This is a genomic window from Micromonospora sp. HK10 (assembly GCF_000982955.1).
In the GTDB taxonomy this organism is placed as follows: Bacteria; Actinomycetota; Actinomycetes; order Mycobacteriales; family Micromonosporaceae; genus Micromonospora.
In genome coordinates this window covers 1-51,757 of sequence record NZ_KQ058663.1, presented here as the reverse complement: position 1 = coordinate 51,757, position 51,757 = coordinate 1, and the positions used below count along the sequence as shown (strand labels likewise).

The 51,757-nt window shown below is 75.2% G+C and carries 30 protein-coding genes; 15 read left to right on the top strand and 15 right to left on the bottom strand.

Annotated features, from left to right (window positions below):
- Positions 1–5,080: type I polyketide synthase (locus tag LQ51_RS02230; protein ID WP_046562937.1), on the bottom strand; the 5,080-nt coding region annotated here is incomplete at its 3' end.
- A 197-nt stretch (positions 5,081–5,277) separates the two neighbouring features.
- Here LQ51_RS02230 and LQ51_RS02225 point away from each other — a divergent pair.
- Entirely contained in the window at positions 5,278–6,459 is a 1,182-nt protein-coding gene (locus LQ51_RS02225; RefSeq protein ID WP_082159229.1) for a cytochrome P450 family protein, read from the top strand.
- Between the two features lie 59 nt (positions 6,460–6,518).
- Here the strand turns inward: LQ51_RS02225 and LQ51_RS02220 are convergent, their stop codons facing one another.
- The 9 genes from LQ51_RS02220 to LQ51_RS02180 form a co-directional block, all read right to left on the bottom strand.
- Positions 6,519–7,859: an NAD(P)/FAD-dependent oxidoreductase gene (locus LQ51_RS02220; RefSeq protein ID WP_046562926.1), complete on the bottom strand. Its 1,341-nt coding sequence runs from the start codon at positions 7,857–7,859 to the stop codon at positions 6,519–6,521.
- A gap of 11 nt (positions 7,860–7,870) precedes the next feature.
- A complete protein-coding gene (locus tag LQ51_RS33205; RefSeq protein ID WP_046562925.1) occupies positions 7,871–8,131 on the bottom strand; it encodes an acyl carrier protein in 261 nt (86 codons plus the stop codon).
- 65 nt (positions 8,132–8,196) lie between these two features.
- Positions 8,197–13,533 (bottom strand): type I polyketide synthase, encoded by a 5,337-nt coding sequence (locus LQ51_RS02210; protein WP_197087503.1) that lies wholly within the window; start codon positions 13,531–13,533, stop codon positions 8,197–8,199.
- A gap of 41 nt (positions 13,534–13,574) precedes the next feature.
- Entirely contained in the window at positions 13,575–14,615 is a 1,041-nt protein-coding gene (locus LQ51_RS02205) for a ketoacyl-ACP synthase III family protein (protein WP_046562924.1), read from the bottom strand.
- Positions 14,616–14,685: 70 nt separating this feature from the next.
- Positions 14,686–15,774: an alpha/beta fold hydrolase gene (locus LQ51_RS32600; RefSeq protein WP_046562923.1), complete on the bottom strand. Its 1,089-nt coding sequence runs from the start codon at positions 15,772–15,774 to the stop codon at positions 14,686–14,688.
- The gene (locus tag LQ51_RS32595) at positions 15,771–16,595 is read right to left on the bottom strand and encodes a 2-oxo acid dehydrogenase subunit E2 (RefSeq protein WP_046562922.1); all 825 of its coding nucleotides are present in this window, start codon (positions 16,593–16,595) and stop codon (positions 15,771–15,773) included. Before LQ51_RS32595 ends, LQ51_RS32600 begins: the two co-directional genes overlap by 4 nt.
- Positions 16,592–16,819: a phosphopantetheine-binding protein gene (locus LQ51_RS02190; RefSeq protein WP_046562921.1), complete on the bottom strand. Its 228-nt coding sequence runs from the start codon at positions 16,817–16,819 to the stop codon at positions 16,592–16,594. Before LQ51_RS02190 ends, LQ51_RS32595 begins: the two co-directional genes overlap by 4 nt.
- Positions 16,816–18,699 carry an HAD-IIIC family phosphatase gene (locus LQ51_RS02185; protein WP_052744726.1) on the bottom strand — a complete coding sequence of 628 codons (1,884 nt, stop codon included), beginning with the start codon at positions 18,697–18,699 and terminating at the stop codon, positions 16,816–16,818. The genes LQ51_RS02190 and LQ51_RS02185 overlap by 4 nt, the downstream gene beginning before the upstream one ends.
- Positions 18,700–19,728: a 3-oxoacyl-ACP synthase III family protein gene (locus LQ51_RS02180; RefSeq protein WP_156312952.1), complete on the bottom strand. Its 1,029-nt coding sequence runs from the start codon at positions 19,726–19,728 to the stop codon at positions 18,700–18,702.
- Between the two features lie 379 nt (positions 19,729–20,107).
- On the opposite strand from LQ51_RS02180, the gene LQ51_RS02175 reads away from it, so the two are divergent.
- Positions 20,108–20,938 (top strand): AfsR/SARP family transcriptional regulator, encoded by an 831-nt coding sequence (locus tag LQ51_RS02175; protein ID WP_197087502.1) that lies wholly within the window; start codon positions 20,108–20,110, stop codon positions 20,936–20,938.
- A gap of 37 nt (positions 20,939–20,975) precedes the next feature.
- Positions 20,976–22,166 (top strand): cytochrome P450, encoded by a 1,191-nt coding sequence (locus tag LQ51_RS02170; protein WP_046562920.1) that lies wholly within the window; start codon positions 20,976–20,978, stop codon positions 22,164–22,166.
- A gap of 20 nt (positions 22,167–22,186) precedes the next feature.
- Here the strand turns inward: LQ51_RS02170 and LQ51_RS33200 are convergent, their stop codons facing one another.
- Together LQ51_RS33200 and LQ51_RS33195 are read right to left on the bottom strand one after the other, a co-directional pair.
- On the bottom strand, positions 22,187–22,993 hold the full coding sequence (locus tag LQ51_RS33200) for a thioesterase II family protein (protein WP_197087501.1): 807 nt from the start codon (positions 22,991–22,993) through the stop codon (positions 22,187–22,189).
- Positions 22,990–23,547, bottom strand: a complete 558-nt coding sequence (locus tag LQ51_RS33195) for an allene oxide cyclase barrel-like domain-containing protein (protein ID WP_046562919.1) — start codon at positions 23,545–23,547, stop codon at positions 22,990–22,992. The genes LQ51_RS33200 and LQ51_RS33195 overlap by 4 nt, the downstream gene beginning before the upstream one ends.
- A 275-nt stretch (positions 23,548–23,822) precedes the next feature.
- Here LQ51_RS33195 and LQ51_RS02155 point away from each other — a divergent pair, with 275 nt between their 5' ends.
- The 12 genes from LQ51_RS02155 (at position 23,823) to LQ51_RS34325 (ending at position 36,924) form a co-directional block, all read left to right on the top strand.
- On the top strand, positions 23,823–25,031 hold the full coding sequence (locus LQ51_RS02155) for a nucleotide disphospho-sugar-binding domain-containing protein (protein ID WP_046562918.1): 1,209 nt from the start codon (positions 23,823–23,825) through the stop codon (positions 25,029–25,031).
- Positions 25,032–25,121: 90 nt separating this feature from the next.
- Complete coding sequence (locus LQ51_RS02150) at positions 25,122–25,358, top strand: helix-turn-helix domain-containing protein (protein WP_046562917.1); 237 nt, start codon at positions 25,122–25,124, stop codon at positions 25,356–25,358.
- 200 nt (positions 25,359–25,558) lie between these two features.
- A complete protein-coding gene (locus LQ51_RS02145) occupies positions 25,559–26,647 on the top strand; it encodes an AAA family ATPase (protein WP_046562916.1) in 1,089 nt (362 codons plus the stop codon).
- Positions 26,644–27,951, top strand: coding sequence for a vWA domain-containing protein (locus LQ51_RS02140; protein ID WP_046562915.1), 1,308 nt, complete (start codon positions 26,644–26,646; stop codon positions 27,949–27,951). Before LQ51_RS02145 ends, LQ51_RS02140 begins: the two co-directional genes overlap by 4 nt.
- On the top strand, positions 27,948–28,703 hold the full coding sequence (locus tag LQ51_RS02135) for a hypothetical protein (RefSeq protein WP_046562914.1): 756 nt from the start codon (positions 27,948–27,950) through the stop codon (positions 28,701–28,703). The genes LQ51_RS02140 and LQ51_RS02135 overlap by 4 nt, the downstream gene beginning before the upstream one ends.
- Positions 28,704–28,743: 40 nt before the next feature.
- A complete protein-coding gene (locus tag LQ51_RS02130; protein ID WP_046562913.1) occupies positions 28,744–30,231 on the top strand; it encodes a DHA2 family efflux MFS transporter permease subunit in 1,488 nt (495 codons plus the stop codon).
- A 136-nt stretch (positions 30,232–30,367) separates the two neighbouring features.
- Entirely contained in the window at positions 30,368–31,405 is a 1,038-nt protein-coding gene (locus LQ51_RS02125; protein WP_046562912.1) for a ketoacyl-ACP synthase III family protein, read from the top strand.
- Positions 31,402–32,787, top strand: coding sequence for a cation:proton antiporter (locus tag LQ51_RS02120; protein ID WP_231605212.1), 1,386 nt, complete (start codon positions 31,402–31,404; stop codon positions 32,785–32,787). The genes LQ51_RS02125 and LQ51_RS02120 overlap by 4 nt, the downstream gene beginning before the upstream one ends.
- 70 nt (positions 32,788–32,857) lie before the next feature.
- Entirely contained in the window at positions 32,858–33,778 is a 921-nt protein-coding gene (locus LQ51_RS02115) for an ABC transporter ATP-binding protein (RefSeq protein ID WP_046562911.1), read from the top strand.
- Positions 33,778–34,605, top strand: a complete 828-nt coding sequence (locus LQ51_RS02110) for an ABC transporter permease (protein WP_052744724.1) — start codon at positions 33,778–33,780, stop codon at positions 34,603–34,605. Before LQ51_RS02115 ends, LQ51_RS02110 begins: the two co-directional genes overlap by 1 nt.
- Positions 34,606–34,663: 58 nt before the next feature.
- Complete coding sequence (locus LQ51_RS02105; RefSeq protein WP_052744727.1) at positions 34,664–35,386, top strand: response regulator transcription factor; 723 nt, start codon at positions 34,664–34,666, stop codon at positions 35,384–35,386.
- A complete protein-coding gene (locus LQ51_RS34325) occupies positions 35,383–36,924 on the top strand; it encodes a sensor histidine kinase (protein WP_046562910.1) in 1,542 nt (513 codons plus the stop codon). Before LQ51_RS02105 ends, LQ51_RS34325 begins: the two co-directional genes overlap by 4 nt.
- 288 nt (positions 36,925–37,212) lie before the next feature.
- Here LQ51_RS34325 and LQ51_RS02095 read toward each other — a convergent pair whose 3' ends face one another.
- The 3 genes from LQ51_RS02095 to LQ51_RS33655 form a co-directional block, all read right to left on the bottom strand.
- On the bottom strand, positions 37,213–38,721 hold the full coding sequence (locus LQ51_RS02095) for an FAD-dependent monooxygenase (protein WP_046562909.1): 1,509 nt from the start codon (positions 38,719–38,721) through the stop codon (positions 37,213–37,215).
- Positions 38,718–42,065 (bottom strand): type I polyketide synthase, encoded by a 3,348-nt coding sequence (locus tag LQ51_RS02090; RefSeq protein ID WP_052744723.1) that lies wholly within the window; start codon positions 42,063–42,065, stop codon positions 38,718–38,720. The genes LQ51_RS02095 and LQ51_RS02090 overlap by 4 nt, the downstream gene beginning before the upstream one ends.
- Positions 42,066–42,095: 30 nt before the next feature.
- Positions 42,096–51,757, bottom strand: a 9,662-nt coding sequence (locus LQ51_RS33655) for a type I polyketide synthase (protein WP_046562908.1), incomplete at its 5' end; no start/stop codon positions are given.

The following is a 51,757-nucleotide window of genomic DNA, read 5'->3' as shown; positions in this document are numbered from 1 at the left end:
CGTCGGGGGTGATGCCGTGGTGCCGCCACACGGCGGCCAGGCCGGTCATCACGGCGAACAGGACCGGCTGGACCACGTCGACGCGGGTCAGCCAGTCGGGGTCGTCGTCGTGCAGGACGCTGTGCAGGTCCCAGTCCACGTAGGGCCGCAGGGCCGTCGCGCAGGCGTCGAGGTGGGCGGCGAAGACCGGGCTGTGTTGGGCGAGTTCGCGGCCCATGCCGAGCCACTGTCCGCCCTGGCCGGGGAAGACGAACACGGTCCGGCCGTGGTGGGTGGCGGTGTGTTGGAGCAGGGCGGGGTGTGGGCGGTCCTCGGCGAGCGCCCGCAGCGCGTCGACCGGCTCGTCGTCGGGCAGCACGGCGGCCCGGTGGTGGAAGGTGGCGCGGCTGCCGATCAGGGTCGCCGCGACCCGGTCCTGGTCCAGGTCGGGGCGCTCCTGCGCGTACCGGGCGAGGTTGGCGGCCTGCGCGCGCAGCGCGGCCGCGGTCTTCGCCGACAGCAGCCACGGCAGCGGCACCCCGGGCTGCGGTGCGGCGGCGGCCGCCTCGGCCGGGTCGGCCGGCTCGTCCGGGGTGGCGTCCTCACCGGCCTGCTCGGCCACCGGGTGCTGCTCGATGATCAGGTGCGCGTTGGTGCCGCTGATGCCGAACGAGGAGACCCCGGCGCGGCGCGGCCGGTCCCGCTCGGGCCACGGCGTCGGCTCGGTGAGCAGGGCCACCGCGCCGGCCGTCCAGTCCACGTGCGGGCTGGGCGCGTCGACGTGCAGGGTGCGCGGCAGCAGGCCGTGGCGCATCGCCTGGACCATCTTGATCACCCCGGCGACACCGGCGGCGGCCTGGGTGTGCCCGAGGTTCGACTTGACCGACCCCAGCCAGAGCGGCCGGTCCGCCGGCCGGTCCTGCCCGTACGTGGCGAGCAGCGCCTGCGCCTCGATCGGGTCGCCCAGCCGGGTGCCGGTGCCGTGCGCCTCGACCGCGTCCACGTCCGCCGGGCCGAGGCCGGACGCGGCGAGCGCCTGCCGGATGAGCCGCTCCTGGGACGGCCCGTTCGGGGCGGTGAGGCCGTTGCTGGCGCCGTCCTGGTTGACCGCCGAGCCGCGGATCACGGCGAGCACCTGGTGTCCGTTGCGCTGCGCGTCGGAGAGCCGCTCCAGCAGGATCAGGCCGACGCCCTCACCCCACGCCGTGCCGTCGGCGGCCTCGGCGAACGGCTTGCACCGGGCGTCCGGAGCCAGCCCGCGCTGGCGGCTGAACTCGATGAACATGCCGGGCGTGGCCATCACGGTGACGCCGCCGGCCAGCGCCATGCTGCACTCGCCCTGGCGCAGCGCCTGGGCGGCCAGGTGGATCGCCACCAGCGAGGAGGAGCAGGCGGTGTCCACGGTAACCGCCGGGCCCTCGAAGCCCATCGAGTACGCCAGCCGGCCCGAGGCCACGCTGGTGGTGCTGCCGGTGAGCAGGAAGCCCTCGTAGCCCTCCGGCGCCTGGTGCAGCCGGGGCCCGTAGTCGAGGAAGGTCGCGCCGACGAAGACGCCGGCGCGGGAGCCGCGCAGCCCGGTCGGGTCGATGCCGGCCCGCTCCAGGGTCTCCCAGGCGGTCTCCAGCAGCAGCCGCTGCTGCGGGTCCATCGCCGCGGCCTCGCGGGGGCTGATCCCGAAGAAGCCCGGGTCGAAGTCGCCGGCGCCGTAGAGGAAGCCGCCCTCGCGGACGTAGCTGCTGCCGGCGCGCTCGGCGCTCGGGTCGTAGAGCGCGTCGAGGTTCCAGCCCCGGTCCGTCGGGAAGCCGGAGATCGCGTCGACCTCCTCGGTGAGCAGCCGCCACAGCTCGGTCGGTGACTCGGCCCCGCCCGGGTAGCGGCACGCCATGGAGACGATGGCGATCGGCTCGTCGCTCACCGCGGCCGGCAGGTCGCCGGCGCCCGCCCGTGCCCCGCCGACCAGCCGGGTACGCAGGTGCGCCGCGAGCGCCTCCGGGGTGGGGTGGTCGTAGAGCAGCCCGACCGGCAGGCTCAGCCCGGTGGCGGCGGCCAGCCGGTCCCGCAGCTCCACCGAGAGCAGCGAGTCGAAACCCAACTCCTTGAAGGTGCGGCCGTCCGCGACGGTCTGCGCGGTGACGTGCCCGAGGACGATCGCCACGTGGGTGCGGACCAGGTCGAGCAGCACCCGCTGCTGGTCGGCCTCGGCGAGGCCGGCGAGCCGGTGGGCGAGCGGGTTGCCCGGCGCGCCCCCGGTGGGGGTGGCCGGCGCCGGTTCCGCCGGCACCGGGGCGGCCGGTTCGGCCGGCGGCGCGCTCCGGGTCGGGGTGGCCACCCCGTCCAGCCAGTACCGCCGCCGCTGGAAGGCGTAGGTGGGCAGCGGCACCCGGCGCGGCGCCGGGCCGCCCGGCCAGGCCAGCACGGCCGGCCAGTCGACCGGTACGCCCCGCACGTACGCGGCGGACAGGGCCAGCAGGACGGAACGGGTCTCCGGCAGCCGGGGCCGGAGCAGGGCCAGGAAGGTGGCGCCGCCCTCGGGCAGGCACTCCCGGCCCAGGCCGGAGAGCACCCCGTCGGGACCCACCTCGATGAAGGTGCGGACGCCCTGCTCGTGCAGGGTGCGTACGCCGTCGACGAAGCGGACCGCGTGCCGGACGTGCCGCACCCAGTAGCCGGGGTCGGTGAGGTCCGCCGGGTCGGCGACCGCGCCGGTCAGGTTGGACACGATCGGGATGGCCGGCGGGGCGAAGTGGAGCTGTTCCGCCACGGCCCGGAAGTCCTCGAGCATGGCGTCCATGTGCGGCGAGTGGAACGCGTGGCTGACCCGCAGCCGCTTGGTTCGCCGGCCGCGCTCCCGCCACTGCTCGGCGAGGGCGAGGACGGCGTCCTCGTCGCCGGCCACCACGGTCGAGGTCGGACCATTCAGGGCGGCCACGTCGACCCGCCCGCCGGCGGGCAGGCTGGCCCGTACCTCGTCCTCGGTGGCCTGCACCGCGACCATCGCGCCGCGCTCGGTGAGCGCCTGCATCAGGCGGCCGCGGGCGGCGACCAGCGCGGCGGCGTCCGGCAGCGACAGCACGCCGGCCACGTGCGCGGCGGCCAGCTCGCCGACGGAGTGGCCGAGCAGCAGATCCGGGGTGAGCCCGGCCTGCTCGACCAGCCGGTACAGCGCCACCTCGACGGCGAAGAGCGCGGGCTGGGTGAAGCCGGTCCGGTCCAGCAGCGCGGCGTCGGCGGAGCCCTCGGGCGCGGCGAGCAGCTCGCCGAGCGGCCGGGGCAGGTGCGGGTCGAGTGCGGCGAGGACCTCGTCCAGGGCCCGGGCGAACGCCGGTACGACGGCCCGCAGCTGCTGGCCCATCCGGACCCGCTGGCTGCCCTGCCCGGAGAAGAGGAACGCGACCCGGCCGGGGTCGGTGGCCGTGCCCCGCACCACGGTCGCCGCGGGCTCGCCGTCGGCGAGCGCGGCCAGCCCGGCGCGCAGCGTGTCCGGGTCACCGTCGTCGGCCACCAGCACCGCCCGGTGCGGGAACGCGGCCCGGGTGGTGACCAGGGAGTACGCGATGTCGCGCGGCGGGTCGGCGGGGCCGTCCGCCAGCCGGTCGAGCAGCCGGCGGGCCTGCCCGCCCAGCGCGGCGTCGTCGCGGGCGGAGAGCACCCAGGCGGTCGGTCCGGCTGCGGCGGGCGCCGGCACCTGAACCACGTCCTCGCCGGCCGCGCGAGCCGGTTCGGGGGTACGGCCGCGCCGCCCCCGGCGCTCGCCCGCGCCCCGCCGTGGCCGGTCCGGTCCGGCGGGCGCGGGCTCGGGCTCGGGGGCGGGCGGCTCGGTCAGCACCAGGTGGCAGTTGGTGCCGCCCATGCCGAAGGAGCTGACCCCGGCGACCAGTGGCGCGCCCGGGTGCGGCCAGTCGCCCAGCTCGGTCTGCACCCGCAGGCGCAGCTCGTCCAGCGGGATGTCCGGGTTCGGGGTGGTGAAGTTGAGGCTCGGCGGCAGTTGCCGGTGCCGGATGCTCAGCGCCGCCTTGATCAGGCCGACCACCCCGGCCGCGCCCTCCAGGTGGCCGACGTTGGTCTTGGCCGAGCCGACCGCCAGCGGCGCCCCGGTCCGCGCCGACCCGAGCGCCGCGCCCAGCGCGGCAGCCTCGATCGGGTCGCCGACCCGGGTGCCGGTGCCGTGCAGCTCGACGTACTGGACGGTGGCCGGGTCGACGCCGGCGTTGGCGTACGCCTCGGTCAGCATCCGCTGCTGGGCGGCGACGCTGGGCACGGTGAGCCCTTCGGTGGCGCCGTCGTTGTTGACCGCGCTGCCGCGGATCACGCAGTAGACCGGGTCGCCGTCGGCCAGCGCGTCGGCCAGCCGCTTCAACACCACCACCGCGCCGCCCTCGCCCCGCACGTAGCCGTTGGCGCGGGCGTCGAAGGTGAAGCACCGGCCGTCGGGGGAGAGGCCGCCGAAGCGGGCCGAGCGGATGGTGCTCTCCGGCACGATCATCAGGTTCGCGCCACCCGCCAGGGCCAGCGAGGACTCGCCGCTGCGCAGGCTGGCGCAGGCCATGTGCACGGCGACCAGGGAAGACGACTGGGCCGCGTCGATGGTGAGGCTCGGCCCGTGCAGCCCCAGCGTGTACGACACCCGGTTGGCGATGATGCTGCGGTGCGTGCCGGTGACGCTGTGCTGGCCGATCACCTCGGTGCCCTGCCGGGACAGCAGGGTGGCGTAGTCGTCCCAGATCGCGCCGACGAAGACGCCGGTGCGGCTGCCGCGCAGGGTGCCGGGCACCACCCCGGTGTCCTCCAGCGCCTCCCAGGCCAGCTCCAGCATGAGCCGTTGCTGCGGGTCCATGGCGCTGGCCTCGCGGGGCGAGATGCCGAAGAAGTCGGCGTCGAACTCGTCCACCCGGTCCAGGAAGCCGCCGTGCCGGATCGCGCCCGGGTCGTCCCAGCGGTCCGCCGGCGTCTCGCCGATGGCGCTGCGCCCGTCGCGCAGCAGCCGCCAGAAGGCCGACGGGTCGGGGGCCTGGGGCAGCCGGCAGGACATGCCGATCACGGCGATCGCCGCGCCGGCCGGGTCGGCGGGCTGCGGGACGACCGGGTCGTGGTCATGCTTCATGCGGATCACTGCCCCTCACTCGGCCTCGTACGGACGCCGTCGGCGCACCCGGGGGTGGCACCGGCGCCCGGCGCGCTGGACAGCGTGCCCACGGCCCCCAACGGCGGCCTTGTCGGTCGTTAAAGCCGTTCCTGACCGGCCCGGGCCGGGCCGGTCAGCTTTGCCTCCCCTTTAGTCGGCGCGCCGACGATGGCGGGATGACGCCGTCACCCGAGCTGAAGTCGAAACCCCCGAGCCTGACCGACGCCCCGGTCCTGGGGCGCACCGCGCCGGTGCGGCAGATCGCCCTCCCGCACGGCGCTCTCGCCTGGCTGATCACCAACGGCGACGAGGTCCGGCAGGCCCTCGCCCACCCGCACCTGATCAAGGACGGTCCGCTGGAGGGCGGCTATCCCGGCCTGCCGCCGGAGCTGGCCCTGGCGATGAGCAGCGACGTCCTGCACAGCAACCCGCCGGATCACGGCCGGCTGCGCAAGCTGGTCAGCGCCGCCTTCACCCGCCGCCGCACCGACGCGCTGGCACCGCGGATCCAGGAGCTGACCGACGGGCTGCTGGACGCGTTCGCCGACCGGGACGAGGTCGACCTGGTGCCCGCGTTGACCTTTCCGCTGCCGTTCCAGGTGATCGCCGAGCTGCTCGGCGTACCGGCGGCCGATTCGGAGATCTTCCAGGGCTGGGCCAACACCATCACCCAGGGCACCCTGGCCCGGCCCGAGGAGTTCATCGGCGCCGCCACCAGGCTGGTCGAGTACGCCCGCACGCTGATCGAGCGCAAGCGCCGGGAGCCGGCCGACGATCTGCTCTCCGGTCTGGTCGGGGTCAGCGACGGCGGGGACCGGCTCAGCGAGGACGAGCTGACCTCGATGGTGTTCCTGATGCTGATCGCCGGGCACGCCACCACCACCAACCTGATCGGCAACGGGGTGCACGACCTGCTCACCCATCCCGAGTCGCTGGCCGCGGTGCGGGCCGACCCGGAGCGGCTGCCCACCGCGATCGAGGAGTTCCTCCGCTACGAGGCGCCGCTGCGGATGGCCACCCCGCGCCGTGCCGCCGAGGACGTGTCGATCGGCGGGGCCACCATCCCGCGCGGGGAGATGGTGTTCATCTCGCTGGTCGCGGCCAACCACGACCCGGCGCTCTTCGCCGAGCCGGAGCGGTTCGACATCGGCCGGGAGAAGAACGGCCACCTGTCCTTCGGGCACGGGCTGCACCACTGCATGGGTGCCCCGCTGGCCCGGCTGGAGGCGCGGATCGCCATCGGCACGCTGCTGGCCCGGTTCCCGAAGCTGCGGCTGGCCGTGCCGGCCGAGCAGCTCACCCGGCAGACCAGCATCCTGATGAACGGCTGGGAGTCGCTGCCGGTCGCGTTGCGCTGACCGACCCCGCAACCGCCGAAGCCCGGCCCGGATCTCCCGGGCCGGGCTTCGACGTCGGATCAGGCGGTCGCGGCGGGGGCGCGCAGCGTCCCCAGGTACGGGTGCCAGAGGTGGTCGGGGTTGTTCTCCACCGCGGCCACCGCCTCCCGCATGGCCACCAGCGCCTTCGGCTCCTCGTCGTCGTAGACGTCGCCCTGGAGCATCTTCAGTACGTCGATGCGGTAGCGCGGGTCCTGGACGAAGGCGGTGAAGAGCACGTTGAGCCGGTAGTAGATGGAGATGAACTCGTACCAGTAGCGCACGCCCCGGCGCAGCTTCTCCTCGTACCCGGCGAACCGGGTCTTGGCGTAGTCGCCGGCCCGGTGGGCGGCGATGATGTCCTTGGCCGCGATCCGGGCGCTGTTCAGCGCCACGCTCACCCCGCTGGAGAAGATCGGGTCGACGAACCGGGCCGCGTCGCCGATCAGCACGAACCGGTCGCCGCAGATCTCCTTCATGGAGTAGCTGTAGTCGCCCTCGGCCTTGAACGGGCGGACCCGCTGTGCGTCCTGCAACGCCTTGTGCAGGTCCGGCCGGCTGGACAGGAAGTCCCAGAAGAACGCCTCCCGGTCGGTGTTGGCCTCGGCGAAGAGCTTCTTCTGGGTGACCACGCCGACGCTGGTGATGGTGTCGGTGATCGGGATCTGCCACACCCAGGTGTCCTTGATCGGCAGGAAGTGGACGAAGATGTAGTCCTCCTTCTCCGCCGACGGCGCGACCGCCGCCCGGTCCAGGCCCTCGAACCAGGTGTGCACGGCGTACTGGTTGAAGACCGGGTCGGAGACCTTGTACCTGAGCTGCCGGCCGAGCAGCGTGCTGCGGCCCGAGGCGTCCACCACCATGCCGGCCCGGAACGGCACCTCGCGGGGGCCGAACCGGACCGTCAGCGCCACCGCCTCCGGGTCGGCGAAGTCCACGTTGAGCACCCGCGCGCCGGAGAAGACCTTCGCGCCGCGGCTCTCCGCGTGCTTGAGCAGGATCAGGTCGAACTTGCCCCGGTCGACGTGGAAGGTGTAATCCCGGTCGACGCCCGGCTGGTCCCGCTCGACGAACATCACCTCGGCGGCGCGGAAGTCGTGGTCGAGGCCGGTGAAGCCGTTGTGCGGCACGTTGCGCGACTCGGCCGACGTCCAGGCCGCGCCGTACTTGCGCGGGAAGCCGGCCGCCTCGACGTCGTCCAGCACGCCGATCTCGGAGAGCACCGGGGTGGTGGCCGGCACCAGCGACTCGCCGACGTGTTCCCGGGGGAACAGCTCGCTCTCGAACACCACCACCGACAGGCCGGCTCCGGCCAGGTAGGAGGCGACGGTCGAGCCGGCCGGCCCGCCGCCGATCACCGCCACGTCGTAGTCCACGCTCATCTCCGGCCTCCTCAGTTCCGTGTGCTCGTCAGGCTGCCGACCAGCGCGGCGATGGTCCGGATGCTCCGGAAGTTGGCCGCGTCGATCAGCTGTGGCGGCACCGGGGTGCCGAGCCCGTCGCGGATGTAGTTGAGCAGCATCGCCGTCTTCAGCGAGTCGAGGATGCCCAGCTCCAGCAGCGGGGTGTCCTCGTCGATGTCGTACGGCGCGTCCTGCGCGAGGTTCTCCTTGATGAAGGTCGTCAACGCGGCGCTGACGTCGTCCTCGGACACGGTTCTCTCCTCTCCTGGGGGGTGCCGGTGGCGCCCCGGCGGGGCGGGCCGGGGGTCGGGGGCGGTCACGGCTCGGCGCCGGCGGAGGCGGCGCTGAGTGCGTCGACCAGGTGCTCGGCGATCGCCGAGACGGTGGGCTGGTTCCACAGCAGGGTGGCCGGCACCGGGCGGCCGAACCGCTTCTCCAGCCGCCGCCGGATCACCAGCGTCATCACCGAGTCGAGTCCCTGCTCCAGCAGCGACCGCCGCAGGTCCAGCTCGGACAGGGGCAGCCGCATCTCGGCGGCGATCTGGGTGCCCACCTCGGTCTGCACGGTGGCCCGCAGCTCCTCCGGCGGCAGGTCGGCGAGCTGGACCACGGACGCCCGGTCGGCCGTCCCGTCGCCGGCGTCCGCCCCGCTGGGCAGCCCGGCCAGCAGTGGCGGCCGGTCGGTGGTCGGACCGGCCGGCAGCACCCGCAGCACCGCCAGGTGCCCGCCGCCGTGCCGGTGGGCGTGCTGCCAGGCGGCGAACGCCTGCTCGGGTTCGATGGCGGCCACCGCGCGGGCCTTCAGCTCGTTGTCCACCACGGCGTTGACCGCCATGCCCTGCCCCTGCCAGGAGGTCCACCCGAAGCTGGTGGTGTCGTCGGCGCCGAGCGTGCGGCGGTGGCTGGCCAGCGCGTCGAGGAACGCGTTGGCCGCGCCGTAGCTGGCCTGCCCGGCCAGCCCGAGCAGCTGGCCACAGGAGGAGAAGAGGGTCAGGAAGTCGACGCTGCCGGGCGGGAAGAGCCGGTGCAGCGCCCAGGCCCCGTCGACCTTCGGGCGCAGCACCCGGCGCAGCGAGTCCTCGTCCAGGTTGGCGGCGAAGCGGTTGTCCAGCACGCCGGCGAGGTGCACCACGCCGCGCACCGGGGGCAGGCCCAGCGCGTCCGGGTCGAGCAGCGGGCGCAGCGCGTCGGCGTCGGCGACGTCGACGGCGAGCACGCGTACCGTGACGCCGCGCGCCTCCAGCGCGCGGACCCGGGCGATCCGGTCGCGGGTCGCCGGGTCCGGGCCGCCGTCGTCGGCCGGCCGGTCCCAGCGGGCCCGCGGCGGCAGCCCGGCCCGGCCGGCCAGCACCAGGCGGCGGGCGCCCTGGTCGGCCAGCCAGTCGGCGACGGCCAGGCCGAGGGTGCCCAACCCGCCGGTGACCAGGTACGTCCCGTCCGGCCGGCAGCGCAGCGGCGGCCGGACCGCGGGCCGGTCCAGCGGCGCCAGGCGGGCCACCGAGGTGCCGGTGCCGCGCGGGGCGAGCACGTCGTCTCCGGTGGTGGCGCCGAGCAGGCCGGGCAGTGCGTCCAGCCCGCCCTCGTCGGCCGGGTCCAGGTCGATCAGGCCGCCCCAGAGCTCGGGATGTTCGGTGGCCAGCACCCGGCCGAGCCCCCACAGTGGCGCGTCGGCCAGCGCCGCCGGGTCCGCGGCTTCCCGGACGCCCCGGGTCACCGCCCACAACCGGGGGAAGGCGCTCCCGTCGCCGCCGGCGAGGACCTGCGTGACCTCGGTGAGCAGCCAGGCCTGCCGGGCGGCCGCGGCCGGCACGTCGGCGTCGCCGCCGGGCAGCACCAGCACCACGCCGGACGGGTCCGGCGCCGGCGCGAGCCGGGCCAGCGCGGCGGCGTCGGCCACCGCGCGTAGCGGGACGCCCGCGCCGGTGATCCGGGCGGTGACCGCCCCGGCCAGCGGTCCGGCCCCGCCGACCAGCACCACCTCCCGGGGCGTCCGCTGCTCGGCCGGCGCCGGGTAGGGCGTCCAGGCGATCTCGTAGACCAGGTGCTCGGGCCGTACGGGCGCGGTGACCGGCCCGTCGAGGATCCCGAAGCGCACCCCGCGCAGCCGGGCCAGCACGGTGCCGGCGGGGTCGGCGACGGTGACGTCGGCCCGGTCGGGGGCGTCGCCGTCGACCCGCACGTCGATCCTCGCCTCCGCCGGCGGTGCGCCGCTGATCGTCACGGTGTCGACGCCGGCGACCACCCGCAGCACGGGCGGGCCGCCGAACGCGGCCGGCGCGGCGGAGAGCGCGGCGTCGAGCACCGGGGCCCAGGTCGCCGCCGGGGCGGGCTGGTCGACCCGGACCCGGGCGCGCAGCACGCCGTCGCCCTGGGCCAGCTCGCGCACCCGCCAGGAGAAGGCCATCGACGGTACGCCCACCGCGGCGAGATGGTCGGTGACCAGGCTCGGTTCGCCGGGCGTCAGCTCGCCCGGCCACCCGGCGGTGTCACCCAACCCGGCGGTGTCGCCCGGACCGGCGGTGTCGCCCGGACCGGCGGTGTCGCCCGGACCGGCGGTGTCACCCGGACCGGCGGCGTCGGCGGCACCGGTGGCAGCGGCGGCGGGGGCGGGCGCGGATGCCGGGCGGAGCGCCGCCGAGGCGTGCACCTGCCAGGCGGCGTCGTCCCCCGCGGCGGGCCGGGAGGCGAGCCGCACCGCGCCGTCCTCGGCGACGACCTGGATCTCCCGGGGGTCGGCGGTGGGCAGCGGGACGCGCAACGCCACGTCGCTGAGCACCGGCGGCCGGCCCTGGTCGGCGCCGGCCCGCAGGAACGTGTTCAGCAGCACGGCCGCCGGCACCACCTCGGTGCCGTGGATGGTGTGGTGACCCGGGTAGGGGCGGCTCTCGTCGTCCAGCCGGGTCCGCCACAGCCCCAGCGCGGCGCCGGCCACGCTCAGCGGCGTACCGACCAGGGTGTGGCTGTCCGGGTCGTGGCCCATGCCGCCGCCCGGCCCGCCGGACGGCGCGTCCCGCCAGTGCCGGCGGTGCTGCCAGGGGGTCAGCGGCAGGTCGACCAGGGTGCCGGCCGGCTGCAACCGGGCCCAGTCCACCGGGATGCCGTGGCAGTGCGCCGCGCCCAGGTTGGTCAGGAAGGTGGCCCGCTCGGGATAGTTGCGCCGCAGCGTCGAGCCGACGAAGGTCCGGTCGAGGTCGGCGAGGGTCTCGCCGATCGAGTGCGCCACCACCGGGTGCGCCGAGATCTCCACGAACGCCCGGTGGCCGTCCTCCGCGGCCGCCGCCACGGCGTCGCCGAGGCGTACCGGGTTGCGCAGGTTGCCCGCCCAGTAGGCGCCGTCCAGCGGCGCGGTGCCGCGCGGGTCGGCCAGTGAGGTGCGGTACATCGGCACCACCGGCACGGCCGGGGAGAGGTCGCCGAGCGCGGCGGCCAGGTCCGGGCAGAGCGGGTCCATCTGCGGGCTGTGGAACGCCACGTCCGAGTTGACCCGCCGGACCAGCAGGCCCTCGGCCTGCCACCGGTCCCGCACCTCGGCCACCGCGTCCGGGCCACCGGCGATCACGGTGGAGGCCGGCGAGGCGGCGATCGCGGCCACCACGTCGGTCCGGCCGGCCAGCCGCCGCTCCGCCTCGGCGAACGGGATCGCGGCCATCGCCATGGCGCCCGCGCCGGCGACCCGGCGCAGCAGGATCGACCGCCGGCAGCTCAGCCGCGCGCCGTCGGCGAGGCTGAGCCCGCCGCAGGCCACCGCCGCGGCGATCTCGCCGACCGAGTGGCCGATCACCGCGGCCGGACTCACCCCGTACGCCCGCCAGACCGCGGCCAGGCCGACCTGCGTCGCGAAGATCATCGTCTGGATCCGGTCCACCGCGCCGAGGTCACCGGAGCTGAGCACCTCGCGCGGGGTGAAACCGATCTCGGCCTGGAAGAACGGGGCCAGCTCGTCCATGACGGCGGCGAACGCCGGCTCCTCGGCGAGCAGCCCCTGCCCCATCCCGGACCAGTGCGAACCGTGGCCGGAGAAGACCCAGACCGGGCGGGGGCCCCGGTCGCCGGCGCCGGGCAGGGCCCGCCCGGTGGCGACGTGCTGCGCCTGTTCGCCGCGGGCCACGTGGCGCAGCCGGGCGACCAGCTCGGACCGGTCGGCGGCCACCACGGCGGCCCGGTGCTCCAGCTGGGCGCGGCGGCGGGACAGGGTGTGTCCGAGGTCGGCCGGCGACAGCTCGGTCCTGTTCTCCAGCAGCTCGACCAGGTCGCCGGCGTGCCGGCGCAGCGTCTCCGGCGACCCGGCGGAGAGCGGGAAGAGCAGCCCGGCCGGCCCGTCCGGTGCCGGTTGCGGGTCGGGCGCCTGCTCGAGCAGGACGTGCGCGATGGTGCCGCCGTACCCGAATCCGGACACGCCGGCCCGGCGCGGGCCGGGCCGGGCCGGCCACGGCTGGTGCTCGGTGACCACCCGCAGGCCGGCGTTCGTCCAGTCGATCGCCGGGTTGGGCGTCTCCAGGTTGAGGCTGCGCGGGATCTCGGCGTGCCGCAGCGCGAGGATCGCCTTGATCAGGCTGGCCACCCCGGCGGCGGCCTCCAGGTGGCCGATGCTGGCCTTGACCGACCCGATCAGGCACGGCTCGCCGGGCTGGCGGCCGGCGCCGTAGACCGCGCCGAGCGCGCCGGCCTCCAGCGGGTCGCCCAACCGGGTTCCGGTGCCGTGCGCCTCGACGTAGTCCACCGAGGTCGGTGCGACGCCGGCCTGCCGGCAGGCGCGGACCAGCAGCTGCTCCTGCGCCTCCCGGCTGGGCGCCATGATGCCGTTGGTCCGCCCGTCCTGCTGCACGGCGCTGCCGCGGATCACCGCCAGCACCCGGTCGCCGTCGCGTTGCGCGTCGGCCAGCCGCTTGAGCACCAGTACGCCGCAGCCCTCGCCGCGGCCGTAGCCGTCGGCGGCGGCGTCGAACGACTTGCACCGCCCGTCCGGCGAGGTCGCCCCGGCGGCGTCCAGGGTGAGGGTGAGGCCGGGGGCGAGGATCAGGTTGACCCCGGCGGCGATCGCCAGCGAGCTCTCCCCGGTACGCAGGCTCTGGCAGGCCAGGTGCACGGCGACCAGCGAGGCGGAGCAGGCGGTGTCCACGGCGAGGCTGGGCCCGCGCAGGTCCAGCGCGTAGGAGATGCGGTTGGCGACCGCGCACATGGCCGCGCCGATGCCGGTCCACGCCTCGATCCGGGGCAGGTCCTCGAGCAGCCGCCGCCCGTAGTCGTCGGAGCCGACCCCGACGAAGACGCCGGTGTCGCCCCCGGCCAGGCGGCGGGCCGGGATGCCGGCGTGCTCCAGGGCGTTCCAGGTGACCTCCAGCAGGATCCGCTGCTGCGGGTCCATCAGCTCCGCCTCGCGGGGCGTGACGCCGAAGAACTCGGCGTCGAAGCCCTCGACGTCGCGCAGGAACGCGCCGTGCCGGGTGGCCCGGCGCAGCGCCGCGGCGTACTCCGGCCCCAGCTCGCGGTAGTGGTCCCAGCGTTGCTCGGGCAGCTCGCCGATGCCGTCCCGGCCGTCGCGCAGCAACGTCCAGAAGCTGTCCGGGGAGTTGACGTCGCCGGCCAACCGGCAGCCCATCCCGACCACGGCGACGGCCGCCGCGGGCGGCGTGCCGCTGTTCGCATCGAACACCGGATTCCTCTCCTTCGGGGTGGACCGGTCGGCGGCGTCGGTCACTGCCAGGCCGGTGCGTGGATGATCTGGACGACGGCGCAGGAGACCGTGACGCCCGGCCCCACGCCGAGCATCAGCAGGTGGTCGCCGGGGCCGAGCTGTCCGGTGCCGATCAGGTGGTCCAGCGCGGCGACCTGGTCGCTGGCGCCGAGGTGCCCGAGCCCGCGCCCCCAGTCCCAGGTGGACGCCGACAGCGGCAGGCCGAGCGCGGCGGTGCAGCGCTGCTCGACGATCTCGCGGGAGTAGTTCATGTAGGCGACCCGGGTGACGTCGCTGATGTCGATGCCGGCCTCGGCGAGGGTGCGGTCGACGACCTGGAGGGTCTGCCGCTGGATGTCCATCAGCACGGCGGTGCCGGCGCCGCCCTGCAGGGCGGCCCGGCGGAACTCGGCGCTGCGGGCGGTGAAGTCCAGCGGCCGCGCGGCGGTGGGTCCGGGTGGGAAGAGCGGTTCGCCGGCCCGGTGCAGCTCCTCGGCGTCGGCGACGGTGACCGAACCGACGGCGAGCAGCCGGGCGAAGCTGGGCCGGGTGGTCAGCACCAGGGCGCTGCCGGCGTCGCCCATCAGGTAGCCGGGGCCGCCCAGCCAGCGGTCGATCATCGGGGTGCCGAAGTTGTCGGCGGCGACGAGGAGGGCGGTGTGGCGGTCGGGGTGGGCGTGCAGGTAGCTGGCGGCGAGTTCGAGGGCGGTGAACATGCCGTTGCAGCCGTGGTGGAGTTCGACGGCGAGGCAGGTGCCGCCGGTGAGGTGGTGTTGCAGGTAGTACTGGGGTTGCCAGCCGTCGGGGCCTTGGTGCCAGGAGTCGGCGTAGAGGAGCAGGTCGAGGTTGGTGGGTGGGTGGTGGGCGCGGGTGAGGGCCTGGGTGGCGGCGTGTAGGGCCATCTGGGGGGCGGGGGTGTCGCCGGCGACGGCGGCGCCGGTGAGGCCGTGCAGGTCGACCTGCTCGGCGGGGTAGTGGCCGTCGGCGACGGCCTGTTCGACGCTGACGATGTCGGGTAGCCAGACCCCGATCCCGCTGATGAACGTCTCCGGCGTACGCACCGTCCGGTCCCCTCCTGCGCCGTTCGTCGGTGGTGTCGGCGCCCGGTGCCCTCGGCCCGGGGCCGCGTGGTCAGTCGCGTCCCGGCCGCAACCGGTCGGCCAGCCGGGCGGCCCGGGCCAGCCCGCCGACCAGCACCCGGCGCGGCCCGCGTTCCCCGCGCAGCCGCAGCAGTGAGGCCAGCGTCCAGAGTTGCGAGCCGACCACGTGCCGGGGCGAGCCGTGGGTGTCGTCGTTCTCGACCAGGTGCAGCCGCCGTAGCCGCTCCGGCAGCCGGGCCGCCTCGGCCGGCGGGATGATCTCGTCACGCCGGCTGGCCAGGTACGCCACCGGGATCCCGACGGCCGCCAGCTGGGCGTCGGTGAGCGCCCAGGCGTCGAGCCCGGCGACCAGCTCCGCCCGCTTCGTGCCGGTCAGGTGGGCGAGGGTGTCCATGGTGATGTCCGGCACCCGGGCCTGCCAGGCCTGGTCGATGAAGAACTCCCGCACCGGCGCCCCGGCGGTCACGATGCCGGCCAGCCGCGGATCCTCGGCGGCGGTCCGCAGGGCCAGGTGCCCGGCGAAGCTGAAGGCGATGGCGTACGTGCGGGACACGTCGGCCCGGTCGGCGAGCCGGTCCAGCAGGTCGGGCAGCATCCGCCAGCTCTCCGCGCCGTAGCGCAGGGTGTTCTCCCCGGCCCCGGGCAGCTCGGTGCCGACCGCGGCGAACCCCAGCTTCGCGAAGAGCGGCAGGGTGGGCGCCCACTGCTCCTTGACGCTGACGATCCCGCCCAGCACCAGCAGCAGCGGACGCGGTGCGGCGGCGTCCAGGCCGGCGGCCCAGCAGCCGACCCGGCCGCCGTCCAGGTCCAGGTCGAGCCGCTCGATGCCCTGGCCGTCGGCGCGCCACCGGTCGAAGGCCGCCACACAGCGGCGCAGCGCCTCCGCCCGGGGCGGCCCGTCGACGTACGGGAAGCGGGCCATGGCGAAGTGCCGGGCGGCGTCGAGCAGCTTGCCGTCGCGCTCCAGCCGGTCGCCCCGGTCGCTCCACTCCCGGACCCAGGAGCCGGGCTCGTCGCCGGCGTCGGTGCGGATCCGGTCCAGCAGCGCGGGCAGGTCGGGGATCCGCTGGCCGCGGGCGTGCACGGTGATGTAGCGCTTCAGTTCGTCCAGGTCGTTCATGCCCGCTCCAGGTCCGGCTCGCGCGTCGGCTCGGCCCGGTGCGCCGGCGCGCCGTCCGGGTCGGCGGCCGGCGCGAAGCTCTCCAGGCCGCTCTTGATTTCGGTGAGGATGTCGGCCGCCTCGGCGCCGTCGATCACCCGGTGGTCGAAGGCGAGGCTGAGCCGCATGAGCGGGGCGATCGCCAGCCGGCCGTCGCGGGCCACCGGACGGTCGGCGACCTGGCCGACCCCGAGGGTGATGGTGGTGCCGCCCACCGAGTGGAAGCTGTCCACCGGGCGGTGGCCCAGCGAGGTGACCGCGAAGGTGCCGAACGCGTCGCCGCGCCGGCGCAGCGGCCGGGTGCCGAGCCGGAACACGGCCCGGCCGAGCAGCGTCGGCGCCCGGTGCAGCTTGCGCAGCAGGGCGAACTCCGGCATCTCGTCGGGGTCGCCGTCGCGGTAGTGGTCCACCTGGCGCTGGATGTCGTCCAGGCTCGCGGTGTGCAGGTCGGGCAGGACCGCCGCCAGTACCACCCGCTGCCCGTCGACGGTCTTGTCCAGGGTGAGCTTGCCGTTGACCCGGTCGTACCGGGCCACCCGGGCGCGGAGCCGGCCGCTGATGGCGGCGTTCGCGTCGGGGTGGGCGGCGAGCACCCGCCCGGTCACCCGCAGCAGGTAGCTGACCACCGAGTACCGGTGTCCGTCCGCGCGGGCCGCCGCCCGGTGCCGGCGTACCGCGGTCATGTCCACCTCGGCGTCGAGGAAGACCGGCGAGAAGTCCCGGAGCTGATCGAGGAAGAAGAACGTGTGCCGGCGCTGCCGGGCGACGGGGCTGATCCTCATGCCGTCACGGCCAGGTCGTAGATGTCGGCGAGGCTGCGGGCCGCCAGCACGTCGGGCAGCGCGAGGGTACGCCCGGTCCGCTGCTCCAGCACCGTGAGCAGGGTGAGCAGGTGCACCGAGTCCCAGCCGGCCACCTGGTCGAGGTCACCGCGGGCGTCCTCGGCGTTGACCGGGATGCCCACCTCGTCGGTGACGAGGTGCAGGAAGTCGTCGAGGCTGTTCATGCGGCGTCCACTCCAATGCGGTCGGTGAGGCGGATGTGCTCGGGCACCGCCGGGATGTCGTGCAGGTCGTGCCGGAAGCGGATGGCGTCGCCGTCCTCGCCGGCCGGCGCGAAGCCGTGCCGGGGCCACAGGTCCGCGACGACCCGGTTCTTGGCGGTCGGCCGGTAGCTGGCCAGCACGGCCGACGCGCCGCCGGCCCGGGCGTGCCGCAGCACCGCGGCCAGGCACGCCTGCTCGATGCCGCGGGAGAAGACCCGGCAGCTGAGCAGGAAGTTCTCGATCTGCACGAGGTCACCGTCGCGGCGCAGGAACAGGGCGCCGACCAGGCCGTTCTCGCCGAACCGGTCCCGGCTGCGCACGGTGAGCACCCGGGCGTACGGGTCGTCGAGCAGCTCGCTGACGTCCTGCGGCTGCAACCGGCGGGTGGTCGGGTTGAACTGGTTGGTGCGCAGCGACAGCTGGGACACCCGGGGCACCTGCTCGGGGCCGGCCTCGCCCAGCTCCACCTCGACGGCCAGCTCGGCCAGGTAGTCGGCGAGCGAGGTGAACGACTGGCGGAAGTCCTGCCGGGCCAGGTCGTCGCGGTAGCCGGCGGCCCGGTCCCGGTCCTCGGCGGTGAGCTGGCGGGTGGTGAACCAGCCGTCGCGCAGCAGCTTCACCAGGTGCAGCGCCGGCTCGGCGTCGACCTGCACGACGGCGGTGCCGGGCAGGGCGTGCCGGATCAGCCCGCACTCGAAGGGGCTGTCGTCGACGAAGACGAAGCTGTCCGGGTGCAGGTTGAGCGAGCCTGCCAGCTCGGTGAGGTTGTCGTGCTTGGGCGCCCAGTTGGCCACCACCCGGACGAAGTCGTCCTCGCGCAGCGTCATGTCGGGGTGCTCGCGCAACGCCTGTGCGACGGCGGCCGCCTCGTTCTTGCTCACCACGGTGAGCAGCACGCCCTGCGCGCCGAGCTGCTTGGCGACCCGCTGGAAGGCGCGGTGCGCCTCGCCGCGGTAGCTCTCCGCCACCTCGATGCCGTCGATGCCGTCGTCGCCGAGGATGCCGCCCCACACCGTGCCGTCCAGGTCCAGCGCCAGGCACTTCTTGGTCTGCCCGGCCAGGTTCCGGGCCAGGTGGCCGACCTCGCGGGCGTACCCGGCGAGCAGCGGCTCGGCCAGGTGCGCCTTGGCGTACACGGTCAGCCGCGGGTCGCAGGCGGGCGACCCCTCCGCGAGTAGGGGGTCGAGGTCGACGACCACCAGGGAGGGGTTGGCGGCGGACAGGCGCAGCAGCCGGGCGTTGGCCTCCCGCCAGAGCGCGCCCAGCTCGGCCCGGGAGGCCAGGTCGACCAGCTGGGCGGTGTGCCGCCGCAGCAGGGGCAGCGTGTTCAGCACCAGGGTGCCACGCGCGGTGGCGCGGAAGGTGGCGGCCAGGCGCTCGACCAGGTCGACCTTCTCGGCGAGCACCCGGGCCACGTCGGCGGGCCGCCACGGCACCGGCACCTCGTCGAAGACCACCATCGGGTCGAGCACGCAGAGCACCAGGTCCGGTTCGGCCCGGTACAGCTCGCTGTCGGGGTCGGCCAGGTCGAAGACGTACGAGTCGAAGGGGGCGAGCCGGGCGTGCAGCAGCAGGCCGTGCCGGGCCAGTTCGGCGGTGAGCGCCGGCAGCAGCGGGGCGAGGGTGCCGTGCCCGGTCACCGTGACGGCGACCGTGGGGACGTCCGGGTGCGCGGCGCGTACCTCGTCGACGTCGAGGCGGGCGAGCAGCCGGCCGGCCCGGACGAGTTCGGCGTCGTCCAGCCCGTCGAGCAGGGCGCGGACCTCCGGGTAGCGCGCCGCGAGCCGGCCCGACCGGTGCAGGTCGAGCAGCGTCTCGGCGGCGGGGGTCGCGGCGTCCACTCAGACCGCCTCCAGCGCGAACCCGGCCTCGATCCACTTGCTGGACTCGATGGCCACCCCGACCGCCCGGTCGCCCGCGGCCATTTTCGGCATGACCTGTTCGAGCTGGAAGAAGGGGAGCGCGTTGCCGGTGTTGCCGATGTCGGCCACGCAGCTCACCTCGTACGCCCCGGGCAGGCCGAGGGCGGCGGTGATCCGGGCGGTCATCCGGCCGGACAGCTGCGGCGGGAGCAGGTAGTCCACCTCGTCGTCCTGCCAGTCCAGCTCGTCCAGCACGCGGCGCAGGGTGCGCTGCGCCATCGGCGGCACCGACTCCTCGATCGCCTTGTAGTCCTCCACCACGGGTGCGGTGGGCGGGCCGTCGCCGGCGCCGAACCACTCGACGACCTGTCCCGGCGCCCGACCCCGGCCGACCAGGCGCAGCTCCACGTGGCGGACCTCGAGCGCGCCGGGCACCGGCTCGGTGCGCAGCACCGCGGCGCCGGCCCCGTCGCCGAAGAGCACGCCGTTGACCTGCTCGGCCGGGTCCGCGCCGCTGGTGTCCGCGTGCACGTCCAGGTGCTTGGCGCAGCTGTCCGCGCCGAGCACCAGCGCCGTGCGGCCCCGGCCGACCAGGAGCAGCTTGTGCGCCACGTCGAGGGCCTGCACCGCACCGGTGCAGCCGGACTGCATCTGGTACGTGGGGACGCCGTCGATGCCCAGCCGGTCGGCGACCATGTTGACGGTGGCCGGCATCAGCCGGTCCGGCGAGGAGGTGCCGAGCACCACCAGGTCGACGTCGTCCGGACCGACCCCGGCGGCGGCCAACGCCCGGGCGCCGGCGGTCTCGCACATGTCGGTGAGCGAGTAGCGGACCTCGCCGGTGTCCAGATCCCGCGCCAGGTGCCGGTTGCGGGTGCCGATGAAGGTGTCCACCCACTGCTCCCAGACGCCGGGCAGACCGAACCGGCGGGCCAGGTGGGCGTTCGACAGGGCCGGCCCGGGCAGCGCGGTGCCGACGGCGAGGAGATAGGCGGCACGGCCGTCCATGGGGATCCTTTCTGCAGGCGCGCATCCGGCGGCCATCATCGGCACGGCGGCTAAAGCGACGCTTTCCCCCGGCCGACATTTCCCGTGCTCGGGCGCATTGGCCGGGGCGGATCCGGACCCCGACCACAGGGGTATAGGGGTTGCCCCGCCCAGGGTTGTGGGGTTGGCCCCCTCAACCGCCGGTGGATATCTTTCTGCCGAGCCGATTCGGCGGGCGACGACAGGGACCGTCGCCAGCCCGACCAGCAATTTCCCGGATCACCGGAGCACGGCGTGCCGGAATTGGTCTGTCGAATTGGTGTTCGTCGGTGCCGTGTCCGGGGGAGGCCGTCGACCCACCCCTGCGTCGCGCCACCGGCCACGACGAAGAGGTGAACGCATGACGCTGTCCTCCACCCTGGCGACATCGACGTACCGACCGGTCGTCGACGTCAGCGCGATCCGCTACGGCCTGCTCGGGCCGCTGCGGGTGTTCGGCGGCGCGGGTGACACGACCATCGGTGCCCGCAAGATCCAGATCCTGCTCTGCGTGCTCCTGATCCGGTCCGGGCAGGTGGTCTCCATCGACCAGCTGACCGCGGAGCTGTGGGGCGACAACGCGCCGCGCCGCTCCACCGCCGCGCTCCAGGTCTACGTCTCCCAGCTGCGCAAGTTCCTGCACCGTCCGGAGGACGCGCAGAACCCGATCGTCACCCGGCTGCCCGGGTACGTGCTCAACACCGGCACCGACCAGGTCGACGTGCATGTCTTCCAGAACCTGGTCCGCCAGGGCCGGCAGGCGGCCCGCGACCAGGACCACGAGGCCGCCGTGGCGCTCTTCGAGGAAGGGCTGGCGCTGTGGCGCGGGCCCGCCCTGATGGGGTTGCGGGACAGCCCGGCGGTCAGCGTCTTCGCCACCTGGCTCGACGAGTTCTACCTGGAGTGCGTCGAGGCGATGGTCGAGTCGAACCTCGCCCTCGGTCGGCATCGCGACCTCATCGGCACCCTCCAGGCCCTCACCGCGGAACATCCGCTGCGGGAGGCGTTCTACCGCCAGCTCATGCTGGCCCTGTACCGCTCCGAACGGCAGGCCGACGCGCTGCGGGTCTACCAGAACGCACGCGCCGTGCTCAGTGACGAACTGGGCCTGGAGCCGTGTCGGGGCCTGCGCGATCTCCAGGCGGCGATCCTCTCCGCCGACGACCGGCTCGACTTCCGGCCGGCCGCCTGACTCGCGCGCTTCCGCTACCCCCTCGTAAGGAGGCTTCATGACCGACCTCAACAGCTCGGTGACCGGCCTGCCCGTCGCGCGGCGCTGCCCCTTCGACCCCCCGGAGGAGTTGGCATCGCTGCGGGCCCGGGGCCCGATCACCCGGATGCGCTACCCGGACGGCCACGACGGCTGGCTGGTCACCGGGCACGCGCTGGCCCGGACCGTGCTGGCCGATCCGCGGTTCAGCGCCCGGCACGAGTTGCGGCACTCGCCGGTGCCGACGCCGGCGAAGCCGATGGCCGCGATGCCGGGCGTGTTCATCGGCATGGACGCCCCCGATCACACCCGGTACCGCCAGCTGATCAACCGGCACTTCACCGTGCGCCGGGTCCGCGAGCTGGAACCGATGATCGAGCGGGTGGTGGCCCAGCGGCTGGACGCGATGGCCGCCGCCGGCCCGACCGCCGACCTGATGCGGGCCTTCGCCCTGCCGGTGCCGGCGCAGATCATCTGCGAGCTGCTCGGCGTGCCCGAGGAGAGCCACGAGGAGATCCAGCGGCACCGGATGGCCACCATCGACCCGGAGTCGGATCCGCAGGCGGCTCTGGCGGCCACCCGGGCCACCATGGAGTTCATGCTGGGGCTGGCCCGGCGCAAGCGGGCCGAACCCGGTGACGACCTGCTCAGCGGGTTGATCGCCGACGGCGGGCTGGACGACCAGGAGCTGGCCGGCATCGCTCTGCTGATGCTCATCGCCGGCCACGAGACCACCGCCAACATGCTGGGTCTCGGCGTCTACCTGCTGTTGCGGAGACCGGATCTGGCGGAGGGGATCCGTGACCGGGACGGCGTGCTGACCGAGACCGCCGTCGACGAACTGCTGCGCTACCTCGCGGTGGTGCAGTTCGCCTCGCGCGCGGCGCTCACCGACGTCGAGCTGGGCGGCATCACGATCGCGGCGGGGGAGACGGTCACCGTCTCGCTCTCCGCGGCGAACCGGGACGGGGCGCGGTTCGACGATCCGGCGCAGTTCCGGGCGGACCGTCCGAGCGGTGGGCAGCTCACCTTCGGCCACGGCGCCCACCAGTGCCTGGGCCAGCACCTCACCCGCGCCGAGCTGCGCATCGGGCTCTCCGCGCTGCTGCGGCGCTTCCCGGGCCTGCGGCTGGCCGTACCCCCGGCGGAGATCGGCTTCCGCGAGGCGGTGCCGACCGTCGGGGTGCCCCGCCTGCCGGTGCGCTGGTAACCCTTCGCCGGAACGGGCGGTCAGGCGCGGTGGACCGGTGCCACCGCGCCTGACCGCGCCCCGAACCCGGCCCGCCCGGACGGTACGGCGGCGCGCGGCGGCAGCCCGAGCACCGTGCGCAGGGTGGTGAAGAACTCGGTGCGCGCGTCCCGGACGAAGAAGTGCCCGCCCGGGACCCGGTGCAGCCGGAACCGCCCGTCGGTGTACCGCACCCAGCCGGCGGCCTCGGCCAGGGCCATCAGCGGGTCCCGGTCGCCGGCGAAGGCGTGCAGGTCGCAGGGGACCGGCACCGGTCCGGGCGTGTAGCTGTGGCAGACCAGCAGGTCGTCGCGGGTGAGCCCGGTGGCGGCGTCGCGCCACGCGGGGTAGCGCAGCACCAGGTCGGACATCCCGCCGATGCGCAGCAGCAGCTGGGTCAGCTCCTCCGGCGACATCCCCGGCACCTCGCGGATGAAGCGGTGCTGGTCCGGCGCCGGGTAGGCCCCGACCAGCACCTGCTCCGGCAGGGCGTGGCCCCGGGCGTGCAGGGCCTCGGTCAGGGCGTACGCCACCAGCGCGCCCATGCTGTGCCCGTAGAGCGCGTACGGCGGGCGCAGGTATCCGCCCAGCTCGGCGATCAGCTGCTCGACGAGGGTGTCCATCCGGCGCAGCCGGGGCTCCCCGATCCGCCCCTCCCGCCCGGGCAGCTGGATCGGCAGCAGGTCCACCTCGTCACCCAGCTCCCCGTCCCAGTCCGCGTACGCCGACGCCGCGCCGCCGGCGTGGTGCAGGCAGAACAGCCGCAGCCGGCGGTCGGGCGCCGGGGGACGGGTCAGGTAGCCGGTCAACACAGCACGATCGTCACGTCGTAGCGGGGCGACTCGTCGTCGCCCTCGGTGAGCACCAGGGTGCGGAAGCCGGTCCGGCCCGCGTACCGGCCGCTGAGTCCGGTGACCGGGATGGTGGCGGTGAGGCCCTGCACGATGGAGGTGGCGTCGACCACCCCGACCGCCTCCAGGCTGCCGTCGGGGAACTCGGTGACGTTGCGGTGCAGCTGCCACATGTGCGGCAGCATGTCGAGCACCACGGCCCGGCCGGTGATCGTGCCGACCCGCTGCCCCTCGGCGTCGAGGAGCGCGTCGGTGTACTCGGCGATGGTGCCGGGGCCGGGTCCGTCCGGACCGGCGTGGATGACCATCTTCTCCACGACCTCGGTCAGCCCGTCCAGGACGATGCACTCGGCGAGCACGTCCGCGCCGGCCACCTCGTGCGGTTCGATCCGGCCGGCGGCCACCGCCGCGGCCGTGGCCAGCGCGCGGGTGCTGATCGGGTTGGCGTCGGATTCCTTCTCCTGCTCCTTGGCCAGTTCGGCGCGGATGTCGGTCAGTTCGGTCTCGGGCATCGCGCGGTTCCTTCCCGCCGGAGCCGGCCGTGGTCGACCGGCCGCGCCGCCAGCCGGCGCGGGCCCATCGTCGGCGGGCGGGCCAAAGCCGTCCCAAACTCCGGCCGAGCCGGAGGTGCTCGGGGTGGAGCAGCTCACCGTGGACGCACGCCGTCCGATCTGGGGTGCTCGTGCCATGTGCCCGACGCGTGACGTTGGTGCCGCCTTGTCGGCGGTTCAGCCGGAGCTGCTGCGCTGGGCCTCCTCGCAGCCGCGCCGACCGAGAGGAGCCTCCCGTGCGCGTCCTGTTCCTGCCGATGGCCTGGCCCAGCCACTACTACCCGATGGTGCCGCTGGCCTGGGCATTCCGCGGCGCCGGTCACGACGTCCGGGTCGCCGCCCAGTCCACCGCGGTGGAGGCGGTCACCGCCTCCGGCCTGCCCGCCGTCCCGGTCGGCGGGTCGTACGACCTGATGGCCGGGCTGGCCCAGGTCAACGAGGCGGTACGCCGGCAGGGCGGCCAGCTGCCGTCGAGCTTCCAGGCGCTGCGCGAACTGCCGCCGGCCGAGCTGCGCCGCTTCATCGAGCTGCGCACCGCCCCGCACGTGCACGCGGCCGAGGCGATGGCCGACGACCTGGCCGCGCTGCTCCGGGTGTGGCGCCCCGACCTGGTGGTCGCCGACCCGATGGTGCTGGTGGCGCCGCTCGTCGCCGAGCTGGCCGGCGCGCGGCTGGTGCGGCACCTCTGGGGTCCGCAGGTGCCCTCGCTGCTCGGGTCGCCGGGTGCCGGGGCGCCGGTCGACCAGTGGCCGGAGGACCTGCGCAAGCTCTTCGACCGGTTCGGCGCCGAGGTGCGCGAGGAGTACAGCTCCGGCACCGTCGACCCGACGCCGGACAGCCTGCAGAGCCAGACGGTGCCGCTGCGGCAGGCCAGCCGGTACGTGCCGTACAACGGTCCCGGCGAGGTGCCCGACTGGTTGTTGCACCCGGCGGAGCGGCCCCGCGTCGGGATGTCCTGGACCACCGCCAACCGGGTCCAGTTGGGCGCCGACAGCTCGCCGGTACGCGACACCGTGCGCGCGCTCTCCGCGCTGGACGCGGAGATCGTGCTGACCGTGCGGGCGGCGGACCGGCCGGGGCTCGGCGAGCTGCCGGAGCGGGTGCGGGTGGTGGCGGAGGTGCCGTTGCAGCTGCTGATGCCGAGCTGTGTGGTGGCGGTGCACCACGGCGGGGCCGGTTCGATGCTCACCGCGGCCTGCTTCGGGGTGCCCCAGGTGATCGTCCCGCAGGCGCCCGACCAGATGCTGAACGCCGAGCGCCTCGCGGCGGCGGGCGCCGGGGTGACCCTGCCGGCCGAGGCGGCCGCCCCGGAGGCGGTGCTGGCCGCCGTGGACGGGATGCTGACCGAGGACCGCTGGGCCGCCGGCGCGGCCCGGCTGGCCGACGAGATCGCCGGCCAGCCGGCACCCGCCCAGGTCGTGGCGGAGCTCTCCGCCGAGCGCTGAGTCGGCACGTCTGCCCTGCTCAGGGCCGCCCGGCGCGCGGATTTGTCATCTAAGGTTGACGCCGCGCGCCGGCGCTCCTAAGCTGGGGCCATGGAAGTCACTCGGCTGGTGAGTCTCGTCAACGCCACCGACGACGACGACCCCCGGGTCGCCCTCGCCGCCACCGCGGAGGCGGCGAAGGAGTTCGAGCGCATCCAGACGGTCCTGGTCCGTCGGGCGCGCGCGCAGGGCGTGACCTGGGCGGAGATCGCCGCCGCGCTCGGCGTCAGCAAGCAGGCGGTGCACAAGAAATACGGCGGTCGGGGGCTGTTCCGCAAGGAGGACTGAATTCCCGGTCCCGCCCGGGCAATTCCTCGACGCTTCACCTGAAATTCACCGGTACGACGTTGTTCCGTGCGGCGAATCGCCGTCGTAACAAGCTGTCAATAAATTGACCATTCCCTGGTGCCGTGAAATGGCAGGGGCGGTCATTCCTGTCCGGATACGGGTCGCTCAGGCGGATCGGGACTATGACGAGGAGCAATGCGATGGGAAAGCTGTCAGTGGTCCGGGAGGCGGTCGCCGTGGCGGTCTCGGCGAACCTGCCGGTGATCCTGTGGGGTTCTCCCGGCACCGGCAAGACCTCGTCCGTGCTGGCCCTCGGCGAATCGCTCGGCCTGCCCGTCGAGGTGGTGGTCGGCTCCATCCGGGAACCCAGCGACTTCGCCGGGCTGCCGGTGCTGCGCGACGGGCACACCTGGTTCGCCCCGCCGCGCTGGGCCGAGCGGCTCGCCGCCACCGGCTCCGGGCTGCTCTTCCTCGACGAGTTGACCACCGCGCCGCCCGCCGTGCAGGCGGCCATGCTGCGCGTGGTGCTGGAGCGTACGGTGGGCGACCTGGTGCTTCCCGCCGACGTGCGGATCGTCGCCGCGGCCAACCCGCCGGGCGAGGCCGCGGACGGCTGGGACCTCTCCGCCCCGCTGGCCAACCGCCTGATCCACCTGCACTGGGAGGTCGACGCGACCGCGATCGCGGAGGGCTTCACGCACGGCTTCAGCGTGCCGGAACTGGCCCACAAGGAGCCGCCGGGCGCCGACGAGATCGCCCGGTCGCGGGCCCTGATCGGCGCCTTCCTGCGGATCCGCCCGGAACTGCTGCTGGTGGTGCCGGCCAGTCCCGACCAGGCCGGCCGGAGCTGGCCCAGCCCGCGTACCTGGGAACTGGCCGCGGTGGCGCTCGCCGCCTGCGCGGCCGCCGGGGTGGACGACGCGGTCCAGGCCCAACTGGTCGTCGGCGCGGTCGGTGAGGCGGCCGGCTTCGAGCTGCTCACCTGGATCCGCAACCTGGACCTGCCGGACCCGGCCACCCTGCTGGCCGATCCGTCCGTGCCGCTGCCGTCCCGGATGGATCAGCTGCACGCGCTGCTCGGCGCCGTCGTGGCGTACGTCCGGGCGGACGGCACCGCGCAGACCTGGCAGCAGGCCTGGACGGTGGTGGCCCGGGTGGCCGGCACGGCGCCGGACGTGGCGGCCAGCGCGGCCAAGGGGCTGGCCCGGTGCCGGCCCGCCGGGACCAGCCTGCCGACCACCATGCTCGACCTGGTGCCGATCCTGAGAGCCGCGGGGTTGCTGCGATGAGCCGGCCGGTCGCCCCGTACAGCGAGGAGCTGGCCACCCGCCTCGCCGCCGCCCGGGTCTGGGCCGCGCACCGGGCTCCGTACCTGGCGAACGCGGTCTTCTCGCTGGTCATGGAGCCGCTGACGCCGAGCGCGGCGGAGCGGACCGGCGAGCTGGTGGCCGACCCGGAGTTCGCCGCGTTCCCCACCGACACCCGCTGGGTGATGCACGTCGACCCGGGCACCGCGCTGGCCACCCCGGTCGAGCAGATCGGCTGGTGGATCCTGCACCAGATCGGCCACCTGGTCCGGGGGCACGCCCAGCGGTCGCCGGTCCGGCCGACCTGCGGGCCGGACGCGCCGCTGCACGCCGTCGGCTATGCCGGCGCCCGGGACGAGGACGCCCACCGCTGGAACCAGGCCGCCGACGCCGAGATCAACGACGACCTGGAGGCCGAAGGGCTGGACGGGCCGGCCGACGTGGTCTCCCCGGCCGCGCTGGGGCTGCCGTCCAACCGGCTCGCCGAGGAGTACCTGCCGATGCTCGACGAGCTGACGGAGCTGCTGCACGGCACCGGCCGGGAGCTCTCCGCCGGGCTGGACTGCGGCAGCGGCGCCGACGGCATCGACCGGCGGTGGGACTCGACCGGCGCCGGCGGCCTCGGTGAGCTGGAACGGGAGCTGCTGGAACGTTCGGTCGCCGTGGGCATCCAGGAGCGGGTCAGCGCCCGCAGCGAGGTGCCGATGGGTTGGCAGCGGTGGGCCGAGGAGCGGCTGCGGCCGCGGGTCGACTGGCGGGCCCGGATCGGCTCGCTGGTCCGCAAGACCGCCAACCGCAGTTCCGGCCGGGTCGACTACAGCTACCGCCGGCCGTCACGCCGGACCGCCGGGCACCCGGACGTGATCACCCCGCAGCTGGTCCGCCCGGTGCCCGACACCGTGCTGGTGCTGGACACCTCGGGCAGCGTACGCCGCCCCGAGCTGGAGCAGCTGGTCGCCGAGGTGGCCGAGATCCTGGCGAAGGTCGGCCGGCGGCGGCTGCGGGTGATCTGCTGCGACCTGCAGGCGCATCCGGCGCAGGAGATCCGCCGGATCGAGGAGCTGCGCATCGTCGGCGGGGGCGGCACCGACATGCGGGCCGGTCTGGCCGCCGCGGCGCAGCTGCGCCCCCGGCCCGACCTGGTGGTGGTGCTCACCGACGGGCACACCCCCTGGCCGGACCGCCGGCCTCCCTTCGAGTCACTGGTCTGCCTGGTGGGCCCCGACGGCGTGGCGCCGGAGTGGGCGTCGTCCGTGCACCTTCCGGAGATGGGAGCGACATCATGAGCGTCTTCGCCACGGGCGAGGAGGAGCCTCGCCCCAACCCGCTGCGCGAGTGGCTCGACCGGGGGTTCACCCTGGCCGAGGCGCGCCGCTGGCTGGAGGCCGGGTTCTCGCCGGAGGGCGCCGAACGGTGGCGGGTGGCGGGTGTCTACCGGCCGCGGACCGCCGCGGAGTGGCGTACCGCCGGGGCGAGCCCGGCCACGGTGGACACCTGGATCCGGGCCGGCATGTCGCCCCGGGACGCGGTGCGTTGGCGTGAGTTCGGGGTGTCGCCCGAGGACGCGGTGCAGCGCTACTTGGCCGGCGAGGAGCCGGGCCTGCGCAGCTTCGTCTCCCGGGTGCTGCACCACCGGTCGTTGCGCGCCGCCGGGCGGGCCCTGGAACCGAAGAAGTCCGAGGCGATCCGGCGGCTGCTCAAGGCCGGGGTCAGCGCGGAGGTGGCCCGGGGCTACGTGGAGAGCGGCTGGGACGGCAAGACCGCCCTGGAGTGGGCCCGGCGCGGCGTGGCGCCGGTCGACGCGGCCGTCCTGCACGCGCTCGGCTTCACCGCCGCGGAGGCGCAGCGGGTGCTGGCCGACGGGGTCGGTGCCACCGAGGTGATGACCGCCTGGTGGCGGGCGGGTGTCCCGATCGACGAGGTGGCCGCCTGGTGCGCGGCCGGTTTCACCGCCGAGGAGGCGGCCGAGCAGCGCGGCCAGGGTGCCGACGTGGAACGGGCCAAGGTGCTGCGGGCCCTGACCGAGGACGAGCAGTGAGCAGTTCCGACAGATCTTACGGCCAAGAGAAGGAGCAGACATGAGCACGGCACCGCAGCCCGCGGCCGGCGCGCCCCAGGCGTCGATAGCCAAGTTGGCCCTCGTCATCCTGCTGGGCGGCGTCATCGTCCAGCTCGACTCGACGATGACCAACGTCGCGATCAACCAGTTCATCCTGGACTTCCACTCCACCATCTCCACCATCCAGTGGGTCGGCACCGGCTACCTGCTGGCGATGACCCTGGCCATCCCGGCCACCGGCTGGGCGATGGAGCGGTTCGGCCCGCGTACCCTCTGGACCGCGACCGTGCTGGTCTTCCTGGTCGGCTCGGTCCTGGCCGGCTTCGCCTGGTCCGCGGAGAGCCTGATCATCTTCCGGATCCTGCAGGGTCTCGGCGGCGGCATGATCGTGCCGATCGCCCAGGCGGTGCTCGCCCAGGCCGCCGGGCCGGACCGGCTCGGCCGGCTGATGGCGATCATCGCGGTCCCGGCCATGCTCGCCCCGGTCCTCGGGCCGGTGCTCGGCGGCTGGCTGATCACCGACGTCAGCTGGCGCTGGATCTTCTTCATCAACGTGCCGATCTGCCTGCTCACCATCGGCCTGGCCTGGCGCTACATGTCGGGGGAGAAGGCGGTGGTCAACGGCCGGCTGTCCCGGTTGGACTGGATGGGCCTGGCGCTGCTCTCGCCGGCCTGCGCCGCGGTGGTCTACGGCCTGGCCCGCGCCGGTAACAAGGGCACCTTCGGCGAGGGCGGCGTCATCGCCTTCCTGATCGCCGGGGTGGTGCTGCTGGTCGGCTTCGTGCTGCACGCGCTGCGCGACGACGAGCCGCTGCTGGACCTGCGGCTGTTCCGGGCCCGCAGCTTCGCCGCCTCGGCGTCGGTGGTGTTCCTCTCCGGCATCGTGCTCTTCGGCGCGATCATCCTGCTGCCGCTCTACTACCAGCAGGTGGCCGGACTGACCCCGCTGCGGGCCGGCCTGCTGCTCGCGCCGCAGGGCCTCGGCATGGCGATCGCCCTGATCATCGCGGGCCGGCTCAGCGACAAGATCGGCCCCCGGCCGATCGTGCTGGTCGGCATCGCCCTGGCCGCGGCGGGCGCGCTCGTCTTCACCCAGGTCGGGGCCGACACCAGCCGGTTGCTGCTCAGCGTCGCGCTGGCGGTCAGCGGCGCCGGCCTCGGCGCGGCCACCGTGCCGGTCCTGGTCGGCGCGTACCGGGGGCTGCGGCAGGAGCAGATTCCCCGGGCGACCACCGCGATCCGGATCTTCCAGCAGCTCGGCGGGGCGTTCGCCGGCGCCGTCCTGGCGGTGGTGCTCCAGCACGCGAGCGCCAGCGCGGCGACCGCCGGCCGGGGCGGCCGACCGGACCCGGCGGCGCTGGCCGACGCGTACGGCCAGACGTTCTGGTGGGTGCTCGGCTTCGCCGCCGTGGCGCTCCTCCCGGCACTGCTGCTGCCCGGCGGGCCGCCGGAGAAGCGGACCCCGCCGCAGACCCCGGCCGCGGAGGAGGCGCCGGTCGCCAGCTGACCGGCCGGACCGCCGATGGGCCCCGCGACCGACCCGGTCGCGGGGCCCACCGCATACCAAGCCGGCCCAAATGCGGGCTTGGTACCGCTTAAGCCACCCGGACCACAGTGGGCGGACCCGAGCGGGAGGAGAGGTTGTGCGTACGCCGGAGACGTTCATCAGCGGGATCGGGGTCTGGCTACCCGACATCGTCAGCGTCGAACAGGCCGTCGCCGACGGCCACTACCCCGCCGAGCAGGTCGACCTGCACGGCCTCACCGGCGCCGCCGTCGCCGGCGACACCCCCGCCCCCCAGATGGCCCTACACGCCGCCACCCAGGCCCTCACCCGCGCCCACCACCCACCCACCAACCTCGACCTGCTCCTCTACGCCGACTCCTGGCACCAAGGCCCCGACGGCTGGCAACCCCAGTACTACCTGCAACACCACCTCACCGGCGGCACCTGCCTCGCCGTCGAACTCCACCACGGCTGCAACGGCATGTTCACCGCCCTCGAACTCGCCGCCAGCTACCTGCACGCCCACCCCGACCGCCACACCGCCCTCCTCGTCGCCGCCGACAACTTCGGCACCCCGATGATGGACCGCTGGCGGTCGGGCCACGAACACCTGATCGGGGACGCCGGCAGCGCCGTGGTGCTGACCACCCGGCCCGGCTTCGCCCGGCTGCTCGCGGTCGGGGCGATCGCCGTACCGGAGGCGGAGGAGCTGCACCGCGCCGGTGAGCCGCTCTTCCCGCCCGGGGCGACCCTCGGCCGGACCGTCGACTTCGTGGCCCGCGGCGAGGCGTTCCAGAAGCAGTTGGCCGACAGTCCCGACGCCGCCGCGATGGCGAAGATCGGCGGCAACCTGGTGGCATTGATCCACCGCACGCTGGACGAGGCCGGCATCGGCATCGCCGACGTCACCCGGGTGGCGCCGATGAACTTCTCCCGGGCGCTGATCGAGCGGCTGATGGGCGGGCTCGGGCTGACCATGGCCCACTCCACCTGGGCCTGGGGCAGCACGGTCGGCCACCTCGGCGCCAGCGACCAGGTCGTCGCGCTGGACCACCTGCTCGCCACCGGCGGCCTCGGCCCCGGTGACCACCTGCTGATGCTCGGCATCGGGCCCGGCGTGACCCTCTCCTGCGCGGTGGTCGGCATCGAACACCTCCCGGACTGGGTGGCGTGACCGGCGCCGGACCGGCCACGGCTCCCGGGACCGGCGGCGGCCCGGACGTGCTCGCCGCGGTCGCGCCGGTCCCCGTGCTCCCCGCCCACAGCCTGCTGGTCTTCCTGCTCGGGCTCGGCGCACTGCTGCTGGTGGCGTTGCTGCTCGGCCGGCTCGCCACCCGGTGCGGGCTGCCCGCCGTGGTGGGGGAGCTGGTCACCGGGATCCTGCTCGGGCCCACCGTGCTGGGCGCGGTGGCACCCGGGGTGTCCGACTGGTTCCTGCCCCGGCAGGCCGAGCAGTTCCACCTGCTTGACGCGGTCGGGCAACTGGGGGTGCTGCTGCTGGTCGGGTTGACCGGGGTGGAGGTCGACGTCGCGTTCGTCCGCCGGCGCGGCGGCGCCGCCGCCCGGATCAGCCTGGCCGGCCTGCTGCTGCCGCTCGGGCTCGGCGTCGCGACCGCGTACCTGCTGCCCGGCTCGCTGCTCGGCGCCGGCACCGATCGCGAGGTGTTCGCGCTCTTCCTCGGCGTGGCGATGTGCGTCAGCGCGATCCCGGTCATCGCCAAGACGCTGCTGGACATGAAGCTGCTGCACCGCAACATCGGTCAGCTCACCCTGGCCGCCGGGGTCATCGACGACATCTGCGGCTGGCTGCTGCTCTCGGTGGTCTCCGCCCTCGCCACCACCGGTGTCCGCGCCGGCACCGTGCTCTTCTCGGTCTGCGCGGTGCTCGGTTTCGTCCTCTTCGCCGCCCTGGTCGGCCGTCCGGCCAGCGCCGCGGTGCTGCGGGCCGCCGGCCGCGCGGACGGCCCCGGGCCGCTGGTCGCGACCACCGTGGTGCTGATCCTGCTCGGCGCGGCGGTCACCCAGTCGCTGGGCCTGGAGGCGGTGTTCGGGGCGTTCGTGGTCGGTTTCGTGATCGGCTCCGTGCCGGGCCTCGACCGGGAACGGCTCGCCCCGCTGCGCACCACCGTGCTGGCCGTGCTGGCGCCGATCTTCTTCGCCAGCGCGGGCCTGCGGATGGACCTGACCGCGCTGGCCGACGCCCCGGTGCTGGCCGCCGCACTGGCCGTCATCGCCGTGGCGATCCTGGGAAAGTTCACAGGCGCCTTCCTCGGCGCCTGGAGCAGCCGGCTGAACCGGTGGGAGGCGCTGGCGCTGGGCGCCGGGATGAACGCCCGGGGGGTCATCGAGGTGGTGGTGGCCACCGTCGGCCTGCGGCTCGGGGTGCTCAACACCGCGACGTACACCATCGTGGTGCTGGTCGCCGTCGTCACCTCGGTGATGGCTCCGCCGATCCTGCGCCGGGCCATGAGCCGGGTCGAGCAGACCGCCGAGGAGGAACTGCGCCGGCTCGGCACCGCCGACCATTCGGGCGCGGCCGACCTGCGCGGCGGCTGAGCACCGCGAATCCTGGGAGGATCCCAGGAACCTCGGTACCCCGTCCAGCTTCGTCCGGAAGGCTGTCGCCGTGATCGAGACGACCCACCTCACCAAGCGGTACGGCCCGACCACCGCCGTCGACGACCTCACCTTCGAGGTACGCCCCGGGCTGGTCACCGGCTTCCTGGGGCCCAACGGCGCGGGCAAGTCGACCACCATGCGGCTGATCCTCGGGCTGGACGCCCCGACCAGCGGCTCCGCCCGGGTCGGCGGGCGGCGCTACACCGACCTGCCGGCGCCCATGCGGCACGTCGGCGCGCTGCTCGACGCCCGGGCCGTCTACGGCGGCCGGACGGCGTACCAGCACCTGCTCTGCCTGGCCCGCAGCAACGGGATCCCGCGCTCCCGGGTCTCCGAGGTGCTCGGCCTGGCCGGGCTCGAGGCGGCCGCCGACCGGCAGGTGGGCGGCTTCTCGCTCGGCATGAGCCAGCGGCTGGGCATCGCGGCGGCGCTGCTCGGTGATCCGGCGGTGCTGATGTTCGACGAGCCGGTGAACGGACTGGACCCGGAGGGGATCGTCTGGATCCGTTCGCTGATCCGGGACCTGGCCGCCGAGGGCCGCACCGTCCTCGTCTCCAGCCACCTGATGAGCGAGATGGCGCTCACCGCCGACCACCTGATCATCATCGGACGCGGCCGGTTGATCGCCGACACCGGCGTCGACGCGTTCCTGCGCGCGCACACCGAGCAGAGCGTGCTGGTCCGCACCGAACGCGGCGCGGAGCTGGCCGCGCTGCTGGTCGAGGCGGGCGCGAGCGTGCGTACCGGCACCGAGGGGGCCCTGGTGGTCTCCGGGATGGACAGCGCCGCCGTCGGTCTGGTCGCCGCGGGCCGGTCGATCCCGCTGATCGAGCTGACCCCACAGCGCACGTCGCTGGAGGAGGCCTTCATGTCGCTGACCCGGGACAGCGCCGAGTTCAGCTCGGCCCGTACGGAGGAGCTGGTCTGATGAGCGCCGACATCGCACTCGCCCCACCGCCGGCCGGCGCGCCGGAGCGGCGGCCGACCCTCGCCGACGTGGTCCGTTCCGAGTGGACCAAGTTCCACACCATGCGTTCCACCCGCTTCGTCGTCGTCGCCGTGGTGGTGGCGATGGTCGGGCTGGGCGCGGTGATCAGCGCCGGCACCGCCCGCGGCTTCGTCCGGCTCACTCCCGAGGAGCAGGCCGCGTTCGATCCCACCCTGGTCAGCCTGCGCGCCTACTTCCCGGTGCAGTGGCTCTTCGGCGTGCTCGGCGTGCTGGTGATGACGGTGGAGTACAGCACCGGCATGATCCGGTCCACGCTGGCCGCCGTACCCCGGCGGGGGCGGCTGCTGGCCGCCAAGGCCCTGGTGTACGGGGTGGTGGCGGCCGTCCTCGGCCAGGCGGTCGCGTTCGGCGCGTTCCTGGTCGGCCAGCCGATGCTGGCCGGCCAGGGCGCACCGACGGCCGCCCTCGGCGATCCGGGGGTGACCCGGGCGGTCTGCGGCGCCGGGCTCTACCTGGCCGCGATCGGGCTGCTCGGGCTGGCGCTCGGCACCCTGGTCCGGGCCACCGTGGGCGCGTTCGCCATCCTGGTCGCGCTGCCGCTGCTGCCCACCGTGCTGCCGTTGCTGCCCGGCGGGATCGGGGACGCCGTCGCCGAGTACTGGCCGACGGTGGCCGGTGAGCGGGTGATGTTCGTGGTGGACACCGACGGCGGGCTGCCGCCCTGGCCGGGCATGGCCGTGCTGCTGGGCTTCGTCGCGCTGGTCTACGTGGCCGCCTACACGGCGCTGCGGGTCCGGGACGCCTGAGACCCGGCGCCGGCACTACGGTGGGTACGGAGCTTCGACGGTCGGGACGGTGGTGCGGGTGACCCAGCCGGAGCGCGGCCCCGGCCAGCCGGCGGACCGGCTGCTGGTGGTCGACGACGAGCCGACCCTGCGTGAGCTGCTCTCGGCGACGCTGCGGTTCGCCGGTTTCGAGGTGACGTCGGTGGCCACCGGCACCGAGGCCATCGAGGCCGCCCGCACCCGGCAGCCGGACCTGGTCCTGCTCGACGTGATGCTGCCCGACCTCGACGGCTTCGAGGTGGCCCGCCGGTTGCGCGCCGGCGCCCGGGACGCCGGCGGGCACCTGCCGCTGCTCTTCCTCACCGCGCGGGACACCACCGAGGACAAGATCAACGGCTTGACGCTGGGCGGCGACGACTACGTGACCAAGCCGTTCGACCTGCACGAGCTGATCGCCCGGATCCGGGCGGTGCTGCGCCGGGCCGGCTCCGCCGTACCGGGCCGGTTGGTGGTCGGCGACCTGGAGCTGGACCTGGCCGCCCAGCGGGTGTCCCGCGGCGGCCGGCCGGTCCGGCTCTCCCCGACGGAGTTCCGGCTGTTGCACCACCTGATGGCCAACGTGGACCGGGTGGTGCCCAAGGCGGAGATCCTCGCCCACGTCTGGCGGTACGACTTCGGCGGCGACCTGAGCATCGTCGAGACCTACATCAGCTACCTGCGGCGGAAACTGGACACCGGCCGACCGAAACTGATCACCACGGTGCACGGCGTGGGCTACGTGCTGCGCGCGACCGGGCCGTGAACCGCCGACCGGGGCGACTATCCCTGGCCGCCCGGCTGCTGCTGATCACGGTCACCCTGCTGGCGGTCGGGCTCGCGGTCGGCGGCGGGGTGGTCCTGCACACCCTGCGCGACCACCTCGTCGGCCAGGTCGACGCGCGGCTGGAACCGATCGCGCAGGCGGTCTCCCGGCTGCCGTCGGTGCCGGCCGACGACGTCGGCGCGCAGGCCGGCGCGGGCCGGTTGGACCTGGCCCGGGACCTGCACGTGCTCTATCTGGACAGTGCGGGCCGGACCACCCGGGTGATCACCCTCGGTCCGGGCGGGAGCGCGCCGGACGTCGGGGTGAGAGCGGCGGCGCACCGCGACGGCCGCCCGTTCGACGTGCGGCAGGGCGGCCGGGACTGGCGGGTGGTCGCGCTGCCGCACCCGGCCGGCGGCGACCAGCGCGGCACGGTCGCCGTCGTCGCCTCGCTGGACGACGTGACCGCCACGGTCGGGCAGAGCACCCGGGTCGCCCTGCTGACCGGGCTCGGGCTGCTCGTGCTGCTCGCCGTCACCAGTTGGGCGGCCATCCGGGGGAGCCTGCGGCCGCTGCGCCGGGTCGAGCAGACCGCCGCCGCGATCGCGGCCGGCGACCTGGCCCAGCGCGTGCCGGCGGTGGGCGGGCCGCGTACCGAGGTGGGGCGGCTGGTGGCGGGGCTGAACGGGATGCTGGCCCAGATCGAACGGGCGTTCACCGCCCGGGCCGAGTCGGAGGCGCGGATGCGCCGGTTCGTCGCCGACGTCAGCCACGAGCTGCGGACCCCGCTGTTCGGGATCACCGGCTTCACCGAGCTGTACCGGATGGGCGGCCTGCCCGGACCGGCCGACGTGGACCGGACCATGGCCCACATCGCCGCCGAGTCCAGCCGGCTGGCCCGGCTGGTGGAGGACCTGCTCCTGCTCGCCCGGCTGGACGAGTCGCTGGGCCGCGCCGCCGGAGACGCCGGGGACGGCCGCGCCGCCGGAGACGCGCGCGCCGCCGGGGACGCGCGGGACGGCGGGGCCGCCGGGGACGCCGGGGTCGGCGGGCTGCCGCTGCGGCCGGCGCCGATGGACCTGCGGACCCTCGCCGTCGACGCCCGGCACGACCTGACCGCGCTCGATCCGGGCCGGCCGATCACGCTGACCGGGCCCGGGGGTGGGCCGGTGGGCAGCGCCCCGGCACTCGGCGACGAGGCCCGGCTGCGCCAGGTGGTGCTCAACCTGGTCGGCAACGTGGTGGCGCACACCCCGGCCGGCAGCCCGGTGCGGATCGGCGTCGGCACGGCCGGCGGGGAAGCGGTGCTCGAGGTCGCCGACCAGGGTCCGGGGCTCTCCGCCGAACAGGCGGCGCGGGTGTTCGAACGCTTCTACCGCACCGACAGCTCCCGCAGCCGGGCCGGCGGCGCGGGCGCCGGGCTGGGCCTGGCGATCGTGGACTCGCTGGTACGGGCGCACGGCGGCCGGGTGGAACTGGTGACCGCGCCGGGCGCGGGGGCGACCTTCCGGGTCGTGCTGCCGGTGCTCGTGACCTGACCGCCGCCGGCCCGGCCCACCGGCGGCCGGTCCTCGCGCCGCTACCGGGCGGGCGGCCCGCCGGTCGCCGGCACGGCCGGGCTCGCGCACCGTCGGCGCGGGGGCGGTCCGACGACCCCGGGGGCGGGCGTACTGACGACGCCAACCCCCGGGTGCGGTCAGGCCTGCCGCCGTCGTCCGGCCGGATGCGGTCGGGGTGCCGGCGTCGTCCTGCCGGGGCCCGGTCCGCGTGCCGCCGTCGTCCCGCGGGGCCCGGTCAGCGTGCCGGCGTCGTCCTGTCGGGGCCCGTCAGCCGGCCGCCGATGCGCGGGCCGGGCCGAACCAGGTGGCCAGGGCGCGCCCCAGCCCTTCGGTCGGCTCCGTCCGGTCCGTTCCGGTCGGCTGCGCCCAGGCCACCCGGCCGTCCGGGCGCAGCAGCACCCGGGCCGCGTCGATCTCGTCGGACGGCGCCGCGGCCACCACGTCCACCCGGTCGTCCCAGCCGGGCAGTGCCAGCGGCCCGGCCCCGCCGGCCAGGTCGAGCAGCAGACCCCGGCCGGCGTGCAGCAGCTCGGCCAGCGAGGTCTCCCCGGCGCCGGTGCGCAGCGGCACATCCGGCAGCCGCCGGCCGAGCAGCGGATGGGTCTCGCCCGCCACCTGGTCGGCCGGGACCGGATAGTCCACGTCCAGCGCGTACGCCAGCTTGACCAGGAACTCGTTGACCTCGTCCAGCTCCACCATCTCGGACAGCAGCTCGCGCAGCGGCGCGACGTGCCCAAGCGGGTGCAGGAGCACCATCTGGGCCAGCGTGGTCCGGCCGGCCCGGGCGGCCACCGGGTACCGCTCCGCCTGGTAGCTGTCCAGCAGCCCGACGGGGGCGTGGCCGTGCACGGTGGCCGCGAGCTTCCAGCCGAGGTTCACCGCGTCCTCGATGCCGGTGCTCATCGACTGCCCGCCCAGCGGGAAATGCACGTGTGCCGCGTCCCCGGCGAGCAGCACGTTGCCCTCCCGGTACCGGTCGGCCTGCCGGGTCGCCGCGTCCCACCGGCCCAGCCAGCGCGGCGTGGCGTCGCCCAGCTCCGCGCCGTCCAGCCGGCGGATGCTGTCGCGCAGCTCGTCGGTGGTGACCGGTGCGGTCCGGTCCGCCGGGCGCAGGTCGAACTCGGCGGTGGCGATCCGTACCACGCCGGGCTCGAGCGGGCCGACGGTGAGCAGGCCACCGGGGAACTCGCCGGCACCGAGGTAGGCCAGCAGCGGATGGTCCTCGCCGACCTCCAGGTCCCCGACGATGCCGAGGAACGGCAGGTCCTGGCCGGGAAAGTCGATCCCGGCCAGCCGGCGCACCGCGCTCTCCGGACCGTCGCAGCCGACCAGGAAACGGCCGGTGAGGACCTCCTGCCCGCCGGGCGAGCGGACGGTGACCCGTACGCCGGCGTCGTCCTGGGCGAGGTCGACCACCTCCCGCTCCCAGCGGATCTCCGCGCCCTGCTTGGCGGCACGCTCGGCGAGCACCCGCACCAGGTTGGTCTGGCTGATCACGAAGTTGTAGCCGTGCCGGCCCGGCACCCGTACCGGGTCCAGCCAGATCTGCGCGAAGTGCGCCCGGGGGAACTCGAAGCCGTACTCGCCGACGTGGTCCATCAGGCCGCGCTGGTGCAGCAGGTCCACCACGGTCGCGTTGATGGCCATGCCGGGCAGCGCGTCCGTGGGACCGGGCCGGCGCTCGACCACCACCACCGGCACCCGCTGCAGGGCCAGCTCGTGAGCCAGCATCAGGCCGGTGGGGCCCGCGCCGGCGATGATGACGGTGTCGGTCATGAGGAACTCCCTGTCGGTTGTGGTGTCCGGTCGGATCCGGTGGTCTCGTCCCGCAACAGCCCGGTCAGGTGCCGGGCCAGGGCCAGCGGGGTGGGGTGGTCGTAGAAGAGTGCCGGCGCGAGCCGCAGGCCCAGCGCCTCCAACCGGTTGCTCAGCTCCAGCACGGTGAACGACGAGAAGCCCAGCTCCAGGAAGTTGCCCTCCGGATCGATCGGCTCGGGGTCGTCGTAGCCGAGCACCAGCGCGGCCTCCCGGCTCAGCAGCTCCAGCAGCACGGCGTGCTCCTCGCCGGCGGGTGCGGCGGCCAGCCGGGCGCGCAGGACGGCGAGCGCCTCGGCGGCCCCGTCGGCGTCCGGCTCGTCGGCCGCGCCGGCCGGCCCGTGCCCCGGAGGTGGCGGGACGCAGCGGCGGCGGTGCCAGCCGGCCAGCGACGGCAGCACCGCGCGCAGCGCCGCCCGGGCCTCCTCGTCCGCGCCGAGCAGGCTGGCCAGGGCCGCGGCGTCGGCGTCCTCCACCGCCGCCCAGAACGCGGCCTCCTCGCCGGTGCGGGCCGGTCCGGCCCCGGTCCCGGCGGCCGGCTCGTCCGGCCAGAAGCGCACCCGCTCGAACGGGTACGTCGGCAGTTCCACCACCGTGGCCGGGTGCGGGTGCAGCGGCGACCAGTCCACCGGCGCGCCCGCCACGTGCAGCTGGGCCAGCCCGGCCAGCACCGTACGGACCGCCGGCTTGCGCCGGGCCGCCAACGGCACCAGCGGCGGGCGGGCCTCCGGGGCGTGCGTACGCAGCCACTCCTGGCTGAGCGTGGTGAGGGTGGCGTCCGGGCCGAGTTCGACGTATCCGGTGGCGCCGAGGCGGTGCAGCGCCGCGGTGCCGTCGGTGTAGCGGACCGTGTGCCGGATGTGCCGGGTCCAGTAGTCCGGGTCGGACAGCTCCGCGTCGGAGGCGACCTGGCCGGTGAGGTTGGAGACGATCGGCAGGCGCGCCGGATGGTAGGTGACCGTGGCGGCCACCGCCCGGAACCGGTCGAGGATCGGCTCGGTGTGCGCGGAGTGGAAGGCGTGCGGCACGTGCAGCCGCCGGGTCCGTACGCCCTCCCCGGTGAGGCGGGCCGCGACGGCGTCGAGGTCCGCCGGGTCCCCGGCGAGGACCAGCGAGGTCGGGCTGTTGTGGGCGGCCAGGTCGACCCCGGGATGCTCGGCCAGGGCCGGCGCGACCCGGTCCAGCGGTGCGGTGACGGCGAGCATCGCGCCGGCCGGCATCTCGTGCATCAACCGGGCCCGGGTGGTGATCAGCCGGGCCGCGTCGGCCAGGTCGAGCACCCCGGCCACGTGCGCGGCGGTCAACTCGCCGATGGAGTGGCCGATCAGCAGGTCCGGGTGGATCCCGAACGCGGCGAGCAGCGCGTGCATGGCTGTCTCGTACGCGAACAGGGCCGGCTGGATGTAGGTGGTCTCGCCGAGCAGGTCGTCGTGCCGGCCGAACATCACCTCCCGCAGCGGCCGGTCCAGGTGCGGGTCCAGGGCGGCGCAGGCGGCGTCGAGGGCGGCCGCGAAGACCGGGAAGCGCGCGTACAGGTCGGCGCCCATGCCGGGGTGCTGCGCGCCCTGCCCGGTGAAGAGGAAGGCGAGCCTCCCGCCGGCGGCGGCCCGGCCCGTGACGACGTTGCTGGCCGCCTCGCCCCGGGCCAGGAAGCCGAGTCGCTGCCGGGCGTCGGCCCGGTCCTCGGCGATCACCACCGCGCGGTGCGGGTGCTGTGCACGAGTGGTGGCCAGGGTGTAGGCCACGGCCGCCGGGTCCAGGTCGGGATGCCGGTCGAGGTGCGCGGCGAGCCGGTCGGCCTGGGCGCGCAGCGCCGCCGCCGTCCTGGCCGACAGCAGCCAGGGCAGCGGTACGGCCGGCGCGCTCCCGCCGGTCGGTGCCGTTTCGGCCGACCCTTCGACGGGCGCTTCGGCGGGCGGCGCCTCCTCGACGATCAGGTGCGCGTTGGTGCCGCTGATGCCGAAGGAGGAGACCGCGGCGCGGCGCGGCCCGCCGTCCCGCTCCGGCCACGGGCGCGCCTCGGTGAGCAGGCCGACCGCCCCGCTGCTCCAGTCCACGTGCGGGCTGGGCTGCTCGGCGTGCAGCGTCTTCGGCAGCATCCGGTGGCGGAGCGCCTCGACCACCTTGATGATCCCGGCCACCCCGGCGGCGGCCTGGGTGTGACCGATGTTGGACTTGATCGAGCCGAGCCAGAGCGGTTCGCCGCCGGCGCGCTGCTGTCCGTACGTGGCGAGCAGGGCCTGCGCCTCGATCGGGTCGCCGAGGGTGGTGCCGGTGCCGTGCGCCTCGACCGCGTCGACGTCGGCCGGGGTCAGCCCGGCCGAGGCGAGCGCGGCCCGGATCAGCCGCTCCTGCGACGGCCCGTTCGGGGCGGTCAGCCCGTTGCTGGCGCCGTCCTGGTTCACCGCCGACCCGCTGATCACCGCGAGCACCCGGTGACCGTTGCGCCTCGCGTCGGAGAGCTTCTCCAGCACCAGCAGGCCGACCCCCTCGCCCCAACCCGCGCCGTCCGCGCCGGCGCCGAAGGACTTGCAGCGGCCGTCCGGGGCGAGCCCGCGCTGGCGGCTGAACTCGACGAACACCCCCGGGGTCGCCATCACGGTCACCCCACCGGCCAGCGCGAGGGTGCACTCGCCGGCGCGCAGCGCCTGCGCCGCCAGGTGGGTCGCGACCAGTGACGACGAGCAGGCGGTGTCCACCGTCACCGCCGGCCCCTCCAGGCCCAGCTCGTAGGAGATCCGGCCGGACGCCACGCTGCCGGCGCTGCCGGTGCCGACCTGCCCCTCCAGCCCCGCCGGGGCGAGGAACCGCAGCCGCGCGCCGTAGTCGCCGTACATCACCCCGACGAAGACGCCGGTGCGGCTTCCGGCCAGCCGCTGCGGGTTCAGCCCGGCGTGCTCCAGCGCCTCCCAGCTCGCCTCCAGCAGCAGCCGCTGCTGCGGGTCGATCGCCAGCGCCTCGCGGGGGCCGATGCCGAAGAAGCGGGCGTCGAAGTGGTGCGCGTCGTAGACGAAACCACCGGTGCGGGCGTAGCTCTTCCCCTCCCGCGCCGGGTCGGGGTCGTAGAGTTCCGCCACGTTCCAGCCCCGGTCGGTGGGGAACTCGTCGATGGCGTCGGTGCCCGTGCTGACCAGCTCCCACAGCTGCTCCGGCGACCGCACACCACCGGGGTAGCGGCAGCTCATCCCCACGATCGCGATCGGTTCCTGGCCGGCCGACTCGACCTCGCGCAGCCGCTGGCGGGTCTTGTGCAGATCCGCCGTGACCCACTTCAGGTAGTCGATCAGCTTCTCTTCGTTCGTCATGTCGCCACACTTTCCGTGAGCTGCGGCAGGTCAGCCTCGACCCAGGTCGTTGTCGATGAAGGCGAAGATCTCGTCGGCGCTGGCGCCGTCCAGCCGCTCGCGCACGTCGGCCGCCGCGGGCCGGTCCGCGCCGTCCAACCGGGACAGCAGCGCGCGCAGCCGGTTCGCGATCGCCGCCCGGTCGTCGCCGGCGGGCGCGCCCCCGGCGGCCAGCACCGCGGCCTCCACCTCGTCGAGGTGCCGCAGCGCGCCGGCCACGCCACCGTCGCCGGGCCCGGCGGTCCGCGTCACCAGGTGCTCCACCAGGACGGACACGGTCGGGTAGTCGAAGACCAGCGCGGCCGGCAGGCGCAGCCCGGTGGCCCCGGTCAACCGGTTACGCAGCTCGACGGCGGTGAGCGAGTCGAAGCCGAGGGCCCGGAACGCCTGGTCGGGCGCCACCTGCCCGGCGTCGGCGTGGCCGAGCACCGCAGCCACGTGGCCCCGGACCAGCTCGGTCAGCACCCGCCGGCGGTCGGCCTCGGCCAGCCCGCTCAGGTCGGGCGGCGGCGCGACCACCCGGGACCGGGCCGCCGGCAGCAGGGCGCGCAGCAGCGGCGGCAGGCCGCCGGCGTCGGCGTGGGCGCGCAGCCCCGCCAGGTCCAGAGCCGCCGGTACGAGCACCGGCTGCTTGTCACCGGGCAGGGCGGTGTCGAGCAGGTCCAGCGCCAGCTCGGTCGCCATCGGCCGGATGCCCCGGGCCAGCCGCGCCCGGTCCACCTCGCCGAGTGTCCCGGTCAGCGCGCTGGTCTCGGCCCAATGACCCCAGGCCAGCGCGGTCGCCGGCAGGCCGGTGGCCCGCCGGTGGTGGGCCAGCGCGTCGAGGAAGGTGTTCGCGGCCGCGTAGTGGGCCTGGCCCGGGCCGCCGAGGACGCCCGCGACCGAGGAGTAGAGCACGAACGCGGCCAGGTCGAGGTCGCGGGTGGCCTGGTGCAGGTGCCAGGCGCCGTCCACCTTGGGCCGCAGCACGTCCCGGATCTGCCGGTCGGTGAGGGTGTGCAGTGCCGCGTCGTCGAGCACGCCGGCGGCGTGGAAGACGGCGGTCAGCGGGTGGTCGGGCTCAACCGCGCCGAGCGCGGCGGCCACCGTCTCCGGGTCGGCGACGTCCCCGGCCACCACCCGCACCCGGGCGCCCCGTTCGTGCAGCCGCCGCAGCAGCTCCGCCGCCCCGGGCGCACCGGGCCCGCGGCGGCTGGTCAGCACCAGCCGCCGTACCCGGTGGCGGTCGACCAGGTGGGCGGCGAGCAGCGCGCCCAGGGTGCCGGTGCCGCCGCTGATCAGGACCGTGCCGTCGGGGTCGAGCGGGGAGACCACCGGTTCCACGTGGGAGACCGCCCGGACCAGCCGGGGTACGACCACCACGCCGTCCCGGACGGCGGCCTGCGGCTCCGCCAGCGGTACGCCGGTCGGCTCACCGTCGTGGTCGAGGAGCAGGAACCGGTCGGGGTGCTCCGACTGGGCGCTGCGGACCAGCCCCCACAGGGCGGCCGCCGCGAGGTCGGCGACCTCCTCGTCGGGCCGGGTCGCGACGGCCTGCCGGGTGAGCACCACGAGCCGGCTGTCGGCGAACCGGTCGTCGGCCAGCCAGGCCCGCAGCGCCCCGGCGGTGCGGGTCACCAGCTCCGTCACGGCCGCCGGCAGCGGCCCCTCGGGCACGCCGGGCGCGACCAGCACCAACGCCGGGGCCGGCCCGCCGGCGGCGAGGAGTTCCGCCAGGCCGGCGAGGTCCCGGACCGGTTCCCCGGTCAGCGCGGTGACCGGGGTGGTGCTGGGCTTCCAGTCGAGCTGGAAGAGCGCGTCGCGGGTGCTGTGCCGGCGCAGGTGCGCGGCGGGCAGCGGGCGGACGGTGAGCCCGTCGACGCTGACCACCGGCGCGCCGGCGGGGTCGGTGGCGTCCAGCCGCACGCTGTCGTCCCCGCTCGGGGTGAGCCGTACCCGCAGCTGCCGGGCGGCGGTGCGGTGCAGGGCGACCCCGTTCCAGGCGAACGGCAGCTTCAGCTCCCCGGCGGTCGCGGCGACCGGGTGCAGCGCGGCGTCGAGCAGCGCGGGGTGCAGGCCGTACCCGGTGACGCCGACCTCGTCGGGGAGCTGGACCTCGGCGTGCAGGCTGTCGCCGTCCCGCCAGACCGCCCGGACGCCCTGGAAGGCGGGGCCGTAGTGCAGGCCGGCCGCGGCGAGGGTGTCGTAGAGGCCGGTGGTGTCGACCGGGACCGCGCCGGCCGGTGGCCAGAGACCGGCGGGCCGCTCGCCGGCCGGCGGCGCGGCGGTGGCGAGCGTGCCGGTGGCGTGCCGGGTCCAGACCTCGTCGTCCGCGGGGCGGGTACGGATGGTGACGGTCCGCCGGCCGTCGTCGTCGGCCGCGCCGACCTCGACGTGCAGCCGCACGTCGCTGTCCGGGTCGAGGGTGAGGGGGACCTCGATGGTGAGGTCGTCGAGGTGGGGGTGTCCGGTGTGGTGGCCGGCGTGCAGGGCGAGGTCGACGTAGGCGGTGCCGGGCAGCAGGACGGTGCCGGTGACGGCGTGGTCGGCGAGCCAGGGTTGCCGGTCGAGGGTGAGTCGTCCGGTGAAGAGGTGGCCTTGCTGGTCGGGCAGTTCGATGGCGGCGGCGAGCAGCGGGTGCTCGGTCGGTGCCTGGCCGAGGTCGGCGGCGTCGCTGACGGTGGCGGCCGGGCGCAGCCAGTAGTGCTGGCGTTGGAAGGGGTAGGTGGGCAGGTCGACGGGGGTCCGCTGGGCCGGTAGGAGGGGCGTCCAGTCGACGGGGAGGCCGTGGGCGTGTGCGGTGGCCAGGGCGGTGGTGAGTTGGTTGGTGGTGTCCCGGCGCAGGGTGGCCAGGGCGATGATGTCGTGCTGGTCGGTGCCCTCTTCGGTCTGGTCAGCGGTGTCCTCGATCGGTTGGATGAGCACGGGGTGGGGGCTGACCTCGATGAAGGTGGTGTGGCCGTCGCGGAGCAGGGCTTCGGTGGCGCTCTGGAACCGCACGGGGTGGCGGAGGTTGTCGTACCAGTAGTCGGCGGTGAGTTCCGTCGGGTCGATGCGGTCGCCGGTGAACGTGGAGTAGAAGGCGACGTCGGTGGCGGTCGGGGTGATGCCGTGCAGGGCGGTGTGGATGTCGTCGCGCAGCGCTTCGACGTGGGGGGTGTGGGAGGCGTAGCCGACGGGCAGTACCCGGGCGGGGATGTCCCGCTCCTTGCAGTGCGCCACGATCGTCGCGACGGCGTCGGGGTCGCCGGCGATGACGGTGGCGTTCGGCCCGTTGATGGTGGCGATGTAGGCCCGGGTGCTGGCGTCGCCGTTGGTGCTGGCGTCGGTTCCGTCGGCGTTGTTGGCGGGGTGGCTGGTGTGGTCGGGCATCGCGGTGTCGCCGGTCAGCCGGGTGAGGAGTTCGGTGACCTGGTCGGCGGGCAGGGCGAGGGAGGCCATGTCGCCGTGCCCGATCAGCGCCCGCAGGGCCTTGGCCCGCAGCGCGACCACCTTGGCGGCGTCCTCAAGGGACAGGGCGCCGGCCGCGTGGGCGGCGGCGATCTCGCCCTGGGAGTGGCCGATCACCGCGTCGGGGACGATCCCGTGGTGCCGCCACACCGCCGCGAGGCCGGTCATCACGGCGAACAACACCGGCTGAACGACGTCGACGCGGGTGAGCCAGTCGGGGTCGTCGTCGTGCAGGACGGTGTGCAGGTCCCAGTCGACGTAGGGCCGCAGGGCGGTCGCGCAGGCGTCGAGGTGCGCGGCGAAGACCGGACTCTGCTCGGCCAGTTCCCGGCCCATGCCGAGCCACTGCCCACCTTGGCCGGGGAAGACGAACACGGTCCGGCCGTTGTGGGTGGCGGTGTGTTGGAGCAGGGCGGGGTGTGGGCGGTCCTCGGCGAGCGCCCGCAGCGCGTCGACCGGATCGGCACCGGGCAGCACCGCCGCGCGCCGGGCGAACCCGGAACGGGTCAGCAGCGTGGCGGCCACCGCGTCGGCCGGGACGTCCGGGTGCTGTCCGAGGTACGCGGACAGGCGGGCGGCCTGGTCCCGGAGCGCGGCCGGGGACCGGGCGGACAGCAACCACGGCAGCGGCGCGACCCCCGCCGGCTGGGCGCCGCCCGCCGCCCGCCCGGTGGAAGCCGGGGCCGGCCCGGTGGACGCCGGAGCCTGTTCCAGGATGAGGTGGGCGTTGGTGCCGCTGATGCCGAACGACGACACCCCGGCCCGGCGCGGCCGGTCCCGGTCCGGCCACGGGGTGTTCTCGGTGAGCAGCGCGACCGCGCCGGCGGTCCAGTCCACGTGCGGGGTGGGCGCGTCCACGTGCAGCGTCCGGGGCAGCGTGCCGTGCCGCAGCGCCTGGACCATCTTGATGATGCCGGCGACGCCGGCGGCGGCCTGGGTGTGCCCGATGTTCGACTTGATCGACCCGAGCCAGAGCGGCTGATCGCGGTCCTGCCCGTACGTGGCGAGCAGGGCCTGCGCCTCGATCGGGTCGCCGAGGGTGGTGCCGGTGCCGTGCGCTTCGACGGCGTCGACGTCGGCGGGGTTCAGTCGGGCGTTCGCCAGGGCCTGGCGGATGACGCGCTGCTGGGACGGCCCGTTGGGGGCGGTGAGGCCGTTGCTGGCGCCGTCCTGGTTGACCGCCGAACCGCGGATCACCGCGAGGACCTGGTGGCCGTTGCGCTGGGCGTCGGAGAGGCGTTCCAGCACCAGCAGCCCCACCCCCTCGCCGAGCGCGAAGCCGTCGGCGGCCGCCGCGAACGGCTTGCACCGCCCGTCCGGCGCGAGCCCTCGCTGCCGGCTGAACTCGGCGAAGATGCCCGGCGCCGCCATCACCGACGCGCCGCCGGCCAGCGCCAGCGTGCACTCGCCGTGGCGCAGCGCCTGCACGGCCAGGTGGGTGGCCACCAGCGACGACGAGCAGGCCGTGTCCACGGTGATCGCCGGGCCCTCGAAACCGAACGCGTACGCGACCCGGCCCGACGCGACGCTGGTCGTGCTGCCGGTCATCAGGTAGCCGGCCACCTCGGGGTGCGCGTCGACCGAGGCGGGCGCGTAGTTCTGCGCCACCACCCCGGCGAACACCCCGGTGGGGCTGCCCCGCAGCGCCGCCGGGTCCAGCCCTGCCTGTTCGAGCGCCTCCCACGCCGTCTCCAGCAGCAGCCGCTGCTGCGGATCGGTGGCGAGCGCCTCGCGCGGGTTGATGCCGAAGAACTCGGCGTCGAACGCGCCCGCGTCGGGCAGGAACGCCCCCCGGGTGGTGTAGGTGCGGCCCGGCTGCGGCTCGGCCGAGTAGATGCCGGCAATGTCCCAGCCCCGGTCGGTCGGCATCGTGGTGGTGGCATCCAGCCCGGCGTGGATCGCCGACCAGAGCTGTTCCGCCGACTCGGCGCCCGGGTACCGGCAGGCCATCCCCACGATGGCGACCGGCTCGTCCGGCCCGACCGCCGCCGCCCCGACCGCCGCCACCGGCAGCGCCGCGCCGCCGCCCAACTCGGCGGCGAGGAACCGGACCAGCGCCTCCGGGGTGGGATGGTCGAACACCAGCGTGGCCGGCAGCCGCAGCCCGGTCGCCGTGTTGAGCCGGTTGCGCAGCTCCACCGCGGTCAGCGAGTCGAACCCCAGCTCCTTGAAGGGCCGGCCGGGCGCCACCCCCGCCGGGCTGTCGTGGCCGAGCACGGCCGCCGCCTGTCCCCGTACCACCTCGAGCAGGTGATCGCGGCGGCCGGCGTCGTCGAGGGCGGCCAACCGGTCGCGCAGCGACGGGCCCCCGTCGAGCAGTGCGGCGGCCCGGCGGGCGGGAGCGCGTACCAGATCGGCCAGGACCGCCGGCAGCGCCGCGCCGGCGGCCTGGCGGCGCAGCCCGGCCAGGTCCACCGCCACGGGTACGAGATGGGGGTGCGCCCCGGCGAGCCCTTCGTCGAACAGGCGCAGCGCCTCCTCGGTCGCCAGCGGGCGCAGGCCGCGCGCCATCCGGTCGGTGGCCCGCTCGTCGAGCCCGCCGGTCAGCCCGCTGCGCTGCGCCCACGGGCCCCAGGCCAGGCTGACCGCCGGCAGGCCGCGGGCGGCGCGATGGTGGGCCAGCGCGTCCAGGAAGGTGTTCCCGGCGGCGTAGTTGCCCTGGCCGGCGTTGCCGAGCGCGCCGGCCGCCGAGGAGAACAGCACGAACGCCGCGAGGTCCAGGTGTGCGGTGGCCCGGTGCAGGTGCCAGGCCGCGTCGACCTTCGGGCGCAGCACGGCATGCCACCGGTCCGGGGTGAGCGAACCGATGGTGGCGTCGTCCAGCCCACCGGCGGCGTGCACCACCGCGGTGAGCGGGTGGGCGGCCGGGATGCCGGCGACGAGGTCGGCGACGGCGGCCGGGTCGGCGGTGTCGCAGCCGACCACGCTGACCGTGGCGCCGAGGTCCCGGAGCCGCTCGACCAGTTCGGCCGCGCCGGGAGCGGTGGCGCCGCCGCGGCTGGCCAGCACCAGGCGGGTGGTCTGCCCGGTCCGGACCAGGTGGGTGGCGACCAGCCCGCCCAGCGTGCCCGTCCCGCCGGTGACCAGCACCGTGCCGTCCGGGTCGAGCGGCCGGCCGGCACCGGCGCGCAGCCCGCGCGGCACGGTCACGGCCAGCTTGCCGACCGTGCGGCCCTGGCCCAGTTCGCGGAGGGCGGCCGGCGCGAGCCGTACGTCCCGGGCGGTCACCGGAAGCGGCCGCAGCCGGCCGGCGGCGAACAGCGCGGACAGCTCGGCCAGGATCTCCTGGATCCGGTCCGGTCCGGCTTCGGCCACGTCGAACGCCCGGTACCGCACCCCACGGTGGCGGTCCGCCACCTCGGCGGCGTCCCGCACGTCGGTCTTGCCCATCTCGACGAACCGGCCGTTCGGAGCCAGCAGCCGCAGCGACGCGTCGACGAACTCCCCGGCCAGGGCGTTCAGCACGACGTCGACGCCGCGGCCTCCGGTGGCGGCCCGGAACGCGGCCTCGAAACCGGTGTCCCGCGAGGACGCGACCCGCTCACCGGTCAGGCCCTGCCCGGCCAGCGCCGCCCACTTGCCGGGGCTGGCCGTGCCGTACAGCTCGACCTGCCAGAGCCGGGCCAGCTGCACGGCGGCCGTGCCGACCCCACCGGCGGCGGCGTGCACGAGCAGCGACTCGCCGGCCCGGACGTCCGCCAGGTCGCGCAGCGCGTAGTAGGCGGTCACGAACGCGACCGGCGCGCTGGCCGCCGCCACGTCCGACCAGCCCGGCGGCACCGGCGCCAGGAACCGCCGGTCCACGTCCGCGACCTGGGTGAGCGCGCCGGTGAACAGGCCCATCACCCGGTCACCCACGGCCAGGTCGGAAACCCCGGGCCCGACCGCGGTGACCACGCCGGCCGCCTCGCTGCCCAGCTCGGCCGTGCCCGGGTACGTCCCGAGCGCCACCATGGCGTCCCGGAAGTTCAGCCCGGCGGCGCGTACCGCCACCCGCACCTCGCCCGGTCCGGGCGCGTCCGGCAGCGCCTCGGCCGGGGCGAGCGTGAGACCGGTGTATGTACCCTCCGCCGCCACGGCCAGCCGCCAGCGGCCCGCCGCGGGCGCGACCAGCGCGGCCCCGGCGCGGGGCCGGCCCAGCCGCGGCACCAGCAGGGCACCCTGCCGGACGGCGAGCTGGGGTTCGCCGCTCGCCACGGCGGCGGCGAGCGCGTCCCGGCTCGTCGGCCCGCCGTCATGATCGACGAGGACGAAGCGACCCGGATGTTCGGCCTGCGCGGCCCGGACCAGGCCCCACAGCACCGACGCCGCCAGATCCGGGACGTCCTCCCCGGCGTACGCGGCGACGGCGCCGCGGGTCAGCACGACGAGCCGGCCGTCGTGCCCCCGATCGTCCGCGGACCAGGCCTGGAGCAGCCCGATCAGCTCCTCCCCGACGGCGTGCGCGGCCGCCGGTAGGTCCGGGTCGTCGGACGCCGGGGTGACGACGAGCACCTCGGGCGGCGGCCCGCCGCCGGCGAGCAGTTGCCGCGCCGCCCCGAGGTCCAGAACTCTGATGGCCGGGTGCTCCCCGGCGGGCGGGGCGATGGGCTTCCAGTCGAGCTGGAACAGGCTGTCCCGCAGGCTGCGGTCGTCGCCGAGATGTCCGGCGGGCAGCGGGCGGACGGTGAGGGTCCCGACGGTGACCACGGGAGCGCCGGCCGGGTCGGTGGCGTCCAGCCGGAGGGCGTCGTCGCCGGCGGGTTGGAGGCGTACCCGGAGGTGGCGGGCGCCGGTGGCGTGCAGGGTGACCGCGGCCCAGCTGAACGGCAGCTTCGGCGCGGTGGCGGTGGCGGCCATCGGGTGCAGGGCGGCGTCGAGGAGGGCCGGGTGGATGCCGTAGCCGCTGGTGTCCTGGTCGTCGGGGAGGTGGATGTCGGCGTAGCGGGTGTCGCCGTCCCGCCAGACCGCCCGGACGCCCTGGAAGGCGGGGCCGTAGTGCAGACCGGTGGCGGCGAGGGTGGCGTAGAAGTCGGTGAGGTCGACGGGGGTGGCGCCGGGTGGCGGCCAGGCGGCGTCGGGGTCGGGCTGGTAGGCCGGTGCCGTGCGGGTGAGGGTGCCGGTGGCGTGCCGGGTCCAGGTGTCGTCCTGGGCCGGGCGGGTGTGTACGGCGATGCTTCGTCGCCCGTCCTGGTCGGGTCCGACCTCGACGTGCAGGTGCAGGTCGCTGTCGGGGTGGAGGGTGAGGGGGGTTTCGATGGTGAGGTCGTCGAGGTGGGGGTGTCCGGTGTGGTGTCCGGCGTGCAGGGCGAGGTCGACGTAGGCGGTGCCGGGGAGCAGGACCGTGCCGGTGACGGCGTGGTCGGCGAGCCAGGATTGCCGGTCGAGGGTGAGCCGGCCGGTGAAGAGGTGACCTTGCTGGTCGGGCAGGTCGATGGCGGCGGCGAGCAGCGGGTGCTCGGCCGGTGCCTGGCCGAGGTCGGCGGCGTCGCTGATGGCCGGGGGTGCCTGGAGCCAGTAGCGCTGCCGTTGGAAGGGGTAGGTGGGCAGGTCGACCGGGGTCCGCTGGGCCGGTAGGAGGGGCGTCCAGTCGACGGGGAGGCCCTGGGCGTGTGCGGTGGCCAGGGCGGTGGTGAGTTGGTTCGTGGTGTCGCGGCGCAGGGTGGGCAGGGCGATGATGTCGTGCTGTTCGGCGGTGTCCTCGATCGGCTGGATGAGCACGGGGTGGGGGCTGACCTCGACGAAGGTGGTGTGGCCGTCGCGCAGGAGTGCTTCGGTGGCGGTCTGGAACTGGACGGGGTGGCGGAGGTTGTCGTACCAGTAGTCGGCGGTGAGTTCCGTCGGGTCGATGCGGTCGCCGGTGTAGGTCGAGTAGAAGGCCACCTCGGTCGGCGTCGGGGTGACGTCCCGCAGGGCGGCGTGGATCTCGTCGTGGAGGGCTTCGACGTGGGGGGTGTGCGAGGCGTAACCGACCGGGAGGATGCGGGCGGGGATGTCGCGGTCCTTGCAGTGGGCCACGACCGCGGCGACGGCTTGGGGGTCGCCGGCGATGACGGTGGCGTTGGGTCCGTTGACCGTGGCGATGTGGGCCTGGTCTTCGACGTTGTGCAGGAGGCCGGTGACCTGGTCGGCGGGAAGGGCGAGGGAGGCCATGTCCCCGCGGCCGATCAGTGCCCGCAGCGCTTGGGCGCGCAGGGCGACCACCTTGGCGGCATCGTCCAGCGTCAGGGCGCCGGCGGCGTGGG

Coding starts and splice junctions, on each gene's coding strand:
- LQ51_RS02225 (WP_082159229.1), top strand. CDS start 5,278: ATGACGCCGTCACCCGAGCTGAAGTCGAAACCCCCGAGCCTGACCGAC.
- LQ51_RS02220 (WP_046562926.1), bottom strand. CDS start 7,859: ATGAGCGTGGACTACGACGTGGCGGTGATCGGCGGCGGGCCGGCCGGC.
- LQ51_RS32600 (WP_046562923.1), bottom strand. CDS start 15,774: ATGAACGACCTGGACGAACTGAAGCGCTACATCACCGTGCACGCCCGC.
- LQ51_RS32595 (WP_046562922.1), bottom strand. CDS start 16,595: ATGAGGATCAGCCCCGTCGCCCGGCAGCGCCGGCACACGTTCTTCTTC.
- LQ51_RS02190 (WP_046562921.1), bottom strand. CDS start 16,819: ATGAACAGCCTCGACGACTTCCTGCACCTCGTCACCGACGAGGTGGGC.
- LQ51_RS02180 (WP_156312952.1), bottom strand. CDS start 19,728: ATGGACGGCCGTGCCGCCTATCTCCTCGCCGTCGGCACCGCGCTGCCC.
- LQ51_RS02175 (WP_197087502.1), top strand. CDS start 20,108: ATGACGCTGTCCTCCACCCTGGCGACATCGACGTACCGACCGGTCGTC.
- LQ51_RS02170 (WP_046562920.1), top strand. CDS start 20,976: ATGACCGACCTCAACAGCTCGGTGACCGGCCTGCCCGTCGCGCGGCGC.
- LQ51_RS33195 (WP_046562919.1), bottom strand. CDS start 23,547: ATGCCCGAGACCGAACTGACCGACATCCGCGCCGAACTGGCCAAGGAG.
- LQ51_RS02150 (WP_046562917.1), top strand. CDS start 25,122: ATGGAAGTCACTCGGCTGGTGAGTCTCGTCAACGCCACCGACGACGAC.
- LQ51_RS02145 (WP_046562916.1), top strand. CDS start 25,559: ATGGGAAAGCTGTCAGTGGTCCGGGAGGCGGTCGCCGTGGCGGTCTCG.
- LQ51_RS02140 (WP_046562915.1), top strand. CDS start 26,644: ATGAGCCGGCCGGTCGCCCCGTACAGCGAGGAGCTGGCCACCCGCCTC.
- LQ51_RS02135 (WP_046562914.1), top strand. CDS start 27,948: ATGAGCGTCTTCGCCACGGGCGAGGAGGAGCCTCGCCCCAACCCGCTG.
- LQ51_RS02130 (WP_046562913.1), top strand. CDS start 28,744: ATGAGCACGGCACCGCAGCCCGCGGCCGGCGCGCCCCAGGCGTCGATA.
- LQ51_RS02110 (WP_052744724.1), top strand. CDS start 33,778: ATGAGCGCCGACATCGCACTCGCCCCACCGCCGGCCGGCGCGCCGGAG.
- LQ51_RS02095 (WP_046562909.1), bottom strand. CDS start 38,721: ATGACCGACACCGTCATCATCGCCGGCGCGGGCCCCACCGGCCTGATG.
- LQ51_RS02090 (WP_052744723.1), bottom strand. CDS start 42,065: ATGACGAACGAAGAGAAGCTGATCGACTACCTGAAGTGGGTCACGGCG.